We start from the raw sequence: 57,671 nt of genomic DNA on the forward strand, positions 1-57,671 counted from the left end.
CAAGCATCCTGCCGATGGCCAGAAACGGTTCGGAGGCCATTGCGGCGATGGGAGTCGATACACCCCTTCCGGTGCTGAGCAGGACATACCATCCATTGTTTCATTATTTCAAGCAGCTCTTTGCCCAGGTGACCAATCCTCCGATCGATGCGATCCGGGAAGAGATTGTCACTTCCACGACGGTCTATATCGGCAAGGAAGGAAATGTGCTGGAGGAGACACCGAAAAACTGCAATATTCTCAAAGTCAACAATCCGATCCTCACCAATACGGATCTTCTGAAGATTAAGGCGATGAAGGCGGAAGGATTCCGGGTGGAGGAACTGCCGATTCTGTATTATAAAAATACGAGTCTGGAGCGCGCCATCGAGCGGCTTTTTGTGGAAGCAGACCGGGCATACCGGGATGGTGTCAACATAATGATCCTCACGGACAGAGGAGTGGATGAGAATCATGTGGCCATTCCTTCGCTGCTGGCAGTGTCGGCGCTCAACCAATACCTCGTCAGGACGAAGAAGCGTACGAGCGTGGCGCTCATTCTGGAGTCGGGGGAGCCGCGGGAGATTCATCATTTTGCAACGCTGCTCGGTTATGGCGCCTGTGCCATCAACCCTTATCTGGCGCTCGATACAATCCATAAACTGATCGACAGCCGGATGCTGGATAAAGATTATTATGCGGCAGTCGATGATTATACGAATGCGGTACTTCATGGTATCGTCAAGATTGCGTCCAAAATGGGCATTTCCACCATTCAGTCATACAAAGGGGCGCAGATTTTTGAGGCGATCGGGATTGACAGTGATGTCATAAACAGATATTTTACGAATACGGTCAGCCGTGTGGGCGGCATCACCTTAAAAGACATCGAAAGGCAGCAGGACGCGCTTCATTCCGGAGCGTTCGATCCACTGGGACTGGAAAATGACCTGACACTGGACAGTCCTGGCAATCATAAGATGAGAAGCGGCGGCGAAGAGCATCTGTACAATCCGGCGACGATTCATCTGCTGCAGGAGTCCACAAGACGGGGCGATTATGAGCTGTTCCAGCAATATACGGCGCTCGTCAATGCCGAGGGACATGCGAAAAACCTCAGAGGACTGATGGACTTTTGCTATGCGGAAAAGCCGCTTCCGCTCGAAGAGATCGAGAGCGTGGAATCGATCGTTACCAGATTTAAAACCGGCGCCATGTCCTATGGCTCGATCTCCAAAGAGGCCCATGAGACACTGGCGGTCGCCATGAATACAATCCACGGGAAATCAAACTCCGGTGAGGGCGGTGAGGAGACAGAACGCCTGGAGGACGGATTCGACGGGCGGAGCCGATGCTCGGCGATCAAACAGGTAGCCAGCGGACGGTTCGGCGTCACAAGCCGCTATCTCGTCAGTGCGAAAGAAATCCAGATCAAAATGGCACAGGGGGCGAAGCCCGGTGAAGGTGGTCATCTGCCCGGCGGCAAGGTCTATCCGTGGATCGCGAAGACGAGGCATTCCACACCCGGTGTAGGGCTGATCTCACCGCCGCCGCATCATGACATCTATTCGATCGAGGATCTGGCGCAGCTTATCTATGATCTGAAAAATGCCAACAAGGACGCTCGCATTTCCGTGAAGCTCGTATCCGAGGCAGGTGTGGGTACGGTGGCGGCAGGTGTCGCCAAGGCGGGAGCACAGGTTATTCTCGTATCCGGCTATGACGGCGGTACGGGCGCGGCGCCGAGAAGCTCCATCCACAACGCCGGACTCCCATGGGAGCTGGGACTGGCGGAAACGCATCAGACATTACTTATGAACGGTCTGCGCAGTAAGGTGCGCATCGAGACGGACGGCAAGCTCATGAGCGGACGGGATGTGGCGATCGCGGCGATTCTCGGCGCGGAAGAGTTCGGCTTTGCCACGGCGCCGCTCGTGACGATGGGCTGTGTGATGATGCGTGTGTGCAATCTTGACACCTGCCCGGTTGGCATAGCGACCCAAAATCCGCAGCTGCGCAAAAATTTCCGCGGCAAACCGGAGTATGTCATCAATTTCATGCGCTTTATTGCGCAGGAATTGCGGGAATATATGTCGAAGCTCGGTGTGCGCACGGTCGATGAGCTTGTCGGGCATACCGAACTGTTGCGCGTGAAAGATGGTCCGGGCGAGCAGGGAGGGAAGATCGATCTGCGTCATATTCTGGACAATCCCTACGCGGGCAGCAAAGAGAAAGTTGTCTTCGATCCCAGGCAGGTCTATGATTTCGCACTGGAGAAGACAGCGGATGAAAAGGTACTGCTCCGTCAGCTTGGCAAAGCGCTGGAGAGCGGACAGAAGAAAAGCATTGAGATCGAAGTGGGCAATACGGACCGCGCATTCGGGACGATCCTTGGCTCTGAAATCACAAAGCGCTTTGGCGATACGCTGGATGAGGATACGTACCGCGTGATCTGCCGGGGTGCAGGCGGCCAGAGCTTTGGCGCCTTTATTCCGAAAGGGCTGACGCTGGAGCTGAAGGGAGACAGCAACGATTACTTTGGCAAGGGTCTCTCAGGGGGCCGGCTGGTAATCAGTCCGCCGGCCGGCAGCCGTTTCCGTGCGGATGAGAATATTATCATCGGTAATGTCGCGCTCTATGGGGCGACAAGCGGCAGGGCCTTTATAGGCGGTGTGGCAGGGGAGCGGTTCTGTGTGCGCAATTCCGGAGCGTTGGCGGTTGTGGAAGGTGTGGGAGACCACGGCTGTGAATATATGACCGGCGGCCGTGTCGTCGTGCTCGGAAAAACCGGAAAAAATTTTGCGGCAGGTATGAGCGGCGGCATTGCCTATGTGCTGGATGAGGACAACGATCTGTATACAAGGCTGAACAAAGAGATGGTGTATTCCTCTGAGATTACATCCAAGTATGATGTGCTGGAGCTGAAAGAGATGATCCGGGAGCATGTGGTATGTACCGGCTCTGATAAGGGAAAAACCATACTTGACCATTTCGGGGAATATCTGCCGAAGTTCAAAAAGATCATACCTTATGATTATGACAGAATGCTGAAGACGATCGTACAGATGGAAGAGAAAGGACTCTCGGCTGAGCAGGCGCAGATCGAAGCGTTTTATGCGAATATGAGAAAGTAAGGAGGGAAGAGCGATGGGAAAACCAACTGGATTTATGGAATACGAACGAAGGACGGCAAAGGCGGAACCGCCAAAAGCGAGGATCAGACATTTTCACGAGTTCCATACGCATCTTCCGCGGGAGGAACAGCAGATGCAGGGGGCGCGCTGTATGGAGTGCGGCGTTCCTTTCTGCCAGTCCGGCATGACGATCGGCGGCATGACCAGCGGCTGTCCGCTGCACAACCTGATACCGGAGTGGAACGATCTTGTATACACGGGTAACTGGAAACAGGCATATAACCGTCTGAAGAAGACCAATAATTTTCCTGAATTTACAGCCAGAGTGTGTCCGGCGCTCTGCGAACATGCCTGTACCTGCGGGCTAAACGGTGATCCGGTGGCGACAAAGGAAAACGAGTATGCGATTATAGAGAACGCCTACGAGCAGGGATATGCGGCGGCCAGACCGCCGAAGGTGAGGACGGATAAGAAAGTGGCGGTCATCGGCAGTGGGCCTGCCGGGCTGGCGGTGGCTGACCAGTTAAATAAAAGAGGGCATTTCGTCACAGTCTATGAGCGCAGCGACCGGCCGGGAGGCCTGCTTATGTATGGCATTCCCAATATGAAACTGGAAAAGAGTGTCGTGGAGCGCAAGATCAGGATTATGGAGGAAGAGGGAGTCGTATTTGTCACAGGTACCAACGTCGGTAAAGACGTTCGGGCGGACAAACTGCTGAAGGAGTATGACCGGGTTGTGCTTGCCTGCGGCGCCTCCCATCCGCGCGACATCAAAGCGCCGGGCAGAGATGCGCAGGGCATTTATTTTGCGGTCGATTTTCTGAAGGGCAATACGAAAAGTCTTCTGGATTCTGATTTTACGGATAAGAAATATGTGGACGTAAGAGGGAGGGATGTGGTGATCATCGGCGGCGGCGATACGGGCAACGACTGCGTGGGCACTGCGGTCCGCCATGGCTGTAAATCGGTGACTCAGATTGAAATGATGCCGAAATCACCGGACGTCCGGGCGGATGACAATCCGTGGCCGGAGTGGCCGAAGGTATGTAAGACTGACTATGGACAGGAAGAGGCGATTGCCGTGTTTGGACACGATCCCCGCATTTATGAGACGACCGTGAAAGAGTTTCTCAAAGACAAAAATGGCAGACTGAAGGCGGTGAAGACTGTCCGGCTGTGCTGGGAGAAAGATCCGGCCGGAGGCCGGATGACCAGTAAAGAAGTGCCGGGAAGTGAGCAGGTGTTTGATGCGCAGGTAGCACTCATTGCCGCAGGATTTCTTGGCAGTGAGAAATATGTGACGGATGCCTTCGGGGTGGAGGTCAATGAGCGGGCGAACATCAGGACTGCGCCGGGCGGCTATCGGACCAATGTGGAACAGGTATTTACGGCGGGTGATATGCACAGAGGACAGTCTCTCGTCGTGTGGGCCATCCGCGAGGGCCGGGAGGCGGCCAGAGAAGTAGACGAAAGCCTGATGGGCTATACGAATCTGGAAATACAATAATAATAGAAAAAGAATCTGAAAAGAGAACGGAAAGATACCTCCACAGCCTGAGAAACTGTGGAGGTTTTCTTATCGTATCGGAAAATTCCTGTATGAAAAAAGTCTGAATGCGCGACTCTTTTCTGGGTGAGGAGACCGCCGACCGGTGACAGAAGGAAAGTGGTATGGTATTGTTTTGTGATGTATACCACTTCGAATAAAACGTTGTATATTATATACAAAAAAACGAAAAAAAATTAAGTAATATATACAAAATGTAAACTGTTTGTGAAAAGAGTCTTGCAAAACACCGGTATAAGTGGTATATATTTATAAAAAAGAGGTATAAATAATATACCACTTATACCACTTGAATCGATTCGCAAATGGTTGACACATCAATGATAAGGAGGAAGGGTGTATGAGTTTACTGCAAGCGCTCCTTGTTGCACTCGTTGCGGCAGTGAGCAGATTAGAAGGGGACTGGCTGGGTGAATGCAAACTGCGTGAGCCGGTCGTAACTGGTTTTCTGGTAGGATTGGTTTTAGGAGATGTCAAGACAGGTTTGATCATTGGCGCAGAGCTGCAGTTGATGTGGATGGGTGCGACCGGGATTGGCCCGACCGCGCAGCTGGACATCGGTATCGGAGGAACGATCGGTACCGCAGTTGCGATCATGACGGGAACAGGCGCCGAGACTGCGATTCTTTTCGGAGTGCCGGTGGCGGTCATCATGCAGTTTTTGAATACGCTTCTGATGTCGTCATATTCGGGCGTTATGGTAGCCGCCGATCATAAGATAGACGAACTTGATTTCCGCGGCATTCGCTTTCTGCACTATTTCTGTGGAATCTGTACCGGACTTGCATATTTCGCGCCAACCTTTTTCGTGATGTATTTTGGAAATGCGGTTATTGAGAAGATCGTTGCCGGTATGCCGGAATGGGTGAATCTGGGGCTTTCGGGCGTGGCAGCCATCCTGCCTTGTCTTGGATTTGCGCTTCTGCTCAACATCATTATGGAAAAGAAGCTGGTTCCCTATTTTATTCTGGGATTTATTCCGGCCGCCTATGTCGGGTTTGATCTGACAATGATCGCGATTGCCGGTGTCGCCGTCGCAATCGCCTGGATTATCTATATGCTGAGACAGAATGAGGGTGTGAAAGTGGAAGCGGTGTCAGCTTCCGACGATGAATGGGAGGATTAGACCATGGCGAAAAAGAATGAAATCATCAGTGCGGAAAACAATATAACAAGAAAGGATTTCAGAGGGATATTCTGGAGGAGCTTCGCGATTCTCGGGTCTATGAACTATGAGAGAATGGAAGGGCTGGGGTTTTTATTCTCCATCATGCCTGTTTTGCGCAAGATCTACAAGGGAGATGACGAAGCGCTGAAAGCAGCCATGCATCGGCATATCGCAGCCTTTAATATGACGGTCGCGCCTTCCCCGTTCGTCATGGGGACGACGATCGCCATGGAAGAGGAGGCAAAAAAGTCAGAAGATTTTGACGTCTCTTCGATCAATGCGATTAAAGTTTCTCTGATGGGACCGTTATCCGGCATCGGCGATACCTTCTTCTGGGGGATTATCCGCATCCTTGCCTGTGCGCTGGCTGTCGGTTTTGCGAAAGAGGGAAATGTCATTGCGCCGTTCGTACTGTTATTGGTGTTCAATATTCCCAATTTCCTGACCAGGTGGATCACATTGTTCCTTGGATATGAAAAAGGGTCGACACTGTTATCAGACATGCAGGCCAACGGCACGATGCAGTTGTTTACACACTGCGCAGGGATTATCGGAGCGATGTCCATGGGATGTATGATTGCCATGTGGATCAGCATTACCTGCCCGCTGCAGTTCACTCTAGCAGGCAGCGAGATTATCATTCAGGAATATCTGGATCAGATCCTGCCGAAAATGCTCCCGCTTGTGTTCACGCTCGGTATTTTCAGTTTTATCAAAAAGAAATACAAAGTACAGAAGATTATAGCAGGGATTGTCGTGCTCGGATTTCTGCTCGGTATCCTGGGACTGATCTCCATGTAGAAAACAGAAAAGGGTTGCAATGAGAAGAGACTATGGGACTGTGGATGCGCTGTCCGCAGATCCCGTCAGTGGAAGAAAAACAGCGCAGAAACGAGGTATGGTATGGCAATTTTGGATGTCAGGATTGATGACAGACTGATCCACGGGCAGGTGTGCGGATTTTGGATTCCGCAGTATTCTCTGGAACGGATCGCGATCGTGGACGATGCGATCGTAAACGACGAGGTGCGTAAAACGGCGCTTAAATTCGGTTGTCCGGAAAAATGTAAGCTGTCGATCTTCGGGTCCGAGAAGGCGGCTGATAAGTTTCAGCGCAGGATCGACGAAGGAATCCGGGTTATGATCCTCTGCAACAGCCCGGTACCAATCCTGCGGATGGCAGAATTTGGATATGAGGTGCCATGGGTGACTGTGGGCAACATGGCGACAAAGCCGGATGCCATTCAGGTAAAAAAGACGGTTTTTGTCTCACCGGAAGAGAAAGAGGCCTTTATCGGGCTGGCGCAGCGGGGGATCAAAATCTATTCCCAGATGGTACCGAACGAGCCGCGCGAGGACATCTCGGACATATGGAAAAATTTATGATATGGATCAGATAGATACATTTGGCATGTTGAAAAAACAGGAAAGGAATGATAAGTGATGATACAGCAGACAGTTATTGGAAATATGAAATCTCAGCCGGAGGTGCTGAAGTACACATTGGAAAACCAGAACGTGTTTGTAGACCCGTTTGTGGAGATCTTTCGCAGGCATGATATTCGCAAAGTATTTTTCTTTGGTTCGGGAACTTCTTATAACGTTTCCCAGATTGCGGCATATTATTTCAAACAGATCGTGGGGATTGACGCCAGCGCGCAGTATCCTACGGTATACAAACATTATGAAAAGCCGGACTGGACGGGGATGCTGAGTAACGAGCAGATCCTGTATGTTGGGATCAGTCAGTCGGGAACGAGTGTGTCCACATGTGAAGTGATGGAGTTTGCAAAGGAAAACGGTTATCAGACACTGGCGATCACAGGCAACCTCGAAAGCCGGATTGCGGGACTGGTAGACACTGTGGTCCATCTTCTCGTGGGAGATGAACTGACCCCGCCCGAGACGAAAGGATACACGGTTTCCGTGCTCAGCGTCTATCTGTGGGCCATCGGTGCGGCAAAAGAAAAGGGCGTCTATACGCAGGAGCGGTATGATGCGGCAGTGGCAGAGGCCAGAGAGCTGGTGGACAATTTCCAGACGGTCATCGAGGAGAGCGAGGCGTGGTATGACAGAAATAAAGTCTCCATTGTTGGCAGCGACAGATTATATGTCCTTGGCTATGGTGTAGACTACGGTTCGATGCTGGAAGGCGTTCTGAAGATCGGGGAGATGCTGCGGCTTCCGATCGCGGGCTATGAGCTGGAAGAATATTCCCATGGACCGACAATGGCGCTGAACAATATGCAGACATTATTTATGATCGGGTCCGACGATGCGGAATTCGAGCGCATGATGGAGTTTCGCAGTGTATATAAGAAATACACGCCGAGGATTCATGTCATCACCTGCAAAGACATTGATGCAGACGAAAGAGATATGGTCTTCAGCGTCAAGACAAATAAATATCTTGCTCCGCTGATGTATACGGTGCCGTTCCAGTTTGTGGCGGCAAAAGGCGCGAAGGAAGTACATATTGACACCAATATCAATCCTTTTGAAGAACCGCTCGCCCATTATCCGGCGGCACAATAACGGTTGATTGCGAAGCGGGCTGTTTCCTGGCAGATAAACAGTCCGCTTTGCATTTTGGGAGAGAGCAGTGAGAAAGGAGCGAAAGAGGAGACAGTTATGACAGGGATTATGGTAGTAGGACACGGACATTTTGCAACGGGCATCAGCAGTGCAGCGCAGCTCATCGTCGGAAAACAGCGCAATTATGCAGCGGTGGATTTTCCGGAGGGCGATACCAAGACAGAGCTGGAGGCGCATATCAGAGAAGCGCTGGATACGATGAGGGATATGGAACAGATTTTGATCTTCTGTGATATTTTAAACGGTTCTCCATTTCATACAGTGATGATGGAATCCATAAAAGATCATCGTCTGCGCGTCTATTATGGGACGAATCTTGCCATGCTGATCGAGATTTTGATGGACCGGGAACTGGGCAATCAGGAGGAAGGTCTGCAGGCGCGTCTTCTGGAATGCGGCCGGGAGCAGATTGGCGCCTTCGTGCCGGAGGATATGAAGGCAGTGGAAGAGGACGCCTGGGACTGAAGGAGAAGGGCGGAAATGAGGTGAAAGATGAGATACCGGGCAGTAATATTTGATATGGATGGCGTTCTGATTGACAGTGAGCTCTATTATCTGCAACAGACACATCGGGAGATTGTGAAGAAATATCCATGGATTTCTGAGGAAGATCTGTATCCTACCGTAGGGATGGACAGTGAGAGGACAAGAATCCGGATGCACAGACTGGCACGCCGGGAGCCGGATGATGTCGGTTTTGACAGGGAACTGGAAGAGATTTACCGTTTGGGAGAGAATCTGCATTTTCCCGATGTCCTGTATCCGGAAGTGCCGGAGGTGCTGCGGGAGCTGGGGGTGCGTGGGCTGAAGATTGCGCTGGCATCCTCCTCATCAAAGAAGGCAATCGGGAGGATGCTGAGGGAGTGTGCACTGACGGAGCATTTTTCTTTTGTGATCAGTGGAGATGAATTTCAGGAGAGCAAGCCGAATCCCCAGATTTATCTGACGGCAATGAAGGCTTTGGACTGTCAGCCGCAGGAATGTCTGATCGTGGAGGATTCTTCCTATGGCGTGCAGGCGGGAGTGGCCGCCGGAGCGGAAGTGGCCGCCCGACTGGATGACCGTTTTCCGTTTGATCAGTCGCAAGCCACATATTTTATCCATTCTCTGAGAGAATTGCCGGAGATCGTGTTCGGATGAGACTTGAAGAAAACCGAAATATCGCATATAATGAATCTAATTGCTATCATAATAGGAAAGAATAGGCATTGGATGAATGATGAAGTCGGACCATGTTTGCGTCCTGCGGGATTTGGAAAAGTTTCAGAGTGTCACGGATATTCTGAAGGAACAGGGATTGTCATGCGGGTATCAGATTCTGGAGATGATCAGTATAGAAGCAAACCGTTTTATCAGCCGGATGCTCAGCATACCGCTGGCGTCAGAAGTGCTGTATCTGAAGAAAATACGGACGGTGGAGGGTATCCCAAAGTCGATTGAAAAGACTTACATATTATATGATAAGGTGAGAGGTATCCGGCAGGCTGATCTGGAGGATGATTCCTTTTATGAGGTGATCCGGGAACGATTCGGGTATGTGACAAAGAAAAGTGAGGAAGAGATCCTGATCGTGACGGCCAGTGCGGAGGAGCAGGCGCTTTTGCAGTGTCAGGAACAGGAGCTTTTGATGATACGGGGGACGACTTACATGGAAGGAACGGAGCCCTTTGAATATTTTGAGACCATTGCAGTCAGCGATTTTTATAAATTCAGGAGCGTAACGGAAAACAATGGAGTATGACGCACTCTACAGGCAGTTGATCAACAGTATCAAGGCAAAGATACAAAGAGGAGAATATAAGATCGGCGATAAGCTGGATTCCGAGCGGGTGATGGCCCAGCAATACGGGATTAACAGGCTTACGGTGCGCAAGGCGCTGAAAGCGCTCGAAGAAGAGGGACTGGTGAAGGCCAGACAGGGGAGCGGGACTTACGTGGTACGTCCTCTGCAGGAGTCAAAACAGATCGAGCAGGGGGCAGGGAGTACGGTCAGTCTGAGTATGCTGATCCGCCAGTCCGGCTATCGTTCTTCGAGAAAAGTGATTTCCTTTCAGAAGATTCCGGCGGCCGGGCAGCTCGCGGAAAAATTTCCCGGTGAGGGGCAGCTCTTTAAGATGGAACGGCTGTCCTATGTCAACGAGGAACCATATGCTGTGCAGAAGACGTATATGTCAGCGGAAATCTTCTGGGATGCACAGCGGTATGACTTTGCAGAAGGGTCTCTGTATGAATATATGGACCTGCACGGACGGGCGCCGGGGAAGGTGGAATCTTATCTGAAGATTGCCTCTCCCCCGGCGCAGTACGCCGGTCTTTTGAAGATGAATCCGGGCAGAAAGGGATTTGTGTTTGAATATCTGGGCTACGACAGAGCGCAGACATTGGTGGAATATACGTTGTCCTATTATCGGCCCGAGTATACTTCGTTTCGCTATCAGGTACAGAGAAACCCGTAGCGTTGACTGTCTTATGCCTGCAGGAGTCTGTCCATCAGTTCCACTACTTTCATCGTTTCATCCAGACAGGCAGGGGCAGGGTTTCCACTCTCAAGTGCCTGTTCGATGTCCAGGATCTCGTACTGAATCGCTTTTGCGGTCTCCCCGAGTTCAAGAATCTCTTCCGAACCGTCGGGATATACGAGTGTCGCTTTCTGTGCTCTCACATAGTTCATAATGGAAATATAGGCTTTTTCCCCGGCGATGATGCCGCGTTTAGGCAGCTTGGCGCGAAACGTCAGGTTGACGCTTCCGATCTCCTGCGCATCTGTCTTCAGGGAGATGGCCCACATCTCGTCGACACCGGTGGCATAGGGACTCATCACATGAACCAGGTCTGTCAGTTTTCCGGACAGAAAATAAGTGACGAAAGAAAGGCCGTAAGTACCGATGTCCAGCATGGCGCCTCCGCCGAGGTCAGGATTGAAGAAGCGGTTTTCAGGATCATCTTCCTTCAGACTGCCAAGCTCTGCTTCCACGAACTTGATCTTGCCCAGCTTACCTTCGGCGATCAGTTCTCTGATCTTTTTCAGCACAGGCATGTGATAGATGGTCATTGCCTCCGCCAGCAGAAGACCTTTCTGTTTTGCCAGCGCACAGGCTTTCCGCATCTGTTCATAGTTGCCCCAGATCGCCTTTTCGCAGAGGACATGTTTGCCATGTTCCAGGCAGGCCATGATCCACTTATAATGCTGATTGTTTACCGTGGCGATATAGACGATGTCCACCGCCGGATCGTTCAGCAGTTCTTCGTAGGAACCGTAGGCTTTTTCTGTGGCATATTGTTCCTGGAACGCCAGTGCGGACTGTAGATTTCTGGAAGCGGCAGCATAGATCGGATGAAGCCCGATCATATTGACGGCAAATTCACGGGCGATGTTTCCGAGCCCGAGGATGCCCCAGTGATATTGACGCATTGTTGTGTCATCCTTTCGTATGGTTTTGCAGGAGATATTTTATGGCTCCTGCTGCTGTTATTATAATAAATTCTCACGGCGTTGTCATCTTAATTTGCTGCGCCGGTTGCGGTGCCGGGTGACGCTGCTTTTCACCGGCATATCCGTCAGGCTGTATCGTCTGCCGCCGTATCAGGCGGCCTCTTTTTTGAGCCGCGCCATTGCCTGTCTGACAGGCGGGAGCAGGAGGACGACGATGGTGACGGCTGCCTCGGCAAATATGTAGATGCCGTTGTATACGAGCGAATATGGGAGCACACTCCAGCCTTCCCAGGCATAAGCGCCGAAAAAGATGCAGCCGGAGATGACGGCAAAGAAATATCTGCCGGCAACGCCTGCCAGATAGCCCTTGATCAGGCCATAGCTGGAGTTGGCAAAGATACCGGAGAGCCCGAGAGCGCCGAAAGCCAGCAGATAATCGACGATGAGCTGGGCAGGAAAGAGAACATAGGGATCGGTCAACAGTTGCAGGACTCCGTAAGCGATACCGCTCATCAGTCCTGCGCCGAGACCGAACCAATAGCCGGGCAGACAGACGATGAGCATGGAGAGCATGGTGACAGAACCGCCGGTAGGAAAATGAAACAGTTTCAGATTGGATAATACTGTGCCGAGGGCAATGGACGCCGCGCAGAAGACAAGCTGTCTGACGGAAAGTTTCTGCCGGTTTCTTTTCGCGAAGAACATGGCGGCCGTCAGCAGGGCAATGATCGCGATGATCAACAGGGCGTTGCCAAGTGCGGTGGGAATGTAAGTAACCTCACCCCATTCATTGGTAACAACATTGTACAACATAAAAAAATCCTCCTTTGCATTACAACAAAAAGAGGGAACTATAACAGTAGAACATGATACCATGTTCCGCTTCCCTACGCCGGTATTATCCGGTTCAGGTAGTGAGGGTCCGAAACAGAACGAACTGTTTCATCTCAGCCTATAGCACCCCTAGCGTGTAATATTTATTTTTCTCCTACTATACACAGAAGCGGCGGGGAAGTCAAGAGAAATATGTGAGCCTGCAGCTGAAGAGCAGTCCGGCAGCAGTGTGACAGTGCAGAGGGTCTGCCATTTCAGAAGCAGATATGGTAAAATAAAAAGAAAACAATGACAGGAGGCGGGCAGATGATACCAAAAGATCCGGTCATGCTCCTTAGCTTTCTCAATGTAAAACTGCGGGACCGGTATTCCAGTCTGACACAGTTGTGCGAGGATCTGGACATCAGTGAGGCGCAGGTGAGAGAAACGCTGAGCGGCATCGATTATCGTTACGATGAGGGGAGAAATCAGTTTGTGTAGCAGAATACTTTTTCGCAAAGGTGCGGGAAGCCTGTCTGATCAGATTGTTGCCGCAGGCTATGGAGGAAGCGGTCTGTGCGGGGGCAGAGGCGCCTGCGGAAAATGCAGAGTACGGTTCCCGGGACAGGCGCCGCTGCCGTCATCGGCTGACAGGAAGTTTTTTACGCCGGCCCAGCTGCGAGAGGGATACCGGCTTGCCTGTACGTCAAGACCGGGCGCCGACTGTGAGGTGGAGATCTGTTATGAGAGAGAACCGGAGATGGCGATTCTCACAGCGACTGACGAGACGGCGCCGGACGGAGACAGATTTCCACAGGCGCAAAAGCTGACCGCGCATACGGAAGGACTATTCTGCGCCGTCGATCTGGGTACGACGACGGTTGTCATGCAGCTCATAGAGAAAAGAGAAGGGACTGCCCTGGACACATATGCGTTTCCAAATCCGCAGAGGGTCTACGGTGTGGATGTGCTCGCGAGAATCACGGCCGCCGGCAGCGGGAAAGCGCAGGCTTTGCGGGAAGCCCTCCTGGCGGAGATGGAAAAGGGGCTGCATCGGTTGGAACAATACGGGCGGGCGGAGCAGATCGTAGTCTCGGGCAATACGACGATGGGGCATCTGCTGCTCGGCTATCCGGTGGAAAGTCTGGGACGGGCGCCGTTTACCCCGTATCATATTGAGAGTTCAAAGTTTGTGTTGTGCGGGTATCCGGCCATATTTCTGCCGGGGATCTCCGCCTTTGTGGGTGCGGACATTGTATCGGGCATGTATGCGTGCAAACTGGCGGAGCGGGAGGAATTATCCCTGTTTATCGACTTAGGCACGAATGGGGAAATGGCGGTTGGCAGCCGGGAAGGGATCTTGTGTACTGCCACAGCGGCCGGCTCGGCTTTTGAGGGAGGTGTCTCTTCGCAGGTGATGGGGACGGACATGACAGCCCTGGCAGGCGATATGCTGGCGGAAGGGGTCCTGGATGAGACGGGACTTATGCGGGAGCCATGGTTTACGGAAGGTTTCCGCCTGGGAGAGATCATGGTCAGCCAAAAGGACATCCGCAATCTGCAGATGGCGAAAGCCGCGATCTGTGCGGGAGCGTCCATTTTGCTTGACCGGATGGACGCTTGGGAGAAGATCAGCCGCGTATATCTGGCCGGCGGATTCGGTTATTATCTGGATGTGGACAAGGCGGTGGGAATCGGTCTCATCCCCGGAGTCTTACAGGGAAAATGCCGGGCGGTGGGCAATACTTCCCTGGCCGGGGCGATCCGATATGGCAGAAATACGCAAGCAGGCAGCAGCCGTGAGGAAGAAAAACTGCGTCATATCGTGGAGATCAGCCGGTCTCTCAATCTGGCGCAGCAGCCGGAGTTTGAAAACAGATATATCGAGGCAATGACATTTGGGAGGATGTAATTGATTATGGAATATACCCATCTGACGCACACATTTTCACCGGTCTTTGATGACAGATCGGAGGTATTGATTCTGGGCTCTTTTCCCTCCGTCAAGTCGAGACAGAACCAGTTTTATTATGGGCATCCGCAAAACAGATTCTGGAAAGTGCTGGCGGCTGTGTTTGAAGATCAGGTGCCGGTTACGATTGAAGAAAAGCAGCATTTTCTGCTGCGTAATCATGTGGCGGTGTGGGATGTGATTCATACCTGCGATATTGCAGGCTCTTCCGACAGCTCAATCAGAAATGTAACAGGAAATGACATGAGTATCATTTTAAATCAGGCGCCGGTGCGCAGGATTTTCGCCAACGGGGATAAGGCATATCAGTTATTTTTGAAGTATTGCAGGCAGGAGGGACAGCCTGTGATCGAGAAGCTCCCGTCGACAAGTCCTGCCAATGCCGCCTGGAATTTACAGCGGCTGACCGGTGCATGGAAGGCGGTCAGAGAAGCCGTTCAGTTATGACTTTAAAATGCCGGTTCGTTACATCGGGGGCTTTGATTTTCCTCTTTCTGCCGATACATATACAAATGAATATGAGAAATCAATCATATGGCAGAAAAAGGAGGAACAGCAATGAGAGTGACGACGAGAATGGTAAACGATGCGGCAGAGAAGGCAGGGGTGCCGATCAACAGCAATTCACTGCTGGACTATGTCAAGGGAAACACGAACAATAATATTATGGATACGCTGCAAAGCAGCAAGACCGGTAAGACTTCCACGTCAAAAACCAGTTTTGAGAAGCTGGAGAAGACGGCAAAGGAGCTGACAGAAAAGGCAGAACTCTTTACCAGAGAGGGGGATGACTCCATCTTCGCCAAGGCGAAAGAGAGCGGGAGCAATGACGAAATATGCAGTAACGTGATTGCGATGGCAGAACGATTTAATCAGGTGCTCAAAGAGTTGCAGACGTCATCTTCCACGATGAACAGTTACTACCGTAAGATGTTGCAGGAGACGGCGGAGCAGCATGGCCGGGAACTGAGCAGCATTGGTATCAGCGTGGCGAAAGATGGAACAATCAGCGTTGACAAAGAGAAGCTGAAAGCCGCAAGTACGGATAAACTGGAAAAAGTACTCGGCGGGGCAACAGGGTTTGCTTCGAAACTGACGCTTCTGGCGGACAAGATTTCCGATCATGCGAGAGCCAATGCGGAGAGTCTTTCCAGCCAGTATCAGGCTGATGGCAGCACACGGGCATCGTCCTTTAACAAATACGATTTTTGGGGTTAAATAAGAAATCAATCTGGAAGGCAGATAAGACCAGCATGATCAATGGATGTGTGGCGCTTACCTGTCTTTTCTGTTATACTGATGCTGACATGAAAATCCGCAGAAAGTGAAGGAGGAATCACCCGCATTGTAAAAAGTGTCAAATATGTGCTTTACTGGGAATTTGAGACAAAAGAACATTACGGAGCGGCACAGAAAAATTTGTATGACAGTTATTGGAAGCCGATCGAAAAGTGTCTGATCGCCCCACATGATAAATATCTGGGAGAACGGTTATTTTAAAAAAGCGGATGACTCACGGGCAGAGTGCCTTTCAGGAGTCATCCGCTTTTGTCGAAACAGTTGGAGCCCTATTCCAGTGGGCCGCACGGCAGAAGTTATTTGTTGCGCTGATTCACGGGATAACCGTTTTTCTGCATGTCTACGGACGGACTTCTCTCTTCCCTGTTTTCTTCGTGCAGTGGTCTGCTGCTCTCCCAGACACCCTTGGGAACGGTGGATACCGGTTTTTTCTTCTCTGTTAATTTCATGATGACCTCCCATGCTTTTTTGTTAGTATTGCGTTTTTTTGTACAAATATGCGGAATGCGAAAGAGATGCTGTGGTCGCGGCAGACTGTGTATTGCAAAAATCATATTGGTATAGTATGATTTACAGGGATTGCAGGGCATGGAGGACGACTATGAAAATATCGACAAAGGGACGTTATGCAGTGCGGGTCATGCTTGATCTTGCCACGAATAACACAGGAGAATATATCAAGGTGAAGGAAATTGCGGGCCGGCAGGATATTTCAGAGAAATATCTTGAACAGATTATTTCTGTTTTAAACAAAGCGGGATATGTGAAAAGTGTGCGGGGCGCGCAGGGAGGCTATAAGATTGCCAGAGATCCGGCTTCTTACACGGTGGGGATGATCCTTCGCCTGACGGAAGGGAGTCTGAATCCGGTGGCCTGCCTGGACGATGAAGTCAACGAATGTGAGCGGTGTGATACCTGTGAGACGTTGCAGGTCTGGAAGGAGCTTGCAGAAGCGATCAATCATGTCGTGGATAATGTGACGATCGCCGATCTGGCGGAGCGGCAGCAGGAGAGGATCGCAGGTTCTTACAGCATTTGAAAAGCCGGGCAGACCTGAGAGACAGAAAAAACTGAGAAGCACTGAGAGATAAAAAAGCGGGAAGCTGGAAATGTTCATGAGTCAGAAAGCAGTCAAAAGCGACGTAGTAAAGAATACGATGTTTACAGGCGGGCAGCTGAGAGCGCTGATCCTGCCCCTGATCGTAGAGCAGGTGCTTGCCATCACAGTGGGAATGGTGGACACGATGATGATCTCCTATGCGGGAGAGGCGGCAATATCGGGAGTGTCGCTCGTGGATATGATCAATACGGTCATTATCAATGTCTTTGCGGCAGTGGCGGCAGGCGGCAGTGTTGTCATCTCGCAGTATATCGGCAAGAAAAAGAAAGAGCAGGCCTGCGTCTGCGCCGATCAGCTGATCATGATCACCGCTTTGATCTCTGTAGGGATTATGCTGTTTACGCTGATGGGGCGGGAGCCTCTTTTGTCGGTGCTGTTCGGCTCTATCAAGGCTGACGTGATGGAGAATGCGCTGATCTATCTTATTATCTCGGCATATTCCTATCCGTTTCTTGCGGTGTTTAACTCCTGCGCGGCGGTTATGCGCGCGATCGGTAATTCCCGACTGCCGATGTATGTCTCTGTCGGCATGAATGTGATGAACGGGATCGGCAATGCGATCCTGATCTTCGGGTTTTCCATGGGAGTTGCCGGAGCAGCATGGTCTACGTTTGCCTCCAGAGCGGCGGCGTCTGTGGTCATGTTTCTGATTCTGCTCAGCCATAAACATCAGGTCTATCTGACGCCCAGGCGAATCTTTACCTGGGAGGGCAGCCTGATCCGAAAAATCTTATATATTGCGGTGCCGAGCGGTGTGGAAAACGGTATTTTTCAATTCGGGAGAGTCATTGTCGTCAGCATTATCTCCGTATTTGGCACAGCGCAGATCGCGGCCAACGCAGTGGCCAACAATCTGGATGCCATGGGCTGTATTACGGGGCAGGCCATGAACCTGGCGATGATCACCGTAGTAGGACAGTGCATTGGCGCAGGGGACGATGCACAGGCTTCTTATTATATCAAAAAGCTGCTCCGTCTGACGTATCTGCTTTCCTGGTGTGTCATTGGAGTGATCCTTGTGACGCTGCCATGGATTCTGAATGTATATACGCTCTCTGATGAGGCAAGGAGCCTGGCGACAATCCTGATCTTTATACACAATGGCATGGCGTTGCTGCTCTGGCCGTTGTCTTTTACCTTGTCTCATGCGCTGCGTGCGACAGGGGACGTCAGATTTACAATGGTCGTCTCGATCTTTTCCATGTTTACATTTCGTATCTTTTCCAGTGTTGTGTTGGGGATCTATCTGGGCTGGGGTGCGGTCGGGGTATGGGTTGCCATGATCATAGACTGGATTTTCCGGGTCATTTTATTTGTCACCCGTTTTGCAGGAGGGAAATGGAAAGGAAAAGGAGTTGTGTGAAGACAACTCCTTTTCTCTGATTTTGCTCATTGGATCAATATACTATTTTCTTTGCCCTGGGATAGGGCTGTTTTACGTCGGTGAGATTCAAAAGATAATCGACGCTTGTGTGATGGTAGTCGGCAAGCTCGATCAGAATTGACGTCGGTATATCATTCTCGCCAGTCTCATACTTGGAATAACCGGGCTGTGACATATTGAGTATGATGCCCATTTCTTTCTGTGACAGATCTAAGTCTTCTCGTAAGTCCTTTAAACGCGAATACATGGCGTACCTCTTTTCTCTTCTACTGATACTCTTTTTCGTTACGACGATTTCATTGTATCTAACCCGTTTCAGGTTATCTTTATTTCAATCTGAAACAGATTATAAAAAGAGCATTTCCAAAACAGAGAAAAGTATCCCTGTCTGTTCGAAGAAGAGGAACCGCCTTAGCTACTGTGCGATCTTTTTCTCAAAATGTTGATAATCTTTGCTGTGATTCCAGTTGCCGCCCCAGGAAAAGCCATGTTCGGTAAACAGTTTGTAGCAGAGATCGTCTTCATCAATTTTATAGGCGAATGGCTGACTGCGGTCCGCATAGGCTTCCGCACCCGTGGGAGAGACCTGCTGTTTACCGCCCCTGTAAGTGATATAGGGGTTGAAGAAAGGATTGATGTCGATGGCAAGCCCCTGGCCGTGCATGGAGATTTTGTCCGTACCGGCTATGGTGCGGTAATTAAAACAGGAGGTGTTGTTGTCCTGCATGGACAGGACATCGTCGGCGCTGTATTCATCGATGAGCCGTATCTGCTCGATCTGATACTGTGCCTGATAGAGCTCGTAGAAGATTTCGATCAGATCCTGCGCGATGGCTTTGTTACAGATAAGCTCCCCGGTGCTGACATTTCCCTTGAAGTTTACATACTGAACGCTCACATAGCGAAGGTCTTCATAAGGGAGCGGACAATCCTCTTTGTAAGACAGACCGGTAATTCTCTTTTTCACATCTTCTGACAAAGGCTCATAATAAAAGCCGGGCTGATAAGTTGTTCGTTCATAACAGATTTCGATCTCACTCATTTCTGATTCTCCATTCTCGGCGGCATGACTTAAGGAAGTGAAGGTGGCGTCCTGCTGCTTAGGGGCGTCCGGCTCCTGTGCCGGGGCCGGGTTATCTGCATTTGCCGGCGCAGACTGCGCGGTTTCCTCAGTTTCTTCTGTCTCCGGTGTCATATAGGCAAGCTCCGGTTCACGCTCGGCATAGTCGGCAAGCGTCTCCGAGTTATGGTTGATGACCGCCGTGGCGGCGCAGAACAGGAGAAATGCGGCCAGAATCCCCAGCCATTTGATATTCTTTTTCATGATTATACTATCCCTTTTTCTTGTCTGTGTGTAGGAAGTTGTCGTTGTCTGCTCCCATCATAGCATAGCAGGGAATGCGGTGCAAATGAAAAATCAGGCAGACCATTTTTACTTGTAATTCACGGGAGAATCGAGTACAATATAGCAGATGAAAATGTCCGGGAGGAAAGAGCGAAGATGGGGATCATCCAGGCGAGCAAACTGATATTTGAATATATCCGGCGTGATGAAGAGGGTAATGCAGAGGGTGTGACCCGGGCGGTGGATGAAGTTGATCTGGATGTGGAGCCGGGAGAATTCGTGGCGATCCTCGGACATAACGGTTCCGGCAAGTCGACGCTGGCCAAGCATATCAACGCGATTCTCTATCCTACGGAAGGGACAGTGCTGGTAGACGGCAAGGATACAAAGCAGGAAGCAAATATCTGGGAGATCCGGCAGAAGGCGGGCATGGTTTTTCAAAATCCTGACAATCAGATTATCGGACAGGTCGTGGAGGAGGACGTGGGATTCGGCCCGGAGAATATGGGTGTTCCGACGAAAGAGATCTGGGAGCGTGTGGAAGAAAGTCTGAAAGCGGTAGGCATGTATGAATTCCGCAAGGCTTCTCCGAATAAACTTTCCGGTGGTCAGAAACAGAGAGTCTCGATCGCGGGAGTTATCGCCATGCACCCGGAATGTATCATCCTTGATGAACCGACGGCAATGCTGGACCCTAACGGGCGAAAGGAAGTGATCCGCGCGGTGCGTGCCCTGAATCAGGTGGAAGGAATCACGGTACTGCTGATCACTCATTATATGGAAGAAGTCATTCATGCGGACCGGGTTATCGTTATGGATAAAGGGAGAGTCGTAATGCAGGGGACGCCGAGAGAGATTTTCTCACAGGTGGAGAAGCTGAAAAGCCTGCGGCTCGATGTACCGCAGGTAACGATGCTTGCCCATGAGTTACAGCAAAAAGGAGTTCCTTTGCCGGACGGTATTTTGTCTGTTCAGGAATTGGCGGAGGCGCTCGGATATTGATCTGTGGCAGAGATTTAAAATAAGAAGAAAGCAGGAAGGGATAGCCGATGTCTATCATTCTGGATCACGTCAGTCATGTCTATGAGAGAGATACGGAAATGGCTGTGTATGCGTTAAAAGATATATGCCTGACAATTCCCGACGGACAGTTTATCGGTCTCATCGGTCATACCGGGTCGGGGAAATCCACACTCGTGCAGCATCTGAACGGGCTGTTGGCACCCACGGACGGAAACATTTATTATAACGGCGCCGATATTCATGTGGAAGGGTATGATAAGAAGGAGCTTCGGAGCAAGGTGGGACTTGTTTTTCAGTATCCGGAGCATCAGCTCTTTGAAGTGGATGTGTTTTCGGACGTCTGTTTCGGACCGAAAAATCTCGGTCTCCCGGCGAAGGAAGTGGAGCTGCGGGCATTTGAGGCGCTGCGTCTGGTCAGATTTCCGGAGGAATACTATTATCAGTCGCCGTTTGACCTCTCCGGCGGTCAGAAGCGAAGAGCGGCCATTGCAGGTGTGCTTGCCATGAAGCCGGAAGTGCTGGTTCTTGATGAGCCGACGGCAGGGCTTGACCCGAAAGGGCGGGACGAGATACTGGGGCAGATCGCCGACCTGAAACGGGAGATGGGGATCACGGTAGTGCTCGTATCTCACAGTATGGAAGACATTGCCGAATATGTGGACAGGATTATTGTCATGGATCATGGCAGCGTACTGTTTGACGACGCACCGAAGGAAGTGTTCCGCCATGTGAAAAAGCTGGAGGCAGTGGGACTGGCGGCGCCTCAGGTCACTTATATCATGCAGGCGCTTCGCGCAAAAGGGATGCCCGTAAATGCGAATGCGACGACTCTGAAGGAGGCGGAGCAGGAAATTTTGAAGGCATTGGAGGCAGAATGTTAAAAGATATTACGCTGGGACAATATTATCAGACCGAATCCGTCATACACAGACTTGATCCGCGGGTCAAGCTGACGGGAACGGTATTGTATATTATTTCCCTGTTTTTATTTCATAATTTTACCGGGTATCTTGTGGCGGCGCTGTTTCTGGCGGTGGTCATTCGGATATCCAAAGTGCCGTTTCGCTATATGGTCAGAGGGATGAAGGCGATCGTGTTTATCCTGCTGCTGACCGTTGTCTTCAATCTGTTCCTGACGCCGGGGGAGCCGCTGCTACAGATCTGGAAGCTGACTGTCACGCAGGAGGGACTGCGGTTATCTGTCATGATGGCAATCCGGCTGACATTTCTGATCGTCGGTTCGTCTCTGATGACATTGACGACGACACCGAATAATCTGACGGATGGCATGGAAAAACTGCTGGGCCCCCTGAAAAAGATCCGGGTGCCGGTGCATGAGATCTCGATGATGATGTCGATCGCTCTCCGTTTTATTCCTATTTTAATGGAAGAGACAGACAAAATCATGAAGGCGCAGATTGCCAGGGGCGCCGACTTTGAGAGCGGCAGTCTGATCAGAAAGGCGAAAGCGATGGTGCCGCTGCTCGTCCCGCTTTTTATCTCGGCGTTTCGCCGTGCCAATGATCTGGCGATGGCGATGGAAGCCAGATGCTATCAGGGAGGCGAGGGAAGGACGAAGATGAAGCCGCTTCAGTACAGGAAGCGGGATTATCTGGCATATGTGATACTGATCAGTTATCTATTGATCCTGGTGTTAGTCAGGAATATGGGAATGTTGCCATAATGCGTGTGAAATTGATCGTCGCTTATGACGGGACAGCCTATCATGGCTGGCAGATACAGAAAAATGGAAATACGATAGAGGCGGAGCTGAACAGACATCTCTCAGCGCTGCTGGGGGAAGAGATTCAGGTCATCGGCGCCAGTCGGACAGATGCGGGCGTTCACGCGCTCTGTAATGTGGCCGTGTTTGACACGGACACGAGGATGCCGGCGTCGAAGATCAGCTATGCGCTGAATCAGCGCCTGCCGGAGGATATTCGCATTCAGCGCTCGAGCCGTGTGGCGGATGATTTTCATCCGAGAAGGTGCAACAGCATTAAGACTTATGAATACAGAATCTGGCGGGGAGAATTTCCAATGCCGACGGAGCGGCTTTACTCTCATTTTATCTACACGCCCTTAAATGTCGACTGGATGCGGGAGGCGGCCGCCTATCTGGAGGGAAAGCACGACTTCGAAAGTTTTTGCAGCATCGACTGCAAGGTCGACAATATGGTGCGCACGATCTACCGCATAGAGCTTCTGGAAGAAGGCAATATGCTTAAAATACGGGTTTCCGGCAACGGCTTTCTCTATAATATGGTGCGGATTATCGCCGGCACGCTGATTGATTTCGGGAAGGGCAAATACCAGGCGGAGAAGATGACGGAGATTCTGGAGGCCCGCGACAGACAGATGGCAGGCCCGACGATGCCTGCAAGAGGGCTGACGCTGATTCGTTATGATTTTATTGACTGAATCTCTTGACACGCACGGAGCATTATAATATAATTTTCCAGTATGCAGTATCCGAAGAAGTATGTCAATCCCGGGCATACGGTTTTGGACAGACTTAACACAATGGTTTTCAGACTGAATTTGGCGGCCCGGACATCCGCCGGAGTACGGTGAAGATCGCAGTGAACTGATAGTAAGATAAGATTTATTATGGAGGTAACATAATGAGAACTTTTATGGCGAGTCCGTCTACAATCGACAGAAAGTGGTACGTGGTAGACGCTACGAATATGACATTAGGACGTTTGGCATCGGAAGTTGCCAAAATTTTAAGAGGGAAGAACAAACCGATCTTCACTCCTCATATGGATACCGGTGACAATGTGATCATTATCAATGCCGAGAAGGTGAAAGTAACGGGCAAGAAGCTGGATCAGAAGATCTATTACCATCATTCCGAGTATGTGGGCGGTATGAAGGAAACGACTCTGAGAGAGAAAATGGCAAAGAAACCGGAGCAGGTTGTCGAGCTTGCGGTTAAGGGGATGCTTCCGAAAGGACCTTTGGGAAGACAAATGTTTAAGAAACTTCACGTATACGCAGGGCCGGAGCATGCACATGCAGCACAAAAGCCTGAAGTGCTGACATTTTAATCGAAAGGGACAAAGAAGGAGGAATCAGAAATGGCTAAAACAGCAAGATACTACGGAACAGGCAGAAGAAAAAAATCGATCGCCAGAGTATACTTAGTACCCGGAAAAGGCGATATTACCATTAATAAAAGAAACATTGATGATTATTTCGGATTAGAGACGTTGAAAGTGATCGTGCGTCAGCCTCTCGTTGCCACAGAGAACGTTGAGAAGTATGATGTGCTCGTAAACGTAAAAGGCGGCGGCTTTACAGGGCAGGCAGGTGCAATCAGACACGGTATCTCCAGAGCGCTGCTTCAGGTGGACGTTGAGTACAGACCGACATTGAAGAAAGCCGGCTTCCTGACAAGAGACCCTCGTATGAAAGAGAGAAAGAAATACGGTCTCAAAGCGGCAAGACGTGCACCGCAGTTCAGCAAGAGATAGTTTGGAACAGAATAAGAGATTTTATAAAACCCTTGAAAATGCTGGATTTTCAAGGGTTTTCTTTATATCTGTATTTTCTGAAATTGTGCTAAAAAGTGCTGAATTTTGAAGCGTAGCACACACATAGCACACAAGTAGCACACAAACGAGGGAATAAAAATCTTGTGTCTTGCGTAAGAGTTTTGTATAATGCGGTTATCAAGGAAAAGGCGGTGTTTTCATGGACAGAACAGCGTATAAGAACCGGCATATCAAAGAGCATTACGACAGAATAAACTTTGTTATTCCCAAAGGCGAAAAGGACAGGATAAAGAAAATATTATGAAATGATAGAAGATTTGTCCTATACCAAAGACGAGGGATATTTTATCTATCTGAAAAAGGGCTAAGTAAATGACGTGACAGGCAGCAGGAACATACATTGCATGAAAACATCAGAAGTAAGGCGGATTATTGGGAAAACACGCAAGCGGTAATTTCCTAGATAATTAAGAAATAACATAAAGTGTCCTTTATGTACCCATTATGCATCCATTATTGAGCCAATAACGGACTTTTATAAATTCTTTTTTCATGAGATAATTTCAATATCAATAAGGAAAGGTGGTGAAAGATGATGAAAAAGCAAGAAAATTTAGCGACTGAAATTCTTCACATAGTTTTGAAAAAGCAAAGATTTTTATATATGGCGTGTTTAGTATCCCTGATAGTAAATGTTTTGTTAAGTGTAAAAATTTTGCATGAAAAGTGATGTGAAAGCCGTTAGCTAAGAGAAACCGTTATCCAAAATGAGGGTAGAGGTTTCTTTTTGGAATGAATAAAGGGCATCTGCTTTTGACAGACACCCTTTAATTCAGTTTTATGTAACGGTTATTTGTAACCATATCCCATTACTGTGGCTAGTTTATATCCCATTTTTAAATCCAGATCAAAACTTTTTATATAGAAATAAAATATCATGTAAGCCACCATGACTATATAACTGTTGTTCGTTGAGGAGATGACCGTGTGCTTCAATACGTTCATCTAAATCTACAATTTTTGATTGTAGCGATTTATATAAACAATAGGAATATACATCATGATAAAACAGGGGTAGTTCATTGAGTACATATTCATGTAAATGTATCATTTCGTGGAGGATTGTTGGTTCATCATGTAAATAATCTGGCTCTATAGTAATAGATTGTTTTTCATGTTAAAACATCCCATAGACCCATCATCTATTTTTTGCACATGAAAATCAAAAAAGGTATAAGAAAAATACTCTAACTGCTCTGGTATCGCAATCTCATCATCTACCCATGTGTCATCGTTGTTATAGCTTGATTTAACGGCTATATATGCTTGCGATAGTATCAAGGTTTTTAATATCGTACAACATTCGTGTGATATTACAACGGTACTCCCCGGCTTTCTTTTCTTCCTCGGTCTGCTCCGGCTTTGCTTCCTTTGATTTTCTGTCCTCACGTTCTGCCCGGATTTCAAGCATTGGCTTTGTTATTCTCTTTGGCATAAGGTAAAAACAATCTTCCGGCAGCAGATAGGACATCATGCAATAGAAATACTCTGCTCTGTACCCAAAAGGCAGATAATAGATAAGTTCCAAAAGATTACGGTGTATATCGTCTTTTATATGCTTATCAATCTTTGCTTACTGTTCGGATTCTGATTGCTTATATCCTGCCATAAACCCATAATTGAAAAGGTCATAAATCAAATCAATAATGCTTTCTCTATCAGCTTGTCTGAAAAGTTCTTTGTAATTGCTTATTTGTGCAGCGTTAAAATCAAAATCATCATGCCGAGGGTGCTTTGTTTCCCATTTTGTAAAAGCTTCCTTGGCTTCGGCAGCGGTCATGTTCTTAATCTTCTTCATTGTAAAAGCTTCCTTTCTTTTGGTTGGGAAGTATGCTACAATGAACATACTCACTTTAATTTGCTTTGTCGAGTGATTATTGTGGGGTAGTGGCTCTATGGTATTTGCGGTACTGTAGAGCCTTTTTAATTGCTACAATCAATCTGCATCAACTCCTTGCCTAGATTTTGTTTATGGCATCTATAAGGGCTTGTATCTCAAAATGGGTATATACCTGTTGTGTTACCCCCTGCCCTTTGTGATCTACAATTTTTTTGACAAGCTTATCATCAACCCCGGCTTCAGCAAGTAATGAAATGCAAGTGTGCCTTGTATCGTTTGGGCGGTGGCCCATTCCTGACTGTTCTATTAACGGTTTCCAGTAGCTGTCATAGTAATTTCTATATTCAAAATGCTTGCCCTCTGGTGTGCTTAAAAGATATTTGCAATCATTCAAATTATACCAGACGGTTTACATTAACGGAATTTATTCTTGAATTTATCCGGGAGATATGCTATATTATGATTAAACAGAGGGAAAGCCAGAGAAGCGGCTACCCCTCACAATAACATTGGCGTGTTATAAATTCACAGCCGTCAACTATTGCGAGTAGTTGGCGGCTACTTTCTTTTGTCCTTAAAAATCTGATAAAGCAGACTGATAAGGGCAACAATGAACGTACAGAACAAAAAGAAATCCTGATATGTAATCATTGTATCGCCCTCCTTTCTTTCGTCTGGAGGGCTTCCATACCCTCCGAGTAAAAAAGAGGGGTTGCCGCCTTTGGCTCTCTGGTTTCCCGTGCCACAAAGTATATCATAAGTCCGTCTATTCATCAATCACATTTTGATGTTGAGTATTAAGAGTAATGTAAATAAAAATAGTATCAAAAGTTATTGACAATAATAAGGGGTACAATAATAGTATCAAAACAGACGAACAATAGAAGTGATACTGAAAGAGAGGGTGTTGCTGATGTGTATGTATGGATATTGCCGGATAAGCACAAAACAGCAAAGTATTGGCAGGCAGATTAGAAATATTAAGGGCAGTTATGATAAGGCTGTGATAATACAGGAAGTATATACAGGAACAAAGCAGGACAGACCAGAATGGAATAAGCTGTATAAGAAAGCCAAAGCAGGAGATACTATTATCTTTGATAGTGTATCACGAATGAGCAGGAATGCAGACGAGGGCTTCTGTCTGTATGAAGAATTATATAATAAGGGTATAGAGCTTGTCTTTCTGAAAGAGCCGCATATCAACACAAGCACATATAAGAAAGCATTAGAGAGCAATATATCAATGACCGGAACAAATGTTGACTTTATCTTAGAGGGTGTGAATAAATACCTTATGTCTCTTGCAAAGGAACAGCGAGATTAAACGGCAGGCAGATCGGGCAGAAGCAGGGGGCAAAGCTGACAACAAAGAAATCTATTGAAGCGAAGAAGCAGATACAGAAGCATAGCAAGGATTTTAATGGTGTATTGTCAGATGTGGATTGCATGAAGATGATAGGGCTTGCAAGAAATACATTCTATAAATATAAGAGAGAATTGAAAGCAGAATTAGGATTGTTTAGGCAGGGTTCATAATGGACTGCTGCCTTTTGTTTTTGTTATAAATATCATGCCGTGGGGGTCTTATAGGAAAACGCCGCATAGTGGTAGTTAGTACCTTTTTCTGCCGGACATTTTCAAAAAGGCTTAGTCCTGTTGTCATTCTAAGAATATTTTTGAAATGTGCAAAAAGGCGGTTTTGTGTGATAAAATGAAAATTATCATTATATGGAAGAGGTCGTTAAGATGAAAAATCAATCATTAACTGCTAACGTCATGAAAATTTCAACAGAAGTTTCAATACATAAAGTTATGGACATTATAGAAAAAGAAGATGGAAGAACCTTTGAAGAAAAAAAGAAAGAAGCAATCAATTTTCTTAAGGATAAAGAGAATACGTTGCTGGCAGAACGTTTAATTGATATTGCTGCAAATGATGAAATGGGGAAAAAGATTTATAAGAAGTTCTGGGCAATGGGAGAGTGTATTATTACAGAAAATGAAATTATATTACGAAAAGTACAGGATTCGGATAAAGACATATTTATTGAATTGCAAAAGGAAAATAATATCGTTAAGTCAATGATGAAAGAAGAAGCCTATCGTAATATGTTATGGAATGAACATATAGAGTATAAAGCATTAATGTTTTCGGTAATCGTGGATAATGAATATGCCGGATATTGTGGTATAAAGAATACTACGCATGAACAATGGGAGATAGCGATAGAAATTTTGAATAAGTGGAAACACAAAGGAATTGGATATAGAGCAATTAGCGTTATGTTAGATGAAATAAAGAATCGTCTGAATGTGTCAGAATTTCGTGTAAGAATTGATGCTGAAAATTATCCAAGTCAAAGATTATTTGAGAAACTTGGGGCAGAGCCTAATGGTATTTCAGAATTTTTGTTGCATGAGGAAGCGGATATTCGTAGATGTGAGGAAGAAAATATTCATTTGCTGGATGAGAGAATACAGGAATTAGCAAAGCAGTTTAATGTTGAACCAAGAAGATTGTTAAGCCATGTGTTGGAATACAAATTAATGTGGGATTAAAGAAAGTGTCTGTAAGTGTTCAAAAATAGGTAAAAATAGTTTTTCGTAACACACTTGTAGCACACAAATAGCCTGTAAAGCCTTATTTTATGCGGTTTGAAGTTCAGCAAACGTTAAATGTTATAAAAATGGCTTAAAAAGCCCGGAAAATCAAGGTTTCCGGGGAACTGTATTCCGGGATCAGAAAATTAATGGAAAATGCAAGAAACAATATCACACAACAGGTCAATTCCGACTGCTCGGTAAGGGAGCAGAAGCCATTTTCAGGACTGCCGCTACCTGCACGACCATCTGCTCCTTGTCTGGCATACAGAGGACGTAGCGGGACGCAAGGATATTTTCGGATAAACCGCCCAGCGCATTGTAAATGCCGGATATGCTGATTTTTTAAGAGCGATATTTCTACACACTTATATTGTTCGAAAAAGAGAACTATAATATATCTTGTGGAGGTGCCAAATGACTATATGACATTAAAAGAGGCCGCCCCAAAATGGGGCATGACATCTCGTAGAGCAAATTATTATTGTGCCAGTGGCGTATCCCAGGTGCTGTGAAGATGACTGGTGTCTGGCTGCTCCCTAAAACTGCGGAGAAGCCGAATGATGGCTGGACAAAACATGGAAAGGAGCAAAAGCATGAGTAATATATTACTTCTTGAAGATGATCTGAGCCTGATTAACGGGCTTTCTTTTGCGTTCAAAAAACAGGGATTTGAGTTAGTTGTTGCCAGAACCCTCAAAGAAGCGGATGGTTTATGGGCGGATGGAAAATATGATTTGCTGGTGCTTGATGTATCACTCCCAGATGGCAACGGATTTGAATTTTGCAAAAAAGTGCGGCAAGTTTCCAAAGTCCCCATCATTTTTTTGACAGCGGCAGATGAAGAAGTGAACATTATCATGGGATTGGACATTGGTGGAGACGATTATATTACAAAACCGTTTAAGCTGGGAGTGTTAGTGTCCAGAGTAAATGCGCTGCTTCGCCGGGCAAAAGATTTCAGCTCTGCAGATATACAACTGGAATCCAACGGAATGAAAGTGCTTTTGCTGCAAGGGCAGGCATTTAAGGAAGGAATGCGATTGGATCTGACTGCCGCAGAATACAAGCTGCTGTGTCTGTTTATGAGAAACCCTAACATGGTACTTACCAAAGAACAAATTTTAGATAGGCTATGGGACTGCGATGGAAATTATATTGACAGCAGTACCCTTACTGTATATATGAGGCGGCTGCGTATGAAGATCGAGAATAATCCGAGTGAACCACAAATGCTCCTGACGGTTCGGGGAATGGGTTACAAATGGAATGTGATCGGGTGAGATGGCCTATGAAAATATTTGCAAACAAAGAAATCAAAAAACTGTTTTTTGCATTATCAGTTATTTGGGCGGTCTCCTTTCTGCTGACACATGGGTTCTTATGGTTGTGCTATCAGCGGTTTTCTTTTTTCCTATTGCTTGTTTTCGTATTGACAGGAGGGGCTATATCGGCGGCGTGTTGTTCCTATTTCAAAAAACAAAATCAAGTCATGGAGCAGGCGGTATCACATATCCATGCGTATCTTGACGGAGATCGCAGTGCCCGTATTGAATGTGATGAGGAGGGCGAACTGTATCGACTATTTCATTCTGTCAATTCCCTGGCGGCTGTCTTAAATGCTCACGCAGATAACGAACTTCGGGAAAAGGAATTTTTGAAAAATACGATCTCTGATATTTCTCACCAGCTGAAAACACCGCTGGCTGCTTTGAATATTTATAATGGTCTGCTTCAAGACGAAGATATGGAATTGAGTACGGTAAAAGCGTTTGCCGATTTATCTGAACAGGAACTTGACCGCATGGAAACACTGGTACAAAACCTGCTCAAGATTACAAGACTGGATGCCGGCGCCATCGTGTTGGAAAAGACTACAGAGAATGTGGCGGATATGATGCGTGATATTGAACTGCATTTTGCATATAGAGCCAGACAGGAAAAGAAGGAAGTCATTCTGTCTGACTCGGATCATGTTTCTCTTTTCTGTGATCGTGATTGGCTGACTGAGGCAATCGACAATATTGTGAAAAATGCCTTTGACCATACGGAAAGTGGCGCTGTTATTCGCATTACATGGAAAGCGTTTCCATCCGGTGTTCAAATTGTGGTAAAGGACAATGGATGTGGCATTCATCCAGAGGATCTGCACCATATCTTCAAGCGTTTTTATCGCAGCCGTTTTTCAAAAGATACACAGGGTATCGGTCTTGGCCTCCCGCTTGCGAAAGCAGTCATTGAAGCACATGGAGGAACAATCGAGGTAGACAGTGAATTGAGCAGAGGGACAAGTTTCACGATGAATTTTCTGATTCCTACAAAACTGTAGGCTGATTGTAGGGTTACAGTAATATTTCAGTGCTATTCTTTCAATCGTAGACAGAAAATGAAGCCTGCCTGTCTGCATCGCAAAAACATAAGAAAGAGGTGTTTGCACTATGAATTTATTAGAGGTCAAGAATATTTGTAAGACCTATGGCAGCGGTGAAACTGCTGTAAAAGCGCTGAGGAATATCAACTTTTCTGTTCCTAAGGGAGAATATGTGGCAATCGTCGGAGAATCTGGTTCTGGTAAAAGCACACTGCTGAATATGATCGGTGCTTTGGATATGCCAACTTCAGGCAAGGTGCTGATTGATGGCAAGGATATTTTTTCCATGAATGACCGAAAACTAACGGTATTTCGCCGCAGGAATATCGGCTTTATCTTCCAGGCGTTTAACCTGATTCCGGAGTTGACGGTGGAACAGAATATGGTTTTTCCGTTGTTGCTGGATTATCAAAAGCCGAACAAGAGATACTTGGAGGAACTGCTGACGGTGCTGAATTTAAAAGACCGTCGTAATCATTTGCCTAGTCAGCTTTCAGGCGGTCAGCAGCAGAGAGTGGCGATTGGCCGCGCATTGCTTACCCGCCCTTCTCTGATTCTGGCAGATGAGCCGACCGGAAATCTGGACTCCCAAAACAGCAGCGAGGTCATAGCATTGCTCAAAGAAACATCGAAAAAATACGAGCAGACGATCATTATGATTACCCATAACCGTACCATTGCGCAAACGGCAGACCGGGTATTGCAGGTGTCAGACGGCACTTTGACCGATTTTGGGAGGTGTAGTGAATGAAAAGCTATCTTAGTCTCATTCCCATTTCTGCGAGAGTCCACCGTCGTCAAAATCGTATGACGCTGCTTTGTATTGTATTTGCTGTGTTTATGGTAACAGCAGTATTCAGTATGGCTGAAATGGGCTTTAGAATGGAACAGTCTCGATTGGTTGACAAGCATGGAAGTTTTTCTATGGGAGACTTGCTCGGCAGTTCAATGGGGCAAACTCTTCTTTCTGCCGCGGTTATTCTGTTCCTGCTGATTTTGATTGCAGGCGTTTTGATGATTTCCAGCAGTATGAACAGCAGCGTTGCGCAGAGAACCAAATTTTTTGGAATGATGCGTTGTATTGGCATGAGCAAACAGCAGATCATTCGGTTTGTTCGTTTGGAGGCATTAAACTGGTGCAAAACGGCTGTACCTATTGGCCTTGTGTCGGGAATTGTTGCTACATGGGGGCTGTGCGCAGCACTGCGTTTTGTAGTCAGAGAAGAATTTTCTGATATTCCTCTCTTTGGCATCAGTATTTTTGGTATTGCCTGCGGCATCTTCGTGGGACTGATCACTGTACTGATTGCCGCAAACGCTCCGGCAAAACACGCTGCGAAAGTATCCCCCATTACAGCAGTATCTGGAAATGCAGGCAGCGAAAAAACAATCCATCATTCACCATACACAAGGTTTGGGAAAATTGAAGCGCTTCTCGGTATCAGCCATGCAGTATCCGGAAAGAAAAATTTATTCCTGATGACAGGTTCTTTCGCACTCAGTATCATCTTATTTTTAAGTTTTTCTGTAATGATTGATTTCGTGGATTATCTGATACCGCAGTCTGCCGCCACATCAGATATTGATATTGCAAGTGCTGGTAGTAATTGTATCCCCCGGGAACTGCTTGCATCCATCCGTGGAATGGATGGAGTAAAAGAGGTTTACGGGCGTCGTAGTGCGTTTGATGTTCCTGCCAGACTAAACGGCGATACCGGATTTTCCGGTACAGTTGATCTGATTTCTTATGACGATTTTGATTTGCAATGTCTGAAAAAAGACGGTGCTTTGAAAAAGGGGAGTGACCTGTCCGAAGTTTATGGGGACAGCCACTTTATTCTGGCGACATCGGATCAGGACAGTACATGGAAAATCGGGGACACTGTTCAAATAGGGGATGAAGCCCTTAACATAGCCGGATTGTTAAAAAATGATCCCTTTAGCGAGGATGGATCGACAAACGGAAAGCTTACATTGATTACCTCCGGTGAGACATTTATCCGTTTGACAGGGGATGAAGATTATTCTCTTGTGCTGATACAGACAGCGGGGAATGCTACAGACGAAAATGTTCAGGCAATCCAAAATTCCGTAGATACAACATATAGCTTTCGGGATAAACGCAATGAGCGCACTACGGGAACTTATATGGCTTTTGTTTTTTGTGTTTATGCGTTTTTGGCAATTATTGCACTGGTAACGGTAATGAATATCATCAATAGTATTTCCATGAGTGTGTCTGCCAGAATGAAGCAATACGGCGCTATGCGGGCAGTAGGAATGGATGAACGGCAAATGACAAAAATGATTGCTTGCGAAGCATGTACTTATGCTGTTTTTGGCTGTGTTTTTGGTTGTGCTATTGGCCTGCCACTTAGCAAGCTACTGTATAATTTCCTTATTGCGGGACATTTTCCATCTGCGGTATGGCAGTTTCCAGTTACCTCTTTGGGCGTCATTCTTTTGTTTGTCTCGATTGCGGCAATCGCAGCTGTGTATACTCCGGCGAAGTGGATTCGTAATATGTCGATTACTGCAACCATCAATGAATTATAAGAAGCAAGTGAAAAATGGGGTGTTACCACAGGGCAGTTCAGTAAGCGATAAGCAGAAAAATTATACAGATTCAAGAAGATAGACTCTGCAGGTTTTCCTGCGGAGTTTTATCTTAACTTTTCAGGAGATTAGGGGTATAATAAATTTAATATAATACGAACCAGGGAGGTGCTGTAATGTGTGACGTTAAAAAATTTGAAAAAATCTATGAAGATATACAAAAACTGCAGCCGGAAGACACTTTGCAGCTTGTACTGGAGGCTGAAACAGAAGAACAAAGAAATCCATTTTAAGCAATATAGCAAAGGCAAAGAAAAGACAATATTTTATCGAACTGCATGATATCGGGGTTGATAATGCAGATATTGCAAAAGAAAGAGTAACTATGCGTATAAAACAGGAGGGCAGGAAACATGAGAAGGATGAGTGGGGCACAGTCAAAAGGATGTTGGCGCTGACGGCATCGGTATGTATGTTTGCAGGGAGTTGTATGACGGCGGCGGCAAGACAGATCGTCTGGGATGCGAATATGAAAGGAACTGTCTGCGTGGAGGATGACGGCAGTTTTGTAGTCAATGAGTGGGTGCAGAGCGACTGGGGAGAATGGTTTTACTTCGGAGCCGATGGCCTGGCTTTTGTATGGAACTGCAAAGAGCCATGTCCGATTGCAACCTGGCCGGATGGAACGCTATATGCGGATAAAAGGATTCGAAGCGCTTCGGGACAGCCGGGGCAGCAGCCAGTCTTCAGTGTGCCGAGCACGCAGAGAGACATTCGCTATCAGGGCCTTCGTCAAATGCTGGATTCTATCCCCTTGTATCCGGATGCGACAAGTGGGATACCGGAGTTTGACGCAATGCTGGACAATATTTTTGCACAGATAATTACGCCGGATATGGATACCCATGATAAACTGAAAGCCTGTCATGATTATATCGTCCTCCATATGAAAGACGAAAGATATGAAGAGGTGGGTGATTGGGAAGACGTCTCCATATCCGACAATCCTGACATTCCTACTACTTATGTGGAAGCCTATGCAGCGCTGCATTCCGGAATCGGTGTCTGTGACACATACAGTGCGATTTTTGCGGCGATGGCATGGAGACTGGGAGTGCCCATGTATATGGTGTCCGGTGCCGTGACTACAGGCGGAGGCGGTTATACTCCTCACGTGTGGTGTCAGTTAGACGGCCCTGACGGTACGGTTTATGTATTCGATCCTCATATTGATTATCTGACTACGCTGCGGGGGAACGGTACGGTGAGCAATGCGCGCTTTGGACCGACCCAGGCGCAGATGGCAGGGAAATATACAAAGATGGAAGCTTTGTTTGATTATCAGTAAAGACGTTTTTTACCTAATTGTTTGGGATAGCCAGGGCACGGAGCAGCGTATGATTCCGTGCCCTTTCTCTGTGATATTGGGAAGATTCCCGGATTACAGGAACTGCATATCGCTATTTCCTTTAAAATAGAGTATAATAATAAAAAATTTATATGACATAGGGAGAAAAGGATGAAAAAAATCATATCAAGTTTGCCGGTCAGACTGCTGATTGGTGTTGTTTTGGGCATTATCGCCGGTCTGGCGGCCAATGAATCGGTGATGCTCGTTGTCGTTTCGATCAAGTATATCCTGAACCAGATGATTTTGTTCTGTGTACCGCTGATCATTATCGGCTTTATTGCGCCGTCGATTACGAAACTGGGGCAGAATGCCACCAGGCTGCTGGGGGTGGCGGTAGGGATCGCCTACGTTTCTTCTCTGGGCGCGGCGTTGTTTTCCATGCTGGCCGGCTATGGCCTGATTCCGCATCTGTCTATTGTGACGGAGGTTGAGGGATTGAAAGAGCTGCCGGGAGTTTTGTTCCAGCTGGACATTCCGCAGATCATGCCTGTAATGAGTGCGCTCGTACTTTCGCTGCTGCTCGGTCTGGCGGTGACATGGACGAGGGCAGAAGTATTTACAAAACTGCTTGACGAGTTTCAGAAGATTGTACTCAGTGTGGTGACAAAGGTTGTGATTCCGCTTTTGCCGGTTTATATTGCCTTTACGTTCTGTGCCCTTGCCTATGAGGGAACGATCACGGTACAGCTTCCGGTATTTATTGAAGTCGTATTGATTGTGATGGCAGGACACTATATCTGGCTGGCTCTGTTATATCTCATTGGCGGAATCTATTCGGGAAAAAGCCCTTTGGAAGTGCTGAAAAATTATGGGCCCGCCTATCTCACGGCCGTTGGTACGATGTCATCTGCGGCAACGCTGGCTGTGGCGCTCCGCTGCGCGAAAAAGGCGGGAAATGTACTTCGGGATGATATGATAGATTTCGGCATTCCGCTATTTGCCAACATTCATCTGTGTGGCTCGGTACTGACGGAAGTCTTCTTCGTGATGACGATTTCCAAGATCTTATACGGAAGTATTCCGCCTGTGAGCACAATGGTACTGTTCTGTGTGCTGCTTGGGGTATTTGCGGTAGGCGCGCCGGGGGTTCCGGGAGGAACCGTTATGGCGTCGCTTGGTCTGATCACGGGCGTTTTACAATTTGACGGTATGGGGACGGCGCTGATGCTGACGATTTTTGCACTTCAGGACAGCTTCGGTACAGCCTGCAACGTGACCGGGGACGGCGCGCTGACGATGATGCTGACCGGTTATGTGCAGAGGCGGGGGATCAAGGTCACGGAGTCTGACATGAGGATCAACCGGCAGACCTGAGACACAGATGCAAGGCAGAGGCAGGCGGGAATCCGGATGCGGTCGTGCTTGACAGGCACCGAGAGCGCCCGTAAAATGAAAGTGTAGCAAAAAACAGCCGGTCATTTCGACTTCCGGCATCTGATGTACGAATGAGGGAGGGATCCTAATGAAGAAACTATGGAAACGATTGTTGGTCGTCATGATGGCAACGATCATGATGGTCAGCACAGGGTCGGCGCCTGTGGCCAACGCTGCCGAAAAATCCCATGAGGGCGATCTGGTAGTGATACATACCAATGATATTCATGGGCGTTTTGATACCGTGGAAGAAAAACAGCTTGGTATGGCAGCGGTGGCAAGTCTGAAAGACTATTATGAATCAAAAGGCGCCGATGTGCTTCTGCTTGATGCGGGGGATTTTTCGCAGGGCACGACGCTTGTCAGCTATTATGAGGGAGCATCGGCGGTTCTTTTTATGAACGCTGCAGGATATGATGCGGTTACTCTGGGTAATCATGAATTTGACTATGGATTTGAGGCGCTGCAGGTGATGGCAGGGTATGCGGACTTTCCGATACTGGCGGCCAATATCTTAGACAAGAAGACGGGAGAACCGTATTTCGGAGACAACCAGATCTTTGAGTTTGGAGACAAAAAAGTAGGAGTATTTGGTCTGGATACGGCGGAAGCGCAGACAAAGGCAAGCCCTAAAAATGTTAAGGACATCACGATCCTGGACGGACAGGAATTATATGCCTGTGCCCAGGCACAGGTTGATGAACTGAAGGCACAGGGTTGTAATTACATTATCTGTGTCGGGCATCTCGGTATTGATGATGAGAGTGCAGGCAGACGTTCCACAGACCTGTCGGCGAATACGACAGGGATCGATCTGTTCATAGACGGACACAGTCATACAGAGATGGATGGCGGCATTACGATCAACGATACATTGATCACCAGCACGGGCAGCTATTTGGAAAACATCGGTGTCGTTGTGTATGACGGAGAGGAAGAGACGGCTTCTCTTGTGAGTGTCAAAGATTATCAGGGCGGTTATGATGCTGCCGTGGACTCTTTTGTCAAGGCACATCAGGAAATTGTCGAAACAGCGTATTCGGGTCTGTTTGCAACGACGGCGGTAGATCTGAACGGTGAGAAGGAGCCTGGAGTGCGTACACAGGAGACGAATCTTGGTGATTTTGCGGCCGATGCTTACCGCTATGCGGCGCAGCAATATTTTGGGAATGAGATTACCATTGACGGCGCCATCCAGAATGGCGGCGGTGTGCGTGCCAGTATTCCGGCAGGACCGATCAGTATGAACACCTTGTATACAGTATTTCCATTTGGAAATTCTGTCAGCGTGGTGAAAGTGACGGGAGCGCAGCTTCTGGAAGCGCTGGAAGCCTCCTGCTTCGCATGTCCGTCTGCTCTGGGAGGATTCCCGCAGGTTTCCGGCATTGAATTTACGATTGATACGACGGTGCCTTTTGTACAGGGCGCCCAATATCCGGATTCTACTTATTATGCACCGGCAGTGCCGGGCAGCCGTGTGACAATTCATAAGGTTGGCGACAGAGCATTCAGTCTCACAGACAGCTACTATATCGCAGTCAATAACTTTATGGCTGCCGGCGGGGACACTTATTATGTCTTTACGCAGGCCGAGGAAGTAATTGATACGGGTGTTATTGATGCGGAAGGGCTGATCTCCTATGTGGATTCTATGGATGGTCTGATCGGCGAGGCGTATGCGGTTCCCAAAGGGAACATTGTAATTAAATAGAATGTTGATTTAATATTTTTTGAATTGCGAAAGATAAGTTGAAATCGGGCAGTGTCTGAGTCAGGCATTGCTCGATTTTAGCAAAATAAAGGATGTTATTGAATCGTGGGAAAGACAGTGAAGAAAGACCTGACAGAAGGTAAGGTTATTAAGACAATGCTGCTGTTTGCAGGGCCGATGATTATGGGCAATATGTTGCAGCAGCTTTATAATATTGCCGACACATTGATCGTAGGGCGTGCTCTGGGACCAGATGCGTTGGCGGCGGTGGGAAGCGCTTATACATTGATGACATTTCTGACTTCCATCCTGATTGGACTCTGCATGGGAAGTGGAGCGGCGTTTTCTTATTATTTTGGAAAGAAAGCGGAGCGCCGGATGAAAGACTGCATTTGTATCGCCTTCATCTGGATTGGCGGGATGGCTGTACTTTTAAATACACTTGTTATGGTATTTATGAAACAGATTTTGTGGCTGCTGCAGATACCGGAGGAGCTTTTGGGCATGATGGAAGAGTATACGGGTATCGTATTTTGGGGGATCTGTTTCGTGTTCCTGTATAATTATTTTGCGTATCTTCTGAGGGCTGTCGGCAATTCCGTTGTACCTTTATATTTTCTGGGAGGGACGGCGGCTCTGAATGTGGCGCTGGACTTGCTCTTTGTGCTTGGCTTTCACTGGGGGATCGGCGGGGCGGCCATTGCCACCGTGATCTCGCAGGCCGTGTCCGGCGTAGGGATTGGTGTGTATACGTGGTGGCGGGAGCCTGCTCTGCGCATACACAGAGAGGATGTCTGCTTTGCGAAAGAGAACATCAGGGAGATCGTCCATTTTTCTGTGTCGGCATCCGTTCAGCAGTCAGTGATGAATTTCGGTATTCTTATGGTGCAGGGGCTTGTCAACAGTTTCGGGCCGGCGGTGATGGCGGCTTTTGCGGCGGGGGTGAAGATTGACACCTTTGCCTATATGCCGGCACAGGAGTTTGGCAATGCCTTTTCTCTGTTTATCTCTCAAAATTATGGAGCGGGTAAAAAGGACAGAGTCAGAGAAGGGACAAAGGGCGCCGTTAAAGTTTCTCTGCTGTTTTGCATCGCCATTTCATTTTTTGTGTTTTTGTTTGCGGAACAGTTGATGATGATATTTGTGTCCCCGACAGACGGGGAGATTATCCGCATTGGTGCGGGATATTTGCGGATTGAAGGTATTTTTTACTGCGGGATCGGCGTATTGTTTTTATTATATGGTTACTATCGGGGAATGAACCGGCCGGGGATCTCGCTTGTGCTGACGGTCATCTCGCTGGGGACGAGAGTGGTGCTGGCCTATGCCCTGGCGCCAATTCCGCAGATCGGTGTGCTTGGTATCTGGATTGCGATTCCGATTGGCTGGTTTCTTGCTGATATGACAGGGATTTTGTATATGCGCAGAAGAGGGAGCAGGCAATGAACGAAAAGGAACAGGAAGAACGGGTAAAATACATGACGACGGCTCCTGTTGAGAAGTTGGTCTGCAAACTGGCCGTACCGACGATTATCAGTATGCTTGTCACGTCTTTCTATAATATGGCGGACACGTATTTTGTCGGGAAACTGAGCACGAGCGCCACGGCGGCGGTGGGCGTTGTGTTTTCGGCGATGGCATTTATTCAGGCGCTTGGATTTTTTTTCGGTCATGGGTCCGGGAATTACATCTCCAGGAAGATGGGAGCCGGAGAGTACGAAGCGGCGTCAGTCATGGCGTCCACGGGGTTTGTGTGTGCATTTCTGTGCGGAATCCTGGTAGCAGGGGTGGGATTTTTGTTTTTGGAACCGCTTTCTTATCTGCTTGGAGCGACGCCGACCATCCTGCCTTATACGAAAGATTATCTGAAAGTGATTCTGCTTGGCGCTCCGTTTATGACTTCCTCGCTGGTCCTGAACAATCAGCTCCGCTACCAGGGAAGCGCGGCTTATGCCATGGTCGGGATCGTGACAGGAGCGGCCATTAATATTGCCCTGGACCCGCTGCTGATCTTTCAGTTTCATATGGGCGTCATGGGGGCGGCGGTGGCCACTGTTGCCAGCCAGATCATCAGTTTTTGTCTTTTGTGGGCCGGCAGCCGCCGCGGCGGCAATATTGTGATCCATCTGTGCAAGTTCAGTGCCGATCGTTATCATATCGGAGAGATCCTGCGCGGCGGGCTGCCGTCACTGTGCAGGCAGGGGCTGGCCAGTATCTCTGTGGCCTGTCTCAATCAGGCGGCAGGGGTATATGGTGATGCGGCCATCGCAGGGATGTCCATTGTCAACCGGATCACGATGTTTGCCAATTCGGCGCTGATCGGTTTCGGACAGGGATTTCAGCCTGTCTGTGGGATGAATTACGGGGCAGGAAAGGTGAAGCGGGTACGGGACGCCTATTTTTTCTGTGTGAAAAATGCGGCTGTCTTCCTTGTCCTGGCTGCTGTGCCGGGGTTTCTGGGCGCGCGATGGATCGTCTCTCTGTTTCGGAAAGAGGACCTGGAAGTGATAGAGATCGGGACACTGGCGCTGAGGATGCAGATACTGACGTTTCCGCTGGGAGCATGGATCGTGATGTGCAATATGATGCTGCAGGCGATCGGCAGATCTGCCAGGGCCTCTATTGTGGCCGCCGGGCGGCAGGGGCTTTTTTTCCTGCCGCTGATTGTTATTCTGCCGGGCCTGTTCGGGCTGACGGGAGTGCAGATGTGTCAGGCGGTCGCCGACGTCTGCGCCCTGATCTTGTCAGTCTTTCTCGGAGTCGGCGTGCTGCAGGAGATGAAGGAATCATCACAATAAATAAAATAAGAAAGGAGCCATATGGACAGTATATTAAAAATCGCGGTATTTATCGCCTCAGGACTGGCGCTCAGCCAGCTCGTAAACCTTGTATTCCGTTTTGTGTCAAAAGGAAAGAAACTTGTCCATCTGATCTTTTTCAGAAGCATCCTGGATGTGCTGATCTATGTTGTGACAATTTATATTCTCGCACAGCAGTTTGAGGTGACAAAGGAGCTGAGCACCCATCTGTTGCAAAGTGGTTCGCTTATCATTGCGATCGCCACTTTTGCCGCACAGCAGGCGTTGTCGAATGTGATCAGCGGGTTTTCACTGTCATTCTCCAAGCCTTATGACGTGGAAGATAAGATAAAGGTCGTCTCCGGCGGCAGTGTGATTGCCGAAGGGCATGTAAAGAACATCACGCTGCGGCATACGGTCATCAGCCAGTTTAACGGGGAGAGCTGTATTGTCCCCAATTCTGTCATGGACGCTGCGGTCATCACGAACACGAATTTTACGGATAATATCGGTAATTTCATGGAAGTTGTGATCTCTTATGATGCGGATCTGCACAAGGCAATGAAAATCATGCAGACGATTTGCATAGAGCATGAACTGACACTGAACACTGTGGAGAATAAAGTGTTTGTCAAAGGATATGCAGCCGATGGCGTGATTTTAAAGACGACTGTCTGGACGAAAAATCTTGATGACAGCTTTCAGGCGTGCAGTGACATCCGCATTCGTATCGTTGAACAATTCCGGGAACATGGGATCGAGATTCCTTATCAGACGGTCACAGTGCGTTGTGAGGCGCAGCCGGAAGGCGTACCCGTATCAGATGCGGAGTAAACGGCAGCAGGCATACCTTGCGTCAGATGCGGAGTAGACGGCAGCAGGCGTGCTTTACGTCAGATGACGAGGCAGAGACGGTCGCTGGCGTGTCTGTGTCACCGGGGCCGGTCAGAGCCAGCCGCCGTCCATGGTGACAATCTGTCCTGTCAGATAGGCAGGTGCCTGCGCGAGCTGAAGGATCAGGGAGGCGGCTTCCTCACAGCTTCCCATGCGCCCGGCCGGGACTTCTTCCTGCAAGGTATTCAGCTCTTGCACTGTGAATCCGCGGTTCATATCGGTGTCGATCAGTCCGAAAGCGGCGGCGTTCACCTGGATATTGCTGGGCGCCAGTTCTTTGGCCAGCGCTTTGGTCAGGGCATTGACGCCGCCCTTGGCTGCGGAATAGGCGGCCTCTGTGGAGGCGCCTGCGCTGCCCCATACGGAAGATACGTTGATGATGCGGCCCTGCCCTGCTCTCAGCATCAGCGGGACGGCACATTTGACCGTGTAAAAGCAGGAGCTGAGATTGATGGAGAGGATCTTGTTCCAGTCAGAGACGGACATGTCCTGGATCAGGCCAAGGTAGGAGATGCCCGCATTGTTGACGAGGACGTCGAGCTGTTCTATGTGGGAGAACAGCTCGGTGACGGATGGATAGTCGCCGGCATCGCAGACAAAGGTATGGCATTTGACGGAGAGAGAAGACTCCAATTCTTCTTTCAGGGACAACAGCCTCTCGTGTGTATGCAGGCAGGTCAGATACAGATCATACCCCGCTGCGGCAAAGGCTTTGGCGCAGGCACAGCCGATTCCGCGGGATGCGCCGGTGATCAGCGCGGTTTTTGGTTGACGATTCATAGGAGCTCCTTTTCCTGATTTTAATTTAAGTGAATTATGTTAATATAGTAGGGAACAAATTTACAAAAAGCAAGCCTGTTTTCCGGTTTTTTCTCGTATTATTATGAAATTCAGGCGGAAGATAAACAAAGCAGGAGGAATATGAAATGGTAGATGTAGTGATTATCGGTTCGGGACCGGCGGGACTGACTGCGGCGATTTATGCCAGACGTGCGGGGATGTCGGTGATCGTTATTGAAAAAGCAGCGATGAGCGGGGGACAGATTATCAACACGTACGAAGTGGATAATTACCCGGGACTGCAGGGGGTCAACGGATTTGATCTGGGGATCAAGTTCAGAGAACATGCGGAAGCGATGGAGGCGGAGTTTGTGACAGATGAAGTCTCTCAGATCCGGTTAAACGGAGAGGTGCGGGAAGTGGTGACGGAGAATGGTGTCTATGAGGCCAAGGCAGTCATCATTGCAGCAGGCGCGACGCATGCCAGACTGGGAGTGGACGGTGAGAACGCGCTGGTTGGGAAAGGCGTCTCATATTGTGCGACCTGTGACGGTGCATTTTTCAGGAACAGAGTGACGGCAGTCGTGGGCGGCGGTGATGTGGCGGCTGAGGATGCCATATATTTGTCATCATTTTGTAAAAAAGTATATGTGATTCACAGGAGAGATGAACTACGGGCGGCGAAGATTCTCCAGCAAAGGCTGTTCTCTGTGGAAAATATAGAGATGGTCTGGGACAGCACGATCGTAAAGATCACAGGCACGGATCAGGTGGAAGGGATCTGTGTTGCCAATCAAAAGACAGGGGAAGAACAGATGCTTTCCGTGGACGGCGTTTTCATTGCCGTGGGGATACGGCCGCAGTCGGCAACATTTGCCTCTCTCGTGGAGACGGATGACAATGGTTATCTGGCGGCGGGGGAGGACTGCCGCACGAATATTGATGGTATCTTTGCGGCGGGAGACATCAGGACGAAGAAGCTGCGGCAGGTGGTGACAGCGGCAGCGGACGGCGCCAACGCGGTTGCCAGCGTACAGGAATATTTTCTGGAGAAAAATCTTTATTCATGAATATGTAACATTTTGAAAAATGCGGCTTTTACAGGCCGCATTTTTTTGTTATGCTGAATAAGCGGGTATTGTCTGTTCCGCGCCTGCCTGGGAGGTCATATGTTCGGGTGTTGACAAATACATATGCAGGTGTTATATTTATGTAAGAACTTAACAATTTCGTAACAAATTTAATATATTGGAAACAGTAAACAGAAAGTGGCTTACGGAAACGACTTAATGTTTGGAGGACAATATGAAACATAATAATATGAAATTTGCTGCATATGCTTTGGTTGGTGTGATCGCTGTCGGCAGTATCTCAGTAAGCGTGGACGCTACCGGAGTTTCTTCTCTTCTCCCGGCCGCAGGGCTTACCCTGACGATGGAAGAGGGAAGTGCCCAGGAGGAAGTGAGAGCGTCTACCAAGAGCAAGACAGATAATAAAGAAAGAGAGAAAGAGAAGGAGAATAAAGAAAAGAAGGAAGAAAAAGAGGAAAACTCCACCAAATCTTTGAAACGGGATATAGGCGTAAAAGACAGTGATGAAGAGATCAAACCTGTGGAAACTGCTGCTGTTTCCGTAGATAAACAGCAGAATAAGGAGGAGCAGGAAGACGATCAGGAGCATGACAGGGAAGAGGAAAAAGCAGAAGAAGAGAAAGAGTTTTCCAAACTTGTGATTGCGAAAGTAAACGATTATGTAAATGTAAGAAGCGTACCGAGTGAAGACGGAGAGATCGTGGGCAAGCTCTATGACAAGTCCGTGGGAAACTTTATTTTTGAAAACAACGGCTGGTATAAGATCACTTCTGGAAATGTGACAGGTTATGTCAAAGCCGAGTACTGTGTGACCGGTGAGGAGGCGGTAGCGCTTGCCAAAGAAGTGGGAACAAGAGTGGCAACGGTTACGACGACCACGCTGAAAGTAAGAGAATCCGAAGGTATGGACGCACCGGTTCTCGGACTTGTCCCGATCGACGAGGAACTGTCCGTAATCGAAGAGCTGGACGGATGGGTAAAGGTAGATATTGAAGAAGGATACGGATTTGTATCTTCCGAATATGTATCACTTCGTACCGACTTCGTGAAAGCAGAGTCGAAAGAAGAAGAGGAAGCAAGATTACGGAAGGAAGAGGAAGCGAAGCAGGCGGCCAAAGAGGCGGCAAGGAAAGCCGAGGAAAAGGTGGCCAAAGACAGAGCAGCAAAGGAAGCGGCTGCGGCACAGAAGAACAATAACGGCGGCTCTCAGGAACAGCAGGCGGCAAAACCGGCACCGGCTCCTGCAAGCGGTGGAAGCGGACTTGGAAATGCAGTCGTTGATTATGCAATGCAGTTTGTCGGCAACCCTTATGTGTATGGAGGCACCAGCCTGACGAACGGAGCTGACTGTTCAGGATTTGTTATGAGCGTATACAAGAACTTTGGGGTCTCTCTCCCTCATTCTTCATCTGCTGACAGAAGTCAGGGTTATGATGTGGGAGGCCTTGAAAATGCACAGCCAGGCGACCTCGTATGCTATTCAGGCCATGTCGGCATCTATGCGGGCAACGGACAGATCGTTCATGCAAGTACGAGCAAGACAGGAATCATCGTCTCTAACGCAAATTATCGTAACGTGCTTGCGGTAAGAAGAATTTTCTAATACGAAGCCGCAGAGAAATGCAACCAGACAATGAGCAGATCAATATCAGACAGGAAAAAATAAGTGTGAAATGCCCCGGACATTGTGTTCCGGGGCATTTTTGACGGGAAGCGGAAAAGCTCATCCGTCTGGGAACTTTCAGAAATTATAAAATATATAAAATTTGCTTGACATAGAGAGAAATGTGCGAAATGCACAAAGATCGGAAACAATTATCCGAACCAGCTTGAAATCATAAAGATTGCCTGAAAAGTTATCCACAATTTAAATCGCGCAAAATGCGGGAAAACGACTTATACACCGAATTGTCCACATTATCCACAAAGAAGAGCGGAGACAAAGTTCCCTGCCTGTATAAAAATAGAAACGAATGTTTTGTATATATGTCATAAAAACAAGAAATATGTCGAACGGTAGGAAAAAACAAAGTGTGAGAATATTTCACTAAATAGACAGATAATTCTGTCAAGTATTGCAAAGAACGCTTCCGTTTGGTAAAATATAACTGTTATAACGATCGGAAACCGCAAAGAAAAACGATAAAGGGGGACGACACCATGAGAATGATTATCAGCGGAAAAAATATTGAGGTGACAGAAGGCCTGAAAACGGCTGTAGAGGATAAAATCGGAAAATTAGAGAAATATTTCACACCGGAGACGGAAGCGCAGGTTACACTCAGCGTGGAGAAGGACAGGCAGAAGATAGAAGTGACGATTCCTGTGAAAGGAAATATTATCCGTTCCGAGCAGGTCAGCAGCGATATGTATGTGTCGATTGATCTGGTGGAAGAGGTCATTGAGAGGCAGTTAAAGAAGTATAAAAATAAGCTGGTGGACCAGAAGCAGGCATCCAGCTTTTTCAAGCAGGAGTACATTGAGAAGGACTTTATGGATGAAGAGGAAGTGAAGATCATCCGTACGAAGAAGTTTGATATTAAGCCCATGTATCCGGAAGATGCCTGCGTGCAGATGGAATTGCTCGGACATAATTTCTATGTATTTTACAATGCGGAGACAGAACAGGTCAATGTCGTCTACAAGAGAAAGGGCAACACCTATGGCCTGATCGAACCGGAAATCTGAAATAAACCGTATTAAAATGACAGATAGCAGCAGATGAAAGGAAAAGCACAGCAGCTTATGGACCTACCGGCCGGATTGGAAATGTATGCAGCCGTTCCAGAAGCTGCTGTTTTTTGTTCATGTCACTTTCCAGAGGGCCGAATACTTCCCGGGCCGCGCCGTCTGCGCAGGCAGCGATCCAGGCGAAGGGGTTAAACAGTCCCCTGGCTTTCCAGGAAACGGAAGGGGAGATCTGCATATTTTCATTCTCATTGATGGAATAGTCTCCTGCTTCATAACATTCCGCTTTTTCTTCAAAACTGGCGGTCAGATAGCGTACGGCGCCTTCCAGGTCATAATCTGTCGGATAGATGTCCGGGAAGGAGAAGGCCATAAACTGTGCCTGGATATGCTCTGTCAGGCGCAGTCCCATAGCGACGCGGTATGTGAGACTGTCATCCGCGCCATAGTCCGCAAGAGGCATTTCATACAGGAATGAGTAGAGATAGAGATCTTCGCCATGTACCTGATAGTGTGAGAAGGTAAGTTCCGATACACGGTCCCCATAATTGGTATCCACATAATCCCGGATCGTCTGCTGGCAAGTCTCCCAGTCCTCAGTTGTATGTACAATATCGGCCTCCTTGTCCTGGATGAGACAGGCGATGTCGCACAGCTCGCTCTGATAAACGACAGCGTTGGCCCAGACATCATCCTGTTCCCAAAGTCCGTAATACCAGTTTCCGGCCGGACAGTCGAAACTGTAGGCCGGTGTCTGCAGATAGGAATTCTCATTGACCTTCTCAAGATACCCTTTGCGGCCGCCGACTTCTGTGATCGGTATGACAGTATCCGTATGCGGCGTCGTCTTATAGATGATCGGGCTGACCGGCTCTGCCGGTTCTTTCGCCTGTGTTTCCATGCGGGATAAGCCGGCCGATAAGAGCAGACAGCCTCCCGTCAAGATCAGTATTCTTCGTAATACATCCATATTGATGCCTCCTTGCCAAGCCATAGATTTGTCTCCCGCTCCTCACAGGGGATCACAGTTCCTGTACTTTCCGATTTTTCATATTGCTGCCAGAATTTGCTGTCTGTCCGCCAGGGTTCCAGATCACGGACATTGATAAAGGCGCGGAAGGTTGAATTTTCCTGAGGCCCGCTGAACATGATCTGTTCAATCGTAGGGTCGAGAGAGATACCGATGACGAAATCATTATTTTCTGTCACATAGAAAAATGGCCGGAATTCATAGAACTCCTGCAGTTCCTCGTCTTCATTGAGAAACCATGAGAGAAGGATGCGTGTACTCTCATCATCAGAAGCGGACAGCCCGTAGGAAGGGTCTGCTTTTCGCTGCCACAGTCTGATAAAATCTTCGTCGATCCGGAAAATATCCGATAACTCGTAGGTTTCTCCTGTCGTCAGATCGAGGTTAAGTGTACGCTGTGTATATTTGGTGAGATAAACAGGATTGCCTGCGCAGTAGAGCTCCTGGTAATTGATACTCAGCAGATACTGGCTGTGGAACGTTGCATCGCAGCTTACATCGCTGGCGAATATCTGGTAGTCTTCGTCCTGATATGCCCGGACTTCTTTGGAAGGATGCAGATGCCAGTAATTCACTCTGTCCATTGCCGTATCATAGAGCAGTGTGTTCAGGGATTCCTGCACGGCGGGGTCAATGCCCTCGATCTGTGGATATTCCACAGTGACAGTCTCCCAATAGGGGTATTCCTCCGTATACATCTCATAAAATAATTCCTGCCGTATGGTATAATCCTCACAGCCCTGCCCGGGCAGCATCCGGATCAAAAACCAGGCGATACCGCACATAAGCGCGATAATTGTCAGACCGATCGCCGACGCCAGTGCGATGGCGACGGGCAGGATGTTTTCTTTGTTTTTCTGTCCCGGTCCGGGGATATTTTGCTGCATGATTTCTCTTTCGTCCATATCGATTCCTTTCGTATGCTTCTCAGACGGTCTCCTGTGATTTCCCTGCGATCTTCTGCAAGCACTCAAATACGGTCTTTCCGCCGGCGATGATGCCGGATTTTTTGCGACAGTCCAGGGTCTCGTGTTCGATCGGGGCGATCAGCCCTCCGGCCTCCCGGAGGATAACAGCGGCGCCGGCGTAATCCCACGGACAGAGCCGGTATTCGAAAAAGCCGTCGCATTTGCCGCAGGCTGTGTAGCACAGTTCCAGTGCGGCTGAGCCGAATCGGCGAAAGTCCCCGCACAGGGGAAGCAGGGCAGTGATCATGTGGAGGTATTTTTCATGGAGCTCTTCATAATAGAGGGAAGTGCCGGCACAGATAATAGCGTTTGCCAGAGGTTTTTCGGAGACGTGGATCGGTTTATCATTGAGAAAAGCGCCCTGTCCGCTGACTGCCGTATACAACTCATCGAGAAAGGGATTGCAGACGATGCCTGTCAGTCCGATTGTTTTGTAATAGAGACCGATGGAGATGGCGGACTGTCTGTTGCCGGAGATAAAATTCTGTGTCCCGTCGATCGGGTCGATGATCCACGTAAAGTCCGCAAGAGAGGCAGGGGCGTCGCTCTCCTCCAGCAGGAAAGAGGCACCGGGCAGCAGAGGCGTCAGCTCTGTCACGAGCATCTCCTGCACTTTCAGGTCCATATCAGTGACGAAATTGGCATGTCCCGTTTTTTGAGAGACAGAGGAGATGGCGGTTTTCGCCAGATAATTTCCGGTCTTCTTTGCAATTTCTTTCGCCCTGTCGGCGATCTGTTCCAGTTCCCGTTCGGAAAGAGGGATTTCCTTTGTCATAGCGTCCTCCTGTCGTTGTGTCTGGTTTATTGTATACATTCTATTGTACAAACGGTGAGTTCCGAAGTCAATGCACAGTCCGCTCTTTTGCGTGTTCCTGCGGTTCTTTCTTTTTGTGGTATTTCATATATTATGAGGAAGGCATAGAGGCGGAATGGACGCCATACCCACTAAGGTACGGCGCTGCGATACTATGAAATATCTGAAATATGTAAAATGTGCGATCGTGGCGGAATGTGTGCTGCTGACATGTATGGGTTTTTTTATGTGTGCGGAGAAAGACACGGCGCTGCCTGCGGCGGCCACGGAAGGAACCGGGCGGGGCTCTGACACTGCGGATGAGGGAAAAGAGACGCAGGAGAACGAAGACTATATCAAATGGGTGGAGTTTCATGCGACCGAGGAAATTCTCAGCGCCGCATACCGGCTGGATGTGGAAAGTTACGGTGAGAAAGTACATCTGAGCTGGATTGATCTGCTCGCCTACGTGGCGGCGAAACATGGCGGACAGTTTCCGGGCGGCTGTGTCAGGGAGATGGAGCAGACTGCGGAGAAGCTGCGCAGCAGGGAGACGACGATCGAAGAACTGACGCAGGATATGCAGTATTTTTCTTATTATCAAAAGGCATATTCGGCCATTCTCGGCGGCTTCGTCGGAGAATATCAAATACAGAAAAAAAGAGAGGACGGCAGGCTCTACTGGGAGAACTGTTACGGCCTCAAAGCCTTTTCTCCGGTGGCCAGGGGATTCTATTATGAAGATTACGATGACTTTGGCGCTTCCAGGAGCTATGGATATGCCAGGCCGCATCTGGGTCATGATATGATGGGACAGATCGGGACGCCGATCATTGCCGTGGAATCCGGTTATGTGGAGGCGCTTGGCTGGAACCGGTACGGTGGCTGGCGGATCGGCATCCGAAGTTTCGACAAAAAACGATATTATTACTATGCACATCTGCGCCAGAATTTTCCTTATAACAAAGAGCTGAAGGAAGGCAGTGTCGTCACGGCCGGAGATGTGATCGGCTATATGGGACATACGGGCTACAGTGATACGGAAAACGTCAATAATATCAAGACGGTACATCTTCACTGGGGACTGCAGCTCATCTTTGACGAGTCTCAGAAGGAGGGAAACAATGAGATATGGGTCGACTGTTACCAACTGACAAAATTCCTCTACAAAAACCGGTCGGAGACGGAAAAGGACGAGGAGACGAAGGAATGGCACCGGGTATGTGATATGAAAGATCCGGCGGTGGAAGCGTTTGTGAAAAAATGATAAAAGCATGTTGCATGGGGCGTGATAAGACTGGGAAAATGCAACATTTTAATTGACGAAATGAAATTTATTTGGTATCGTTATATCGTTACATAAAATTATAAGCGAGGGTGAAACGAATGAAGACAAAGAAAAAATGGTCCGTAATCGTGGCAGTATTGCTTGTCGTGACAATGCTTGCAGGTTGCGGAGAAACCGTCAAAAAGGAATTTAAGGCGGAAAACGAAACATTCAGTATTCAGATGGATGAGACCTGGAGTGCGGAGAGCATGGGGGATGACGGCATTCTGGCGATCTTCAGCAAGGATGAGACAAGAGGGATCATCGTAGCACAGTTTCCAAAGAATATGGGATATTCCGATATGGAAACGGTAAAGGATTCCGTGGAGACGACCTTTACGATGAACAGTGTGACTGCTGCGGAGGCACCGGCGTCTATCCCGGGTCTGGAAAATCTTTCAGCGGATATGAGCGGTATCGTACTGGAAGGACAGTCAGAGGAATGCTATACGGTCTATGGAGAGTCTGAATACGCATATTATTCCTTTATCTACATTGCCAAGAAAGTGTCTGATAAGAAAGTCGGACAGTTCCAGGAAGTGTGTGCTAGTTTTGTAGAGACAGCACCGGAGATCGAGGATAATTCCCAGGTAGCGGTTACTGACACGATCCGTTGGTTCAATGCTACCTGTGCGGTACTTACAAGCTCAAACGGCTGGGACTACAATATATTTGGCGGGCTTCCGGCAAATGACGACAGCAAGGCGATTGAAGTGGAGCTTCTGGATGAATGGTGGGGTGTAACAGACAGGGCGTCTGCGGACGAGAACATGGACTGGCTGTTGACAGAGGGACACAGAGCGTCCTTCGCAGCGGATGTGGCTTCGGTACCGGAGCAGATCCCCGGCATAGAAGAAGTACCTGCCGCAGACAGAATTACATGGATCATGGAGAATTATGATGCGGCCCAGGAGGATGCGGAAGCAGTCGTGTACTGGTACAATCTCTATGAGGAGCAGGGAGACAAGGTGCTCAGCGCATGGGACTACAGCCGTGCGATGTCGCTTCTCGGATACTATTATCTGGCAGGCTACTATACGGAGACAGAGGCTCTTGACAAATCTCTGGAAGTTGCCGGCACGATTCAGAGTACATTCACTTCCTGGGATGAGTTCATGGAGAGCTACTTTACCGGATATGAATACTGGTCGGATGAGGACAGCAGTGACAGACGTGCACTTTATGAGGAAATTAAGGCCGCTTCTGATAGTCCTTACAGCCTGGATTTTGGTATGACACTGGAAAAGAGCTGGTAAACGGCACAGCTTTTGGTCAATAAAATAGCGACAACTGTAACGGAGAATTTCGGAATCGGAATTCTCCGTTTTTTCCGCTTTCCTGCCCTGAAAATCGTTGCAAAAAGCCATGCCCTATGATACAATGAAAACAGCGGACAATGATAAAAAAATAACAATCATTGTCGAGTCCTGACAATCAGGTATTTTATTTCAAATGGAGGAAATCAGAATGGCAAAGAAGATTGTTTTAGCAGGTGCGTGCCGTACCGCAATCGGAACAATGGGAGGTTCCTTAAGCACAACACCGGCAGTTGAGCTGGGAGCGATCGTAATCAAAGAGGCATTACAGAGAGCAGGAGTTGCACCGGAAGCAGTTGACCATGTATATATGGGCTGTGTCATCCAGGCTGGACTGGGACAGAACGTTGCACGACAGTCAGCGATCAAAGCAGGACTTCCGATTGAAGTGCCGGCAGTGACGACCAATGTTGTCTGCGGTTCCGGTCTGAACAGTGTGAATATGGCTGCACAGATGATTCTTGCAGGAGATGCGGATGTAGTGGTTGCAGGTGGAATGGAAAACATGTCCATGGCTCCTTATGCGATTCCTCAGGGCCGTTACGGATATAGAATGAACAATGGCGTGTTGGTGGATACGATGATCAAAGACGCATTGTGGGATGCTTTCAATGATTATCATATGATCACAACGGCAGACAATATCTGCAGAGAATGGGGACTTACCCGTGAAGAATTGGACGAGTTCGCATTAAAGAGCCAGCTGAAGGCGGAAGAAGCGCAGAAGACGGGCGCTTTTGAAAAAGAGATCGTGCCGGTCATGATCAAGAAGAAAAAAGAGATGGTAGAGTTTAAGGTAGACGAAGGACCGCGTGCAGGCTCTACGATTGAAGGGCTGCAGAAGCTCCGTGCGATCAACAAAGATGGCTTTGTCACAGCAGGAAACGCTTCCGGTATCAATGACGGCGCGGCAGCGATCGTCGTTATGAGCGAGGAGAAGGCGAAAGAGCTGGGTGTTACACCTATGGCTACCTGGGTAGCAGGCGCTCTTGCAGGCGTAAGACCTGAAGTGATGGGTATCGGTCCGGTGGCAGCGACAAAGAAAGTAATGGCTAAGACAGGCTATAAGATCGAAGACTTTGACATTATCGAGGCAAACGAGGCATTTGCGGCACAGTCTGTGGCAGTGGGCAAAGACCTTGGTATTGACGTTGACAGACAGCTCAATCCGAACGGCGGTGCGATTGCACTCGGTCATCCGGTTGGCGCTTCCGGCTGCCGTATTCTTGTCACTCTGCTTTATGGTATGCAGGCAAGAGGCGCTAAGAAGGGTCTGGCAACGCTCTGCATCGGCGGCGGCATGGGCTGCTCTACGATCGTAGAGATGTAAGAGACTCTCGATAGTCGATATGATAACGAAAAAGGAGAATGGCAATGGAATTTATTTTATATGAGCAAAAGGGTGCGGTAGGAACGATTACCATCAATCGTGAGAAAGCGCTGAATGCACTCAATTCCACCGTGTTGGATGAGCTGGATCAGACTTTGGATGCGGTCAATCTGGACGAGGTCAGATGTCTGATTCTGACAGGGGCAGGACAGAAATCTTTTGTGGCAGGCGCCGACATCGGGGAGATGAGCACACTGACAAAGGCTGAAGGCGAAGCATTCGGCAAGAAAGGAAACGATGTGTTCCGCAAACTGGAAACATTCCCGATTCCTGTGATCGCAGCAATCAACGGCTTTGCGCTGGGCGGAGGCTGTGAGATCTCCATGAGCTGTGACATTCGCATCTGCTCTGAGAACGCCGTATTCGGACAGCCGGAAGTGGGTCTTGGCATTACGCCGGGATTTGGCGGCACGCAGAGACTTGCCCGCCTGGTAGGCGCCGGCATGGCGAAACAGATGATCTATACGGCGAGAAATATCAAGGCTGACGAGGCATACCGGATCGGTCTTGTCAATGCTGTCTATCCCCAGGAAGAGCTGATGGCAGCGGCGGAGAAGATGGCTGCGGGCATTGCCAAGAATGCGCCGATCGCAGTGCGCAACTGTAAGAAAGCGATCAACGACGGACTTGACGTCGATATGGACGCGGCGATCGTGATCGAGGAGAAGCTGTTTGGCGACTGCTTCGAGACGCAGGATCAGAGATATGGCATGGCATTTTTCCTTGACAAAAACAAAGAGAAAGTAAAAGAGCCGTTCCAGAACTGCTAATCCAAACGTATCATAGCCGGGAGGAAGAGGCCGTGGTCCGGCCGCTTCCTCCGGTATCAATCATAGAAAAATCAGGAGGAAGAACGATGAAAGTAGGTATTATCGGTGCAGGAACAATGGGTTCCGGAATCGCACAGGCGTTTGCGCAGACAGAAGGATATGAAGTATGCTTATGTGACATCAATGAAGAATTTGCGGCTAACGGTAAAAACAAGATTGCCAAAGGGTTTGAGAAGAGAGTTGCCAAAGGTAAAATGGAGCAGGCTGCGGCAGATGCCATTCTTGCCAAAATCACGACAGGCGTTAAGACAATCTGCACGGACTGTGATCTGATCGTAGAGGCAGCGCTGGAAGTTATGGACATTAAGAAACAGACATTCAAAGAGCTGGAGGAGATCTGCAAAGCGGATTGTATTTTTGCGACCAACACTTCTTCTCTCTCCATCACAGAGATCGGCTCCGGCATTAATCGTCCTGTAATCGGTATGCATTTCTTCAATCCGGCTCCGGTTATGAAGCTCGTGGAAGTGATCGCAGGGCTCAATACACCGGCAGAGACAGTGGAGACGATCAAGAAAATCTCCGAGGAGATCGGCAAGACACCGGTACAGGTGGAAGAAGCGGCAGGCTTTGTCGTAAACAGAATCCTGATTCCGATGATCAATGAGGCAGTGAGCATCTATGCGGACGGCGTTGCCAGTGTGGAAGGTATCGATACGGCAATGAAACTGGGCGCTAACCATCCGATGGGACCTTTGGAGCTGGGTGATCTGGTAGGTCTGGATATTTGTCTTGCAATCATGGAAGTGCTTTACAACGAGACCGGCGATACCAAATATCGTCCTCATCCGCTCCTTCGCAAGATGGTTCGCGGCGGCCTGCTCGGACGCAAGACCGGCAAAGGGTTCTATGACTATACAAAATAATAATCAACTATAAATGATGGAGGAATAAAGATCATGGATTTTACTTTGAGCAAAGAACATGAAATGGCGAGAGCTTTATTCAAAGAATTCGCTGAAACAGAAGTAAAGCCTCTGGCTCAGGAGGTAGATGAAACGGAAGCGTTCCCGAGAGCGACCGTGGAGAAGATGGCAAAATACGGTTTTCTCGGAATTCCTGTTCCGAAGGAATATGGCGGACAGGGCTGTGATCCTCTGACCTATGCGATGTGCGTGGAAGAGCTCTCCAAAGTCTGCGGCACGACAGGCGTTATCGTTTCCGCACATACTTCTCTTTGCATTGATCCGATCATGACCTATGGTACGGAAGAACAGAAACAGAAATATGTCGTACCGCTTGCAAAAGGTGAAAAGCTGGGTGCTTTCGGTCTGACAGAGCCGGGTGCCGGCACCGATGCACAGGGACAGCAGACAAAAGCTGTTCTGGATGGAGACGAGTGGGTGCTCAACGGCAGCAAGTGCTTCATCACGAACGGAAAAGAAGCTGACGTTTATATTATCATCGCAGTAACGGGTAAGATCGAGAAACGCGGCAGAATGCAGAAAGAGATCTCCGCATTTATCGTAGAAAAGGGTACGCCCGGATTTACATTCGGTACAAAAGAGAACAAGATGGGTATCCGCGGCTCCTCCACTTATGAGCTGATCTTTACGGACTGCCGTATCCCGAAGGAGAATCTCCTTGGCCAGAAGGGCAAAGGATTCGGTATCGCTATGCACACGCTCGACGGCGGACGTATCGGTATCGCTGCACAGGCGCTCGGACTTGCAGAGGGCGCTCTTGAGACAACGATTGAGTATGTAAAAGAGAGAAAGCAGTTTGGCAGATCAATCGCACAGTTCCAGAATACACAGTTCCAGCTCGCTGATCTGGCTACAAAGGTAGAGGCTGCACAGCTGCTTGTATACAAGGCAGCGATGGCGAAAGCGACACAGAAAGTTTATTCCATCGAAGCGGCAAAGGCAAAGTTATATGCGGCTGAAGTTGCAATGGAAGTGACGACGAAGTGTGTACAGCTCCACGGTGGCTACGGCTACATAAGAGAGTACAATGTAGAGCGTATGATGCGTGATGCCAAGATCACAGAGATCTATGAAGGTACCAGTGAAGTACAGCGCATGGTCATCAGCGGCGCACTGCTGAAATAGTCGCGATAAGCAATGAAAATCAGGGCAGGGCGGGGAACGCGTCTGCATGACGAATCGCCCTGACGAAGATTTGAGGCGCAGCGCGCGTTCAATAGCCAGAGCCTTTTGGACATTTGCGCCGTATATGGACAGAAAAAAATATAAGGAGAGAAAGCACAATGAAAATCGTTGTTTGTATTAAACAGGTACCTGATACAAAGGGTGGCGTTAAGTTTAACCCGGACGGTACACTTGATAGAGCAGCAATGCTTGCGATCATGAATCCGGATGACAAAGCCGGACTGGAAGCGGCACTGAGACTGAAAGACCAGTATGGGGCAGAAGTAACCGTACTTACAATGGGACTTCCGAAAGCGACGGATGTCCTTCGTGAGGCGATCGCTATGGGTGCTGACAAAGGCATTCTCGTGACAGACAGAGTGCTGGGTGGCGCCGATACATGGGCAACATCCACAACGATTGCCGGTGCGATCAGAAATCTGGAGTATGACCTGATTATCACAGGCCGTCAGGCAATCGACGGAGATACGGCTCAGGTTGGTCCTCAGATCGCAGAGCATCTCGAAATTCCGGTTATTTCTTATGCACAGGATATTAAAGTTGAGGGTGACAAAGTGATCGTACAGCGTCAGTATGATGACAGATACCATGTACTGGAGGCACAGATGCCTTGTCTGATCACCGCACTTTCCGAGCTGAATGTACCTCGTTACATGACGCCGGGCGGAATCTTTGACGCATGCAAAGCTGAGATCACAACATGGGGCAGAGCGGATCTGAAAGATGTGGATGATTCCAATCTGGGTCTTGCAGGTTCTCCGACTAAGATCGCAAAGGCATCCGACAAAGTGCGCAAGGGCGCAGGAGAAAAAGTGACTCCGGATTCTCCGGACGATGCGGTTGCTTACATTATCGGTAAATTCAAAGAGAAACATGTCATTTAATAAATAAGGTGGTGAACGAGATGAATTTAGAAGAATATAAAGGCGTATATGTGTATGCACAGCAGGTTGACAATGAGATCAGCGGCATTGCATACGAGTTACTTGGAAAGGCAAAAGAACTGGCAGCTCCTTTAAATACCGACGTGACGGCAGTGCTGATCGGTTCCGACGTAAAAGGACTGGCTGATTCTCTCGCAGAATATGGCGCTGACAAAGTCATCGTCGTAGATGATCCGGAATTAAAAGAATACAGGACAGAGCCTTATGCACATGCACTTTCCTCTGTGATCAACAAATATAAACCGGAGATCGTGCTGGTGGGCGCTACCGCGATCGGCAGAGACCTTGGCCCGACCGTATCTGCCAGAGTGGCAACCGGTCTGACGGCTGACTGTACTGTACTGGAAATCGGTGATTTCCCGCTTGTAGCCGTTCCCGGAAAGGAAAGTGAGCAGAAACACAATCAGCTTCTGATGACACGTCCGGCATTTGGCGGCAATACGATCGCAACG

At 48.4% G+C, this 57,671-nt stretch carries 58 protein-coding genes, 2 pseudogenes and 1 riboswitch (2 of these 61 only partly in view); of the genes and pseudogenes, 47 read left to right on the plus strand and 13 right to left on the minus strand.

Translation table 11 applies throughout. The features are described 5' to 3' along the window. The 10 genes from gltB to V1224_03815 all read left to right on the plus strand — a co-directional run. A protein-coding gene (gltB, locus tag V1224_03770) for a glutamate synthase large subunit (GenBank protein ID WWR16579.1) crosses the window boundary here: on the plus strand, window positions 1–3,113 show its 3' portion. It extends 1,435 nt beyond the left edge of the window; the window shows 3,113 of its 4,548 coding nt (coding positions 1,436–4,548); its start codon lies off the left edge, out of view; it ends in the stop codon at window positions 3,111–3,113. 13 nt (window positions 3,114–3,126) lie between these two features. Beyond that, a complete protein-coding gene (locus V1224_03775; protein WWR16580.1) occupies window positions 3,127–4,620 on the plus strand; it encodes a glutamate synthase subunit beta in 1,494 nt (497 codons plus the stop codon). Between the two features lie 400 nt (window positions 4,621–5,020). Then, window positions 5,021–5,806, plus strand: coding sequence for a PTS sugar transporter subunit IIC (locus tag V1224_03780; GenBank protein ID WWR16581.1), 786 nt, complete (start codon window positions 5,021–5,023; stop codon window positions 5,804–5,806). A gap of 3 nt (window positions 5,807–5,809) precedes the next feature. After that, the gene (locus tag V1224_03785; protein WWR16582.1) at window positions 5,810–6,649 is read left to right on the plus strand and encodes a PTS system mannose/fructose/sorbose family transporter subunit IID; all 840 of its coding nucleotides are present in this window, start codon (window positions 5,810–5,812) and stop codon (window positions 6,647–6,649) included. Window positions 6,650–6,751: 102 nt separating this feature from the next. Further along, window positions 6,752–7,234, plus strand: coding sequence for a PTS sugar transporter subunit IIB (locus tag V1224_03790; GenBank protein ID WWR16583.1), 483 nt, complete (start codon window positions 6,752–6,754; stop codon window positions 7,232–7,234). A 57-nt stretch (window positions 7,235–7,291) separates the two neighbouring features. Then, on the plus strand, window positions 7,292–8,383 hold the full coding sequence (locus tag V1224_03795; GenBank protein WWR16584.1) for an SIS domain-containing protein: 1,092 nt from the start codon (window positions 7,292–7,294) through the stop codon (window positions 8,381–8,383). Window positions 8,384–8,437: 54 nt separating this feature from the next. Continuing rightward, on the plus strand, window positions 8,438–8,908 hold the full coding sequence (locus V1224_03800; protein ID WWR16585.1) for a PTS sugar transporter subunit IIA: 471 nt from the start codon (window positions 8,438–8,440) through the stop codon (window positions 8,906–8,908). 27 nt (window positions 8,909–8,935) lie between these two features. Then, window positions 8,936–9,583 carry an HAD family phosphatase gene (locus V1224_03805; protein WWR16586.1) on the plus strand — a complete coding sequence of 216 codons (648 nt, stop codon included), beginning with the start codon at window positions 8,936–8,938 and terminating at the stop codon, window positions 9,581–9,583. A gap of 76 nt (window positions 9,584–9,659) precedes the next feature. After that, window positions 9,660–10,184 (plus strand): UTRA domain-containing protein, encoded by a 525-nt coding sequence (locus tag V1224_03810; GenBank protein WWR16587.1) that lies wholly within the window; start codon window positions 9,660–9,662, stop codon window positions 10,182–10,184. Beyond that, on the plus strand, window positions 10,174–10,899 hold the full coding sequence (locus V1224_03815; protein WWR16588.1) for a GntR family transcriptional regulator: 726 nt from the start codon (window positions 10,174–10,176) through the stop codon (window positions 10,897–10,899). The genes V1224_03810 and V1224_03815 overlap by 11 nt, the downstream gene beginning before the upstream one ends. 11 nt (window positions 10,900–10,910) lie before the next feature. Here the strand turns inward: V1224_03815 and V1224_03820 are convergent, their stop codons facing one another. Next, window positions 10,911–11,855, minus strand: a complete 945-nt coding sequence (locus tag V1224_03820) for a Gfo/Idh/MocA family oxidoreductase (GenBank protein WWR16589.1) — start codon at window positions 11,853–11,855, stop codon at window positions 10,911–10,913. 171 nt (window positions 11,856–12,026) lie between these two features. Further along, window positions 12,027–12,689 carry an energy-coupled thiamine transporter ThiT gene (locus tag V1224_03825; protein WWR16590.1) on the minus strand — a complete coding sequence of 221 codons (663 nt, stop codon included), beginning with the start codon at window positions 12,687–12,689 and terminating at the stop codon, window positions 12,027–12,029. Between the two features lie 54 nt (window positions 12,690–12,743). Continuing rightward, window positions 12,744–12,851: riboswitch (TPP riboswitch) on the minus strand. A gap of 165 nt (window positions 12,852–13,016) precedes the next feature. On the opposite strand from V1224_03825, the gene V1224_03830 reads away from it, so the two are divergent. The 5 genes from V1224_03830 (at window position 13,017) to V1224_03850 (ending at window position 16,161) form a co-directional block, all read left to right on the plus strand. Beyond that, the gene (locus tag V1224_03830; protein ID WWR16591.1) at window positions 13,017–13,190 is read left to right on the plus strand and encodes a DUF4250 domain-containing protein; all 174 of its coding nucleotides are present in this window, start codon (window positions 13,017–13,019) and stop codon (window positions 13,188–13,190) included. Then, window positions 13,183–14,601 (plus strand): ASKHA domain-containing protein, encoded by a 1,419-nt coding sequence (locus V1224_03835; protein WWR16592.1) that lies wholly within the window; start codon window positions 13,183–13,185, stop codon window positions 14,599–14,601. The genes V1224_03830 and V1224_03835 overlap by 8 nt, the downstream gene beginning before the upstream one ends. A 6-nt stretch (window positions 14,602–14,607) precedes the next feature. Further along, a complete protein-coding gene (locus tag V1224_03840) occupies window positions 14,608–15,108 on the plus strand; it encodes a DNA-deoxyinosine glycosylase (GenBank protein ID WWR16593.1) in 501 nt (166 codons plus the stop codon). Window positions 15,109–15,195: 87 nt separating this feature from the next. Then, entirely contained in the window at window positions 15,196–15,879 is a 684-nt protein-coding gene (locus V1224_03845) for a hypothetical protein (protein WWR16594.1), read from the plus strand. A 147-nt stretch (window positions 15,880–16,026) separates the two neighbouring features. Continuing rightward, entirely contained in the window at window positions 16,027–16,161 is a 135-nt protein-coding gene (locus V1224_03850) for a hypothetical protein (GenBank protein WWR16595.1), read from the plus strand. Between the two features lie 95 nt (window positions 16,162–16,256). Here the strand turns inward: V1224_03850 and V1224_03855 are convergent, their stop codons facing one another. Beyond that, window positions 16,257–16,409, minus strand: coding sequence for a hypothetical protein (locus V1224_03855; protein ID WWR16596.1), 153 nt, complete (start codon window positions 16,407–16,409; stop codon window positions 16,257–16,259). Window positions 16,410–16,561: 152 nt separating this feature from the next. Here V1224_03855 and V1224_03860 point away from each other — a divergent pair, with 152 nt between their 5' ends. Together V1224_03860 and V1224_03865 are read left to right on the plus strand one after the other, a co-directional pair. Continuing rightward, on the plus strand, window positions 16,562–16,999 hold the full coding sequence (locus V1224_03860; protein ID WWR16597.1) for an Rrf2 family transcriptional regulator: 438 nt from the start codon (window positions 16,562–16,564) through the stop codon (window positions 16,997–16,999). A 76-nt stretch (window positions 17,000–17,075) separates the two neighbouring features. Continuing rightward, entirely contained in the window at window positions 17,076–18,443 is a 1,368-nt protein-coding gene (locus tag V1224_03865) for an MATE family efflux transporter (protein WWR16598.1), read from the plus strand. Window positions 18,444–18,477: 34 nt separating this feature from the next. On the opposite strand, the gene V1224_03870 is transcribed toward V1224_03865, so the two are convergent. Both V1224_03870 and V1224_03875 read right to left on the minus strand, forming a co-directional pair. Continuing rightward, window positions 18,478–18,711, minus strand: coding sequence for a helix-turn-helix transcriptional regulator (locus V1224_03870; GenBank protein WWR16599.1), 234 nt, complete (start codon window positions 18,709–18,711; stop codon window positions 18,478–18,480). A gap of 168 nt (window positions 18,712–18,879) precedes the next feature. Next, window positions 18,880–19,788: a M15 family metallopeptidase gene (locus tag V1224_03875; GenBank protein ID WWR16600.1), complete on the minus strand. Its 909-nt coding sequence runs from the start codon at window positions 19,786–19,788 to the stop codon at window positions 18,880–18,882. Between the two features lie 177 nt (window positions 19,789–19,965). On the opposite strand from V1224_03875, the gene V1224_03880 reads away from it, so the two are divergent. The 6 genes from V1224_03880 (at window position 19,966) to rpsI (ending at window position 24,311) form a co-directional block, all read left to right on the plus strand. Beyond that, on the plus strand, window positions 19,966–20,811 hold the full coding sequence (locus V1224_03880; GenBank protein WWR16601.1) for an energy-coupling factor transporter ATPase: 846 nt from the start codon (window positions 19,966–19,968) through the stop codon (window positions 20,809–20,811). A 47-nt stretch (window positions 20,812–20,858) separates the two neighbouring features. Further along, on the plus strand, window positions 20,859–21,713 hold the full coding sequence (locus V1224_03885) for an energy-coupling factor transporter ATPase (protein WWR16602.1): 855 nt from the start codon (window positions 20,859–20,861) through the stop codon (window positions 21,711–21,713). Next, on the plus strand, window positions 21,707–22,516 hold the full coding sequence (locus tag V1224_03890; protein ID WWR16603.1) for an energy-coupling factor transporter transmembrane component T: 810 nt from the start codon (window positions 21,707–21,709) through the stop codon (window positions 22,514–22,516). Before V1224_03885 ends, V1224_03890 begins: the two co-directional genes overlap by 7 nt. Then, on the plus strand, window positions 22,513–23,253 hold the full coding sequence (gene truA, locus V1224_03895; GenBank protein ID WWR17418.1) for a tRNA pseudouridine(38-40) synthase TruA: 741 nt from the start codon (window positions 22,513–22,515) through the stop codon (window positions 23,251–23,253). Before V1224_03890 ends, truA begins: the two co-directional genes overlap by 4 nt. Window positions 23,254–23,456: 203 nt before the next feature. After that, window positions 23,457–23,885 (plus strand): 50S ribosomal protein L13, encoded by a 429-nt coding sequence (gene rplM, locus V1224_03900; protein ID WWR16604.1) that lies wholly within the window; start codon window positions 23,457–23,459, stop codon window positions 23,883–23,885. Between the two features lie 30 nt (window positions 23,886–23,915). Further along, window positions 23,916–24,311: a 30S ribosomal protein S9 gene (gene rpsI / locus V1224_03905; GenBank protein WWR16605.1), complete on the plus strand. Its 396-nt coding sequence runs from the start codon at window positions 23,916–23,918 to the stop codon at window positions 24,309–24,311. A gap of 1,330 nt (window positions 24,312–25,641) precedes the next feature. On the opposite strand, the gene V1224_03910 is transcribed toward rpsI, so the two are convergent. The 4 genes from V1224_03910 to V1224_03925 all read right to left on the minus strand — a co-directional run bounded on the left by V1224_03910 (window position 25,642) and on the right by V1224_03925 (window position 26,883). Continuing rightward, a complete protein-coding gene (locus V1224_03910) occupies window positions 25,642–25,920 on the minus strand; it encodes a hypothetical protein (protein WWR16606.1) in 279 nt (92 codons plus the stop codon). Window positions 25,921–25,965: 45 nt separating this feature from the next. Next, window positions 25,966–26,190, minus strand: coding sequence for a hypothetical protein (locus V1224_03915; GenBank protein ID WWR16607.1), 225 nt, complete (start codon window positions 26,188–26,190; stop codon window positions 25,966–25,968). 160 nt (window positions 26,191–26,350) lie between these two features. Further along, entirely contained in the window at window positions 26,351–26,626 is a 276-nt protein-coding gene (locus V1224_03920; protein ID WWR16608.1) for a tyrosine-type recombinase/integrase, read from the minus strand. Between the two features lie 164 nt (window positions 26,627–26,790). After that, complete coding sequence (locus tag V1224_03925; GenBank protein ID WWR16609.1) at window positions 26,791–26,883, minus strand: putative holin-like toxin; 93 nt, start codon at window positions 26,881–26,883, stop codon at window positions 26,791–26,793. Window positions 26,884–27,145: 262 nt separating this feature from the next. On the opposite strand from V1224_03925, the pseudogene V1224_03930 reads away from it, so the two are divergent. The 13 genes and pseudogenes from V1224_03930 to V1224_03990 all read left to right on the plus strand — a co-directional run bounded on the left by V1224_03930 (window position 27,146) and on the right by V1224_03990 (window position 41,891). Further along, a pseudogene (locus V1224_03930) lies at window positions 27,146–27,771 on the plus strand (recombinase family protein). Between the two features lie 210 nt (window positions 27,772–27,981). Beyond that, a complete protein-coding gene (locus tag V1224_03935) occupies window positions 27,982–28,794 on the plus strand; it encodes a GNAT family N-acetyltransferase (protein WWR16610.1) in 813 nt (270 codons plus the stop codon). 467 nt (window positions 28,795–29,261) lie between these two features. Continuing rightward, window positions 29,262–29,440: pseudogene (locus V1224_03940) on the plus strand (DNA-binding protein). Next, window positions 29,433–30,119 (plus strand): response regulator transcription factor, encoded by a 687-nt coding sequence (locus V1224_03945; protein WWR16611.1) that lies wholly within the window; start codon window positions 29,433–29,435, stop codon window positions 30,117–30,119. Before V1224_03940 ends, V1224_03945 begins: the two are co-directional and overlap by 8 nt. An 8-nt stretch (window positions 30,120–30,127) precedes the next feature. Further along, on the plus strand, window positions 30,128–31,165 hold the full coding sequence (locus V1224_03950) for a HAMP domain-containing sensor histidine kinase (protein ID WWR16612.1): 1,038 nt from the start codon (window positions 30,128–30,130) through the stop codon (window positions 31,163–31,165). Window positions 31,166–31,274: 109 nt separating this feature from the next. After that, a complete protein-coding gene (locus V1224_03955; protein WWR16613.1) occupies window positions 31,275–31,958 on the plus strand; it encodes an ABC transporter ATP-binding protein in 684 nt (227 codons plus the stop codon). Then, window positions 31,955–33,763 (plus strand): FtsX-like permease family protein, encoded by a 1,809-nt coding sequence (locus V1224_03960; GenBank protein ID WWR16614.1) that lies wholly within the window; start codon window positions 31,955–31,957, stop codon window positions 33,761–33,763. Before V1224_03955 ends, V1224_03960 begins: the two co-directional genes overlap by 4 nt. 385 nt (window positions 33,764–34,148) lie before the next feature. Beyond that, window positions 34,149–35,111, plus strand: coding sequence for a transglutaminase family protein (locus V1224_03965; protein ID WWR16615.1), 963 nt, complete (start codon window positions 34,149–34,151; stop codon window positions 35,109–35,111). A gap of 171 nt (window positions 35,112–35,282) precedes the next feature. Continuing rightward, window positions 35,283–36,488, plus strand: coding sequence for a dicarboxylate/amino acid:cation symporter (locus V1224_03970; GenBank protein WWR16616.1), 1,206 nt, complete (start codon window positions 35,283–35,285; stop codon window positions 36,486–36,488). A 148-nt stretch (window positions 36,489–36,636) separates the two neighbouring features. Further along, a complete protein-coding gene (locus V1224_03975) occupies window positions 36,637–38,259 on the plus strand; it encodes a bifunctional UDP-sugar hydrolase/5'-nucleotidase (GenBank protein WWR16617.1) in 1,623 nt (540 codons plus the stop codon). A gap of 117 nt (window positions 38,260–38,376) precedes the next feature. Further along, the gene (locus V1224_03980) at window positions 38,377–39,705 is read left to right on the plus strand and encodes an MATE family efflux transporter (GenBank protein ID WWR17419.1); all 1,329 of its coding nucleotides are present in this window, start codon (window positions 38,377–38,379) and stop codon (window positions 39,703–39,705) included. Further along, a complete protein-coding gene (locus tag V1224_03985) occupies window positions 39,702–41,057 on the plus strand; it encodes an MATE family efflux transporter (protein ID WWR16618.1) in 1,356 nt (451 codons plus the stop codon). Before V1224_03980 ends, V1224_03985 begins: the two co-directional genes overlap by 4 nt. 21 nt (window positions 41,058–41,078) lie before the next feature. Next, window positions 41,079–41,891 (plus strand): mechanosensitive ion channel family protein, encoded by an 813-nt coding sequence (locus tag V1224_03990; protein ID WWR16619.1) that lies wholly within the window; start codon window positions 41,079–41,081, stop codon window positions 41,889–41,891. A gap of 111 nt (window positions 41,892–42,002) precedes the next feature. Here the strand turns inward: V1224_03990 and V1224_03995 are convergent, their stop codons facing one another. Next, on the minus strand, window positions 42,003–42,731 hold the full coding sequence (locus tag V1224_03995) for an SDR family NAD(P)-dependent oxidoreductase (protein WWR16620.1): 729 nt from the start codon (window positions 42,729–42,731) through the stop codon (window positions 42,003–42,005). Window positions 42,732–42,877: 146 nt separating this feature from the next. Here V1224_03995 and trxB point away from each other — a divergent pair, with 146 nt between their 5' ends. The 3 genes from trxB (at window position 42,878) to raiA (ending at window position 46,510) form a co-directional block, all read left to right on the plus strand. Next, window positions 42,878–43,801, plus strand: a complete 924-nt coding sequence (gene trxB, locus V1224_04000) for a thioredoxin-disulfide reductase (GenBank protein WWR16621.1) — start codon at window positions 42,878–42,880, stop codon at window positions 43,799–43,801. 235 nt (window positions 43,802–44,036) lie between these two features. Further along, entirely contained in the window at window positions 44,037–45,425 is a 1,389-nt protein-coding gene (locus tag V1224_04005) for a C40 family peptidase (GenBank protein WWR16622.1), read from the plus strand. Window positions 45,426–45,982: 557 nt separating this feature from the next. Further along, on the plus strand, window positions 45,983–46,510 hold the full coding sequence (gene raiA, locus V1224_04010; protein ID WWR16623.1) for a ribosome-associated translation inhibitor RaiA: 528 nt from the start codon (window positions 45,983–45,985) through the stop codon (window positions 46,508–46,510). A 55-nt stretch (window positions 46,511–46,565) separates the two neighbouring features. On the opposite strand, the gene V1224_04015 is transcribed toward raiA, so the two are convergent. Genes V1224_04015 through V1224_04025 form a run of 3 tightly spaced genes read right to left on the minus strand, consistent with a single transcriptional unit; the run spans window position 46,566 to window position 49,283 of the window. After that, a complete protein-coding gene (locus V1224_04015; GenBank protein WWR16624.1) occupies window positions 46,566–47,480 on the minus strand; it encodes a hypothetical protein in 915 nt (304 codons plus the stop codon). Next, on the minus strand, window positions 47,456–48,445 hold the full coding sequence (locus V1224_04020; protein WWR16625.1) for a hypothetical protein: 990 nt from the start codon (window positions 48,443–48,445) through the stop codon (window positions 47,456–47,458). The genes V1224_04015 and V1224_04020 overlap by 25 nt, the downstream gene beginning before the upstream one ends. Before the next feature lie 22 nt (window positions 48,446–48,467). Next, the gene (locus V1224_04025; protein ID WWR16626.1) at window positions 48,468–49,283 is read right to left on the minus strand and encodes an inositol monophosphatase family protein; all 816 of its coding nucleotides are present in this window, start codon (window positions 49,281–49,283) and stop codon (window positions 48,468–48,470) included. Window positions 49,284–49,476: 193 nt separating this feature from the next. On the opposite strand from V1224_04025, the gene V1224_04030 reads away from it, so the two are divergent. From V1224_04030 to V1224_04065, 8 genes are all read left to right on the plus strand, one after another. After that, entirely contained in the window at window positions 49,477–50,568 is a 1,092-nt protein-coding gene (locus V1224_04030) for a M23 family metallopeptidase (protein ID WWR16627.1), read from the plus strand. A gap of 119 nt (window positions 50,569–50,687) precedes the next feature. Continuing rightward, window positions 50,688–51,884 (plus strand): DUF1266 domain-containing protein, encoded by a 1,197-nt coding sequence (locus V1224_04035; GenBank protein ID WWR16628.1) that lies wholly within the window; start codon window positions 50,688–50,690, stop codon window positions 51,882–51,884. Between the two features lie 211 nt (window positions 51,885–52,095). Beyond that, a complete protein-coding gene (locus V1224_04040) occupies window positions 52,096–53,274 on the plus strand; it encodes an acetyl-CoA C-acetyltransferase (GenBank protein WWR16629.1) in 1,179 nt (392 codons plus the stop codon). 44 nt (window positions 53,275–53,318) lie between these two features. Next, complete coding sequence (locus V1224_04045) at window positions 53,319–54,104, plus strand: enoyl-CoA hydratase-related protein (GenBank protein WWR16630.1); 786 nt, start codon at window positions 53,319–53,321, stop codon at window positions 54,102–54,104. 86 nt (window positions 54,105–54,190) lie between these two features. Further along, window positions 54,191–55,030 (plus strand): 3-hydroxyacyl-CoA dehydrogenase NAD-binding domain-containing protein, encoded by an 840-nt coding sequence (locus V1224_04050; protein ID WWR16631.1) that lies wholly within the window; start codon window positions 54,191–54,193, stop codon window positions 55,028–55,030. A 33-nt stretch (window positions 55,031–55,063) separates the two neighbouring features. Next, on the plus strand, window positions 55,064–56,215 hold the full coding sequence (locus V1224_04055; protein WWR16632.1) for an acyl-CoA dehydrogenase: 1,152 nt from the start codon (window positions 55,064–55,066) through the stop codon (window positions 56,213–56,215). A gap of 158 nt (window positions 56,216–56,373) precedes the next feature. Continuing rightward, a complete protein-coding gene (locus tag V1224_04060) occupies window positions 56,374–57,159 on the plus strand; it encodes an electron transfer flavoprotein subunit beta/FixA family protein (protein ID WWR16633.1) in 786 nt (261 codons plus the stop codon). Between the two features lie 20 nt (window positions 57,160–57,179). Beyond that, window positions 57,180–57,671 carry the 5' portion of an electron transfer flavoprotein subunit alpha/FixB family protein gene (locus V1224_04065; protein ID WWR16634.1) on the plus strand. It continues 558 nt past the right edge of the window, so only the first 492 of its 1,050 coding nucleotides appear in the window; its start codon is at window positions 57,180–57,182; the stop codon falls past the right edge of the window.

The organism is Lachnospiraceae bacterium JLR.KK008, from assembly GCA_037015955.1.
Lineage (GTDB): Bacteria > Bacillota > Clostridia > Lachnospirales > Lachnospiraceae > VSOB01.

Coding starts and splice junctions, on each gene's coding strand:
- V1224_03825 (WWR16590.1), bottom strand. CDS start 12,689: ATGTTGTACAATGTTGTTACCAATGAATGGGGTGAGGTTACTTACATT.
- V1224_04060 (WWR16633.1), top strand. CDS start 56,374: ATGAAAATCGTTGTTTGTATTAAACAGGTACCTGATACAAAGGGTGGC.
- V1224_03880 (WWR16601.1), top strand. CDS start 19,966: ATGGGGATCATCCAGGCGAGCAAACTGATATTTGAATATATCCGGCGT.
- V1224_03925 (WWR16609.1), bottom strand. CDS start 26,883: ATGATTACATATCAGGATTTCTTTTTGTTCTGTACGTTCATTGTTGCC.
- V1224_03810 (WWR16587.1), top strand. CDS start 9,660: ATGATGAAGTCGGACCATGTTTGCGTCCTGCGGGATTTGGAAAAGTTT.
- V1224_03885 (WWR16602.1), top strand. CDS start 20,859: ATGTCTATCATTCTGGATCACGTCAGTCATGTCTATGAGAGAGATACG.
- V1224_03970 (WWR16616.1), top strand. CDS start 35,283: ATGAAAAAAATCATATCAAGTTTGCCGGTCAGACTGCTGATTGGTGTT.
- V1224_04045 (WWR16630.1), top strand. CDS start 53,319: ATGGAATTTATTTTATATGAGCAAAAGGGTGCGGTAGGAACGATTACC.
- V1224_03945 (WWR16611.1), top strand. CDS start 29,433: ATGAGTAATATATTACTTCTTGAAGATGATCTGAGCCTGATTAACGGG.
- V1224_03780 (WWR16581.1), top strand. CDS start 5,021: ATGAGTTTACTGCAAGCGCTCCTTGTTGCACTCGTTGCGGCAGTGAGC.
- V1224_03965 (WWR16615.1), top strand. CDS start 34,149: ATGCGTATAAAACAGGAGGGCAGGAAACATGAGAAGGATGAGTGGGGC.
- V1224_04005 (WWR16622.1), top strand. CDS start 44,037: ATGAAACATAATAATATGAAATTTGCTGCATATGCTTTGGTTGGTGTG.
- V1224_03955 (WWR16613.1), top strand. CDS start 31,275: ATGAATTTATTAGAGGTCAAGAATATTTGTAAGACCTATGGCAGCGGT.
- V1224_03805 (WWR16586.1), top strand. CDS start 8,936: ATGAGATACCGGGCAGTAATATTTGATATGGATGGCGTTCTGATTGAC.
- V1224_03795 (WWR16584.1), top strand. CDS start 7,292: ATGATACAGCAGACAGTTATTGGAAATATGAAATCTCAGCCGGAGGTG.
- V1224_03820 (WWR16589.1), bottom strand. CDS start 11,855: ATGCGTCAATATCACTGGGGCATCCTCGGGCTCGGAAACATCGCCCGT.
- rpsI (WWR16605.1), top strand. CDS start 23,916: ATGGCTAAAACAGCAAGATACTACGGAACAGGCAGAAGAAAAAAATCG.
- V1224_03815 (WWR16588.1), top strand. CDS start 10,174: ATGGAGTATGACGCACTCTACAGGCAGTTGATCAACAGTATCAAGGCA.
- V1224_03830 (WWR16591.1), top strand. CDS start 13,017: ATGATACCAAAAGATCCGGTCATGCTCCTTAGCTTTCTCAATGTAAAA.
- V1224_04015 (WWR16624.1), bottom strand. CDS start 47,480: ATGGATGTATTACGAAGAATACTGATCTTGACGGGAGGCTGTCTGCTC.
- V1224_03915 (WWR16607.1), bottom strand. CDS start 26,190: ATGAAGAAGATTAAGAACATGACCGCTGCCGAAGCCAAGGAAGCTTTT.
- V1224_03790 (WWR16583.1), top strand. CDS start 6,752: ATGGCAATTTTGGATGTCAGGATTGATGACAGACTGATCCACGGGCAG.
- V1224_03875 (WWR16600.1), bottom strand. CDS start 19,788: ATGAAAAAGAATATCAAATGGCTGGGGATTCTGGCCGCATTTCTCCTG.
- V1224_03935 (WWR16610.1), top strand. CDS start 27,982: ATGAAAAATCAATCATTAACTGCTAACGTCATGAAAATTTCAACAGAA.
- rplM (WWR16604.1), top strand. CDS start 23,457: ATGAGAACTTTTATGGCGAGTCCGTCTACAATCGACAGAAAGTGGTAC.
- V1224_04035 (WWR16628.1), top strand. CDS start 50,688: ATGAAGACAAAGAAAAAATGGTCCGTAATCGTGGCAGTATTGCTTGTC.
- V1224_03865 (WWR16598.1), top strand. CDS start 17,076: ATGAGTCAGAAAGCAGTCAAAAGCGACGTAGTAAAGAATACGATGTTT.
- V1224_03870 (WWR16599.1), bottom strand. CDS start 18,711: ATGTATTCGCGTTTAAAGGACTTACGAGAAGACTTAGATCTGTCACAG.
- V1224_03890 (WWR16603.1), top strand. CDS start 21,707: ATGTTAAAAGATATTACGCTGGGACAATATTATCAGACCGAATCCGTC.
- V1224_04020 (WWR16625.1), bottom strand. CDS start 48,445: ATGGACGAAAGAGAAATCATGCAGCAAAATATCCCCGGACCGGGACAG.
- V1224_03855 (WWR16596.1), bottom strand. CDS start 16,409: ATGAAATTAACAGAGAAGAAAAAACCGGTATCCACCGTTCCCAAGGGT.
- V1224_03840 (WWR16593.1), top strand. CDS start 14,608: ATGGAATATACCCATCTGACGCACACATTTTCACCGGTCTTTGATGAC.
- V1224_03960 (WWR16614.1), top strand. CDS start 31,955: ATGAAAAGCTATCTTAGTCTCATTCCCATTTCTGCGAGAGTCCACCGT.
- V1224_03985 (WWR16618.1), top strand. CDS start 39,702: ATGAACGAAAAGGAACAGGAAGAACGGGTAAAATACATGACGACGGCT.
- V1224_04025 (WWR16626.1), bottom strand. CDS start 49,283: ATGACAAAGGAAATCCCTCTTTCCGAACGGGAACTGGAACAGATCGCC.
- V1224_03785 (WWR16582.1), top strand. CDS start 5,810: ATGGCGAAAAAGAATGAAATCATCAGTGCGGAAAACAATATAACAAGA.
- V1224_04040 (WWR16629.1), top strand. CDS start 52,096: ATGGCAAAGAAGATTGTTTTAGCAGGTGCGTGCCGTACCGCAATCGGA.
- V1224_03860 (WWR16597.1), top strand. CDS start 16,562: ATGAAAATATCGACAAAGGGACGTTATGCAGTGCGGGTCATGCTTGAT.
- V1224_03975 (WWR16617.1), top strand. CDS start 36,637: ATGAAGAAACTATGGAAACGATTGTTGGTCGTCATGATGGCAACGATC.
- V1224_04055 (WWR16632.1), top strand. CDS start 55,064: ATGGATTTTACTTTGAGCAAAGAACATGAAATGGCGAGAGCTTTATTC.
- V1224_04050 (WWR16631.1), top strand. CDS start 54,191: ATGAAAGTAGGTATTATCGGTGCAGGAACAATGGGTTCCGGAATCGCA.
- V1224_03950 (WWR16612.1), top strand. CDS start 30,128: ATGAAAATATTTGCAAACAAAGAAATCAAAAAACTGTTTTTTGCATTA.
- V1224_03995 (WWR16620.1), bottom strand. CDS start 42,731: ATGAATCGTCAACCAAAAACCGCGCTGATCACCGGCGCATCCCGCGGA.
- V1224_03845 (WWR16594.1), top strand. CDS start 15,196: ATGGCAGAAAAAGGAGGAACAGCAATGAGAGTGACGACGAGAATGGTA.
- raiA (WWR16623.1), top strand. CDS start 45,983: ATGAGAATGATTATCAGCGGAAAAAATATTGAGGTGACAGAAGGCCTG.
- V1224_03775 (WWR16580.1), top strand. CDS start 3,127: ATGGGAAAACCAACTGGATTTATGGAATACGAACGAAGGACGGCAAAG.
- V1224_04030 (WWR16627.1), top strand. CDS start 49,477: ATGAAATATCTGAAATATGTAAAATGTGCGATCGTGGCGGAATGTGTG.
- trxB (WWR16621.1), top strand. CDS start 42,878: ATGGTAGATGTAGTGATTATCGGTTCGGGACCGGCGGGACTGACTGCG.
- V1224_03990 (WWR16619.1), top strand. CDS start 41,079: ATGGACAGTATATTAAAAATCGCGGTATTTATCGCCTCAGGACTGGCG.